Below are 57,671 nucleotides of genomic sequence, written 5' to 3' on the forward strand. Positions count from 1 at the left end.
GGCTGGTTGTTGCTATGGTAAACCCGCGCCGTGCGCCATCGATAAACATATCCATGACGTTTTTACGTACCTGCGTTGTCATCTCAGGCCTCCTGCTGCGTACGGCGATTTTCCAACTGCGCAATCCATAAGCGCAGCAGGTTAGCCCCCACAAATTTGAACACGAGGATCACCGCCAGCGGCGTAATCACCGGAACGGTAACCATCGTAAACAGCGCGGCCCCTGAGGAAAAATAGTTGGTAATACAGGCGCTGCCGCTGGTTTGCCAGCAGGCAAAAACGGCACGTTCCTGTTCAGTGATAATGCCCTCTTCAGCCATTTCTTTCGTCATCCCGGCTGCGGCATCGGTATTTTGCAAATTCGCGATCAGCGCCAGCGAACAAACACCTGGAATTCCGAGCAACGGGCGCAGGACTGGCGTCATTAACTGTTGTGCGGCGCGCAATCCACCTAACCCTTCGGTGACGGAGATAATCCCCAGAGAAAGAATGACGGAAGGCGCCAGCTCCAGTGCGAATAAAAAGCCATCTTTAGCGCCCATGCCACCCGTGCCGCGAAAAGAGATGGCCGTATCGCCTGCCGCATTAACCTTCCCAAACGCACCGTTAAGAACGGTGAAGTCAAATACCCGCCACCATTCGGTACTTTTCGCAAACATGCCGGAAAAAAGAATAATTGTAATAAAAAAAGCGAGATAACCGCCCCATCCCACCTTTTGCTGCGTGTGTGTGTTGTGACCCATGTTGTTCTCCTGTTGGTCTTATTCCTTGCGTGACGAAAAGACATCACGCGGGTCAAGTTAAAGACAAACGCGGAGAAAAACGACACCAGAGGAGATTATTCAGAAAGTGTGGATAGAGGTCAGACAAGTTCAGCTCCGGCGACATTGCATCGCCGGAGTTTGCAGATTAAGGTTCGTCAACGGCCTGACCATCAGGCCAGGCATGCATGACGGCTTTGATAAGCGTCGCCAGAGGAATCGCAAAGAATACGCCCCAGAATCCCCACAGCCCGCCAAAAATAACGACCGACAGAATAATCACCAGCGGGTGCAGGTTAACGGCCTCGGAGAACAGTACCGGGACCAGCAGATTACCGTCCAGCGCCTGGATTATCAGGTACACGGCAAAGCAACTCCAGAACTCGGTGCCAAGCCCGAACTGGAACAACGCCACTCCGACGACCGGAATCGTCACCACAAAAGCGCCGATATACGGGATCAAAACCGAGAACCCCACCAGCACCGCCAATAGCAGGGAATAGTTGAGGCCAAACAGCAGGAAGCCGAGCCAGGTCGCCACGCCAACCACCACCATTTCCAGCACCTTTCCGCGGATATAGTTGGTGATTTGCTGATTCATCTCTTTCCATACCTGTCCCGCCAGTCCGCGATTACGCGGCAGTACCCGACGCACGGCGTTCAGCATCTGACCTTTATCTTTGATCAGGAAGAATACCATCAACGGGACAAGCACCAGATAGACCGCCAGCGTCAGCAATCCGACCAGAGAGGCTAACGAATATTTCACCACCGAATCGCCCATGGTGAGCATCCGCGAGCGCATATTCTCCGCCATCGCATCAATGATGCCCGCATCCATCAGCGCCGGATAACGTCGTGGCAAAGTGGCGGCAAAATCAGATAATTTATTGAGCATACCGGGCATATCGCGGATCAGGTAAATCCCCTGCTGCCACGCGACGGGCATCACGACAAACGCCATCAGCAGCAAAATACCGACAAACACCACCAGCACGATTGATGTCGCCCAGCGCCGTGAACAGCCGATATGTTCCAGCCGTACAGTCGGCCACTCAAGCAGGTACGCCAGCACAATGGCGACCAACAGCGGCGCCAAAAGACCGCTAAAGAAGAACAGGATGCCAAAACCGGCAACCAGAATAATTAGCAGGGCGATGGCCTCGGGGTCGCTAAAGCGGCGGCGATACCATTGCATCAACATTTCGAGCATAAAACCCTTCCATGAACCCAATAGCGGGATTGCGATCCCGAATTGTATCGAAATGTCACAAAAAAGACTTCGCTTTTTATGGCTGATTACGCAAAGTGAAAAGACATTTTTCCTGGGTGTTCATCGTCAGGTTTCACAGTTACACTCCCTAAGCTTGCGGAGTGTGAACGATACTTCACGGCATTGGTCAAATGGCTATCTCAAAAAAGAATACAGGACAGAGGTTATGTTCAGGCAGTTGAAAAAAAACCTGGTTGCTACCCTCATTGCCGCACTGACCATCGGTCAGGTTGCGCCCGCATTTGCTGACCCCGCGGACACCCTGCCTGATATGGGAACCTCGGCAGGGAGTACCCTTTCCATAGGACAGGAAATGCAGATGGGCGATTTTTATGTACGCCAGCTGCGGGGCAGCGCGCCGTTAATTAACGATCCGTTGCTGACCCAATATATTAATAGTCTGGGGATGCGTTTAGTTGCACACGCCGACTCGGTAAAAACGCCCTTCACCTTCTTTTTAATCAACAACGATGAAATTAACGCCTTTGCCTTCTTTGGCGGCAACGTTGTTTTGCACTCCGCACTGTTCCGCTATTCCGATAACGAAAGCCAACTGGCATCGGTTATGGCGCACGAAATTTCCCACGTCACGCAGCGTCACCTGGCGCGAGCGATGGAAGATCAGAAACGCAGCGCCCCGCTAACGTGGGTCGGTGCGTTAGGATCCATTTTATTGGCGATGGCCAGCCCCCAGGCGGGTATGGCGGCGCTGACCGGTACGTTGGCGGGTACGCGCCAGGGAATGATCAGCTTTACGCAGCAAAACGAACAGGAAGCGGACCGCATCGGTATTCAGGTACTGCAACGTTCGGGATTCGATCCCCAAGCCATGCCGACGTTCCTGGAAAAACTGCTCGATCAGGCCCGTTACTCTTCGCGTCCACCGGAAATTTTGCTGACCCACCCCCTGCCAGAAAGCCGTCTGGCAGATGCGCGTAACCGCGCCAACCAGATGCGCCCGGTCGTCGTCCAGTCTTCAGAAGATTTTTATCTGGCCAAGGCGCGAACCTTAGGCATGTATAACTCTGGTCGCAACCAGTTGACCGATGACTTGCTGAGTAACTGGTCGAAAGGCAACGTACGCGAGCAACGTGCGGCGCAATATGGCCGGGCGTTGCAGGCAATGGAGGCCAGTAAATACGACGAGGCGCATAAAGCGCTGCAACCATTGCTGACGGCCGAACCAAACAATGCCTGGTATCTTGACCTGGCAACGGATATCGATCTCGGCCAGAAGAAAACCGGCGACGCGATTAATCGCCTTAAAAATGCTCGAGACCTGCGAGTCAACCCGGTACTGCAGCTCAATCTGGCAAATGCGTATTTACAGGGCGGACAAGCCAAAGAAGCAGCCAATATCCTGAATCGTTATACGTTTAACCATAAGGATGACCCTAACGGCTGGGATTTGTTAGCGCAAACGGAGGCTGCTCTCGGTAACCGCGATCAGGAACTGGCTGCCCGTGCGGAAGGGTATGCCCTTGCAGGGCGTCTTGACCAGGCGATTTCGATGCTCAGCAGCGCAAGTTCGCAGGTCAAACTGGGAAGCCAGCAGCAGGCCAGATACGATGCCCGTATCGACCAGTTGCGCCAGTTGCAAGAACGTTTTAAACCGTATACGAAGATGTAATTATCGAACTCTTGCCGGATGGCGATGCTGTAGCGTCGCCATCCGGCAGTATTGTTATGCAAGGAGAAGTAATGTCAGACGCGATTAAAATCTACCATAACCCACGTTGTTCCAAGAGCCGCGAAACGCTGGAATTGCTGAAGTCCAACGGCGTGGACCCGGAAGTAGTACTGTATCTGGAAACGCCAGCAGACGCCGCAACCCTGCGTGAACTGCTGCAGATGCTGGGGATGTCCAGCGCGCGCGAACTGATGCGCCAGAAAGAAGATCTCTACAAGTCGCTTAACCTGGCGGACAAGAATTTGAGTGAAGATGCGCTGATTCAGGCGATGGTTGAAAATCCGAAGCTGATGGAGCGCCCCATTGTGGTTGCCAAAGGCCAGGCGCGGATCGGACGTCCGCCGGAGCAGGTACTGGAAATCGTCGGTTAAGCTGAAATCGCCGCACTCTTTTCGGCTGCGGCGTTTACAGTTTCAAAATCTCTTTTACGAACGGAATGGTCAGCTTACGCTGGGCGGTGATCGATGCGTGATCAAGCTGATCCAACGTCATAAACAGCGTACGCATTTCCCGATCCAGACGTTTAAGCAGGAAACGTCCCACATCTTCCGGCAGTTCAAACCCACGAAGCCTGGCGCGTAATTGCAGCGCCTGCAGCTTATCTTCATCGGAAAGCGGCTGCAGCTTGTAGATCTGTCCCCAGTCCAGGCGCGAAGCGAGATCCGGTAACCCCAGATTGAGCTGCCTTGGCGGGCGATCGCCGGTGATCAGCAGACGCGTTTTCCCCGACTCCAGAATACGGTTGTAGAGATCAAAGATCGCCATTTCCCACAGCGAATCACCGGCCACACATTCGATGTTATCGATGCATACCAGTGATAAATGCTCCATACCGTCGAGCACCTCGGGAACAAACCAGGTGCGCTTATCGAGCGGCACGTAACCTACCGCATCGCCGCGCGCAGACAGTTCCGCACAGGCTGCATGCAGCAAATGACTACGGCCAGCGCCTTCACGCGACCAGAGATAAATATACCCGCTATGTTCCTGACGCAGCACGTTTTGCAGTGCAGCCAGTAAAGAGGAGTTATCCCCCGGCCAGAAACTTGCAAACGTTTCGTCGTCAGGAAGATAAAGTGGCAAAGAGAGCTGTGCCGGTGTGTTCAGAGATACCTCAACCCAGGATTTCATAAAATCGCGTTGAGTTTAACACAGAAATGCGTCGCGATAGAACCGGGCAGCGATGCCGCCCGGTCAGAGACTTACTGTTGCGGGCTGTCTGCATCTTTTGCGTCGAGCACCACTTCTTCCGGACGCAGCAGGCTGATGACTTTAAAAATCAAGCTCAGGCAGACACCAACGATGGTCGCCAGCGCCATGCCTTTCAGCTCTGCGGCGCCAATGTGAACTTTCGCGCCACTCACGCCAATGATCAAAATGACCGAGGTCAGGATCAGGTTCTGAGCTTTGTTGTAGTCAACTTTTGACTCGATCAGTACGCGAATACCGGAAGCGCCAATCACGCCGTACAGTAACAGCGATACGCCGCCCATAACCGGCAGCGGGATGATCTGGATCGCCGCCGCCAGCTTGCCTACACAGGAGAGCAGGATGGCAAAAATCGCGGCGCCGCCAATAACCCAGGTACTGTAAACGCGGGTAATCGCCATTACGCCGATGTTTTCGCCATACGTGGTGTTCGGCGTAGAGCCGAAGAAACCGGAGATGACCGTAGACAGGCCGTTGGCGAACATAGAACGATGCAAACCAGGATCGCGAATCAAATCTTTTTTCACGATATTTGCCGTCACTACCAGGTGTCCGACGTGTTCAGCGATAACCACCAGCGCAGCAGGCAAGATGGTCAGAATGGCAACCCATTCAAAACGCGGCGTGTAGAGAGTCGGCAGCGCAAACCAGTGCGCCTGGGCAATCGGCGTGGTGTCCACAACGCCCATCACGAAAGAGAGCGCATAACCGGCCAGCACCCCAATCAGAATCGGGATAATCGCCATAAAACCGCGGAACAGTACGGAGCCAAATACCGTCACCGCCAGCGTCACCATCGAGATGATGATGGTTTTCGAATCCGGTAATTGCCCTTCAGCAGGCAGTAATCCCGCCATGCCCGCAGCAACGCCTGCCAGCTCCAGGCCGATGACGGCAACGATTGCGCCCATCGCCGCCGGAGGGAACATCACATCCAGCCAGCCGGTGCCTGCTTTCTTAACGATGAAAGAAACCAGGCAGAACAGGACGCCGCACATAATGAAACCGCCCAGCGCCACTTCATAACCTAACGGCAGCAGCAGCAGCACCGGAGAAATAAACGCAAAGCTGGAACCGAGATACGCGGGAATTTTACCCTTACAGATAAAGAGATACAGCAACGTACCAATGCCGTTAAACAGCAAAACGGTAGCCGGGTTGATGTGGAACAGAACTGGCACCAGTACCGTAGCGCCAAACATGGCGAACAGGTGCTGCAAACTAAGCGGGATTGTCTGTAAAAGCGGCGGTCTTTCACTTACCCCGATAGCACGGCGCGTCATAGTGTTTTCCTCTGAGTGTTGTTTGTTATTAGCGATTAGGTTGTTGTATTCAAAAAAAAGCCGACTCTTAAAGTCGGCTTTTTTTCACTTATTCGTTTACTTGGTACCAAAAATCTTATCGCCGGCATCGCCAAGCCCCGGAATAATGTATCCGTGCTCGTTCAGTCCCTGATCGATGGAGGCCGTGTACAGCTCAACATCCGGGTGCGCTTTTTCCAGCGCCGCGATACCTTCCGGCGCAGCAACCAGCACCAGCACTTTAATGCTGGTGCAGCCAGCATTTTTCAGCAGGTCGATGGTGGCGATAACGGAACCGCCGGTCGCCAGCATCGGGTCTACGATCAGCGCCATACGCTCATCGATGTTAGAAACCAGCTTCTGGAAATACGGAACCGGCTCCAGCGTTTCTTCGTTACGGTACATACCGACAACGCTGATACGCGCGCTCGGAACGTTTTCCAGTACGCCTTCCATCATGCCCAGACCGGCACGCAGGATTGGCACAACGGTGATTTTTTTACCTTTGATTTGGTCTACTTCAACCGGACCGTTCCAGCCCTCAATGGTCACCTTTTCGGTTTCCAGATCAGCGGTTGCTTCATAAGTCAGCAGGCTGCCAACTTCCGAGGCGAGTTCACGAAAGCGTTTAGTGCTGATATCGTTTTCACGCATCAGTCCCAGCTTGTGTTTGACGAGTGGGTGTTTGACTTCCACGATCTTCATACTCTTCTCCTTTCCTCAGACGAGTGGCAACCACAAAAAAAATCGCCGGATTATACCGCTTTTCGTCTCTGGCGCAACACTGCATCCGCTTGATATGGATCAACCAAAGTCGTTTGCGTCTGGATGATGAGTATAAAACAAGCCCCGTACTCATGGCGGAGCTTGTTATCAATGCTATGAATTTTAAAGATATTCAGCATTAGTCTGGATGACGTTTTGATACCATGAAAAAGATTTCTTAGGCGAGCGTGCTAATGTCCCACTACCGTCATTATTTTTATCGACGTAGATAAACCCGTAGCGTTTTTTCATCTCCCCCGTCCCGGCCGAGACTAAATCAATACACCCCCACGGGGTATATCCCATCAGTTCCACGCCATCTTCCACCACCGCTTTTTTCATCTCACGTATGTGGGCGGCAAGGTAGTCGATACGGTACTGGTCGTTGACTGTACCATCGCTCTCGCGCACGTCGATGGCGCCAAATCCATTTTCGACAATAAATAGCGGCAGTTGATAATGATCCCAGAACCAGTTCAGCGCATAGCGCAGACCGACCGGATCAATCTGCCAGCCCCAGTCCGATTTTTGCACGTACGGGTTAGGTACCAGGCTTTTCGACTCATCGTAATCCAACTGGGGGTTATCCGCCGTAGCCTGCGTCGCGAAAGACATATAGTAGCTAAAACCGATGTAATCAACGCAGCCCAGGGCCAGCGCCTGACGGTCTTCCTTGGTGATATCGAGTTCAAAGCCACGGCGAGCAAAGTAGTTGAGAAGATGTTGCGGGTATCTACCACGCACATGCACGTCGGTAAACCAGTAACGACGGTGCATGGCGTTCATCGCCATCATCATATCGTCTGGCGCGCAGGTCAGCGGGTAGATTGGACACATGGCAATCATGCACCCTACCTGCAACGCGGGGTTAATTTCACGCGCGGTCTTCACCGCCAGCGCGCTTGCCACCAGTTCATAGTGCGCCGCCTGGTACATGACCGGCTCGCGATCTTCACCAGGCTGGTACTTCAGACCAGAATTAGTAAAAGGGGCGAAGTCTTCGTGATAATTCGCCTGGTTGTTAATCTCATTAAACGTCATCCAGTACTTCACTTTGTGCTGATAACGCGTGAAAACCACCCCGGCAAAACGGACAAAGAAATCGATAAGTTTACGATTGCGCCAGCCGCCGTATTCCGTCACCAGATGGTAAGGCATCTCAAAATGCGACAGCGTAATTACCGGCTCAATGCCATGTTTCAGACATTCGTCGAACAGATCATCATAAAACTGCAGGCCGGCTTCATTGGGTTGCGCTTCATCGCCTAATGGGAAAATACGCGTCCACGCAATGGAAGTACGAAAACATTTAAAGCCCATTTCAGCAAACAGCTTTATGTCCTCTTTATAGCGGTGATAAAAATCAATCGCCTCATGGTTAGGGTAATTTTTACCGGCGATCACACCGTCAGTAATTTCACGCGCCACACCATGCGCCCCCGCCGTCATCACATCAGCAACGCTAATTCCCTTTCCACCTTCCCGCCAGCCACCTTCCAGTTGGTGAGCGGCTACAGCGCCCCCCCACATGAAATCTGCTTTAAATCCAGACATACCTTCCCCCTATCATGATTACCCTGTTCAAAACACTCTCGGTGAGGTCCGTAACAGAAAACAGAAACCGGTTTCAGTACGATACTGCGCATTTGGCTGGCTGGTTTCAAGCACAAGAATGTACCCGGTTTCATTTTCGTGGCGCGATTCAAACAAATAGATAAATGACTGTAAAATGCTGAAAAAATCAGCAGATAAAACTTGATGCAGAGCAGGCTCGCAAACGTTTGCTTTCCCTGTTAGAATTGCGCCGAATTTAACTTTTACTGCAAGTAAACATGTGGGGAAGCAGGCAGTGACCGATAAAACCTCTCTTAGCTACAAAGATGCCGGTGTTGATATTGATGCAGGTAATGCTCTGGTTGATCGAATCAAAGGCGTAGTAAAGAAAACGCGTCGCCCGGAAGTAATGGGTGGTCTGGGTGGCTTCGGTGCGCTGTGCGCATTGCCGCAAAAATATCGTGAACCGGTACTGGTTTCCGGCACAGATGGCGTAGGCACAAAACTGCGTCTGGCGATGGACCTGAAACGCCACGACACCATTGGCATCGACCTGGTCGCGATGTGCGTCAACGACCTCGTGGTTCAGGGTGCTGAGCCGCTGTTTTTCCTCGACTACTATGCGACTGGCAAACTGGATGTGGATACCGCAGCCAGCGTCATTAATGGTATTGCCGAAGGCTGTCTGCAGTCAGGCTGTGCGCTGGTGGGCGGTGAAACGGCTGAAATGCCGGGCATGTACCACGGTGAAGATTACGACGTGGCTGGCTTCTGCGTTGGCGTCGTCGAAAAATCCGAGATTATCGACGGTTCAAAAGTGGCTGACGGCGACGTGCTGATTGCGCTCGGCTCCAGCGGCCCGCACTCCAACGGCTACTCCCTGGTACGTAAAATCGTTGAAGTCAGCGGTTGTGACCCTGAAACCACCGAGCTTGAAGGCAAGTCGCTGGCCGATCACTTACTGGCCCCGACCCGTATTTACGTAAAATCCATTCTGGATCTGATCGAGAAGGTTGATGTGCATGCCATCGCCCACCTGACCGGCGGCGGCTTCTGGGAAAATATTCCGCGCGTCCTGCCAGACAACACGCAGGCAGTGATCGACGAATCCTCATGGCAGTGGCCAGCCGTCTTCACCTGGCTGCAAACGGCGGGTAACGTCAGCCAGCACGAGATGTACCGTACCTTCAACTGCGGCGTAGGCATGGTCATCGCCCTGCCAGCTTCGGAAGTGGACAACGCCCTCGCTTTGCTCAATGAGAAAGGTGAAAACGCATGGAAAATCGGTATCATCAAAGCCTCTGATTCCGAACAGCGTGTGGTCATTGAATGAAAAACATTGTGGTGCTCATTTCCGGTAACGGAAGCAATTTGCAGGCGATCATCGACGCCTGCGAACAGAAAAAAATCAATGGCACCATACGGGCAGTATTCAGTAACAAGGCCGATGCGTTCGGCCTTGAACGTGCACGAGAAGCGAATATTCCGGCACATTCGCTGGAGGCCGCTCAGTTTGCCAGCCGCGACGCATTTGACCGCCAACTGATACAAGAGATTGACGCCTACGGCCCCGATGTCGTGGTGCTGGCCGGTTATATGCGCATCCTCAGCCCGGCGTTTGTCGCTCACTATTCGGAACGGTTGCTGAATATCCACCCGTCTTTATTGCCGAAGTATCCCGGTTTGCACACGCACCGTCAGGTACTGGATAACGGCGATGAAGAGCATGGAACCTCCGTCCATTTTGTTACTGATGAACTGGACGGTGGACCGGTTATTCTCCAGGCCAAGGTTCCGGTATTTGAAGGCGACAGCGAAGATGATGTCACTGCCCGGGTTCAGGCCCAGGAACATGCGATTTACCCGCTGGTGGTAAGCTGGTTTATCGATGGTCGCCTGAAGATGCGCGATAACGCAGCATGGCTGGACGGCGTTCGCCTGCCGCCGCAAGGCTACGCCGCCGACGAATAATCACATCTTCCGGTAGGCCTGATGGCGCTTCGCTTATCCGGCCTACTATTCTTCCCCCCTTTCTCTTTGCTATCAGACAGTTTATTGTCATATTTTTCTGGCACAGTTGGACATCTGAGAGCAATGCTCGCCATAATAAATCGGTAGTGTCCCGTGAATGAAACGGAGTAAAAGTGGTAATGGGTCAGGAAAAGCTATATATCGAGAAAGAACTCAGCTGGTTAGCGTTTAACGAACGTGTACTCCAGGAAGCTGCTGATAAATCAAACCCGTTGATCGAACGGATGCGTTTTTTAGGCATCTATTCCAATAACCTCGACGAGTTTTACAAGGTTCGTTTTGCCGAACTGAAGCGCCGAATCATCATTAGCGAAGAACAGGGTTCAAACTCTCATTCCCGCCATCTGCTCGGCAAAATCCAGGCCCGCGTATTAAAAGCCGATCAGGAATTTGACGGCCTGTATAACGAATTACTGCTGGAGATGGCGCGTAACCAGATTTTCTTAATCAACGAACGCCAATTGTCGGTGAATCAGCAGAGCTGGTTACGCCATTACTTCAAGCAATATCTTCGCCAGCACATTACGCCGATTCTGATTAACCGTGAGACGGATTTAGTCCAGTTTCTGAAAGATGACTATACCTATCTGGCGGTGGAGATTATCCGTGGTGATACGATCCGCTACGCGCTGCTGGAAATCCCTTCTGACAAGGTTCCCCGTTTTGTGAATTTGCCGCCGGAGACCCCGCGTCGTCGTAAACCGATGATCCTGTTGGACAACATTTTACGTTATTGCCTTGACGATATTTTCAAAGGGTTCTTTGATTACGATGCGCTGAACGCCTATTCGATGAAAATGACCCGCGACGCGGAATACGATTTAGTGCACGAGATGGAATCCAGCCTGATGGAGCTGATGTCATCCAGCCTGAAACAGCGTCTGACCGCCGAGCCTGTGCGCTTTGTTTATCAGCGAGATATGCCTAATGCGCTGGTCGAGGTGCTGCGTGAAAAACTGACCATTTCTCGCTACGACTCCATCGTTCCCGGCGGGCGTTACCATAACTTCAAAGACTTTATTAACTTCCCCAATGTTGGCAAAGCTAACCTGGTGAATAAACCACTGCCCCGTCTGCGTCACATCTGGTTCGATAACGAGAAATTCCGTAACGGATTTGACGCAATCCGCGAGCGTGATGTACTGCTTTATTATCCGTATCACACCTTTGAACATGTCCTGGAACTACTGCGTCAGGCCTCCTTCGACCCAAGCGTACTGGCGATAAAAATCAACATCTACCGTGTGGCAAAAGACTCGCGCATCATCGACGCGATGATCCATGCCGCGCATAACGGTAAGAAAGTCACTGTCGTCGTGGAACTGCAGGCACGCTTCGATGAAGAAGCCAACATTCACTGGGCCAAACGTCTTACCGAAGCGGGCGTTCACGTCATCTTCTCCGCCCCAGGCCTGAAAATTCACGCCAAGCTGTTTCTTATCTCACGTAAAGAAGGCGATGACGTCGTGCGCTATGCGCATATCGGGACCGGTAACTTCAACGAAAAAACGGCGCGCCTCTATACCGATTACTCATTGCTTACCGCCGATTCACGCATTACTAACGAAGTTCGCCGGGTGTTCAACTTCATTGAAAACCCATACCGTCCGGTAACATTTGATTATCTGTTGGTTTCTCCGCAGAACTCACGTCGCCTGCTGTACGCCATGATCGACAAAGAGATCGCTAACGCACAGCAAGGGTTACCTTCAGGTATTACGTTAAAACTGAATAACCTGGTCGATAAGGGTCTGGTGGATCGTCTCTATGCGGCCTCAGGCTCGGGCGTGCCGGTCAATTTATTGATTCGCGGTATGTGTTCTCTGATCCCGAACCTTGAAGGCATCAGCGACAATATTCGCGTTATCAGCATTGTTGACCGCTACCTCGAACATGACCGGGTTTATATCTTTGAGAACGGCGGCGATAAGCAGGTGTATCTCTCCTCGGCTGACTGGATGACAAGAAATATCGACTATCGTATCGAAGTCGCTACCCCGCTACTTGATCCACGCCTCAAGCAACGCGTGCTGGATATCATTGATATTCTGTTTAGCGATACGGTGAAGGCCCGCTTCATCGATAAAGAACTGAGTAATCGCTACGTGCCACGTGGAAACCGCCGTAAGGTTCAGTCACAATTGGCGATTTACGACTACATCAAATCACTCGAGCAACCTGACTAACGATATGCCAATACACGACAAGTCACCACGACCGCAGGAATTTGCTGCGGTCGACCTGGGTTCAAACAGTTTTCATATGGTCATTGCCCGCGTGGTTGATGGTGCAATGCAAATCATCGGACGACTGAAACAACGCGTACATCTGGCGGATGGACTCGGCGCAGACAACAAGCTGAGCGAAGAAGCAATGGAGCGCGGGTTAAGCTGTTTGTCGCTTTTCGCCGAACGACTGCAAGGTTTTCCCCCGTCGAGCGTATGTATCGTGGGAACCCATACTCTACGTCAGGCGCTGAACGCGACCGATTTTCTCAAGCGCGCAGAAAAAGTTATCCCCTACCCGATTGAGATTATTTCTGGCAATGAAGAAGCACGTCTGATTTTTATGGGCGTTGAACACACCCAGCCGGAAAAAGGCCGCAAGCTGGTTATCGATATCGGCGGCGGTTCAACGGAACTGGTGATCGGCGAAGATTTCGAACCCAAACTGGTCGAAAGCCGCCGTATGGGCTGCGTTAGTTTTGCTCAGATGTATTTCCCGGGCGGCGCTATCAGTCGGGAAAACTTCCAGCGCGCCCGCATGGCGGCAGCGCAAAAACTTGAAACGCTAACCTGGCAGTTTCGTATTCAGGGCTGGAACGTTGCGCTGGGCGCGTCGGGTACCATTAAAGCGGCACACGAAGTGCTGCTGGAGATGGGGGAGAAAGATGGTTTTATCACCCCCGAACGTCTGGAAAAACTGACCGCTGAAGTGCTGAAGCACGCGTCATTCGATGCGCTCAGTTTGCCGGGACTTTCAGAAGAACGAAAAGCGGTGTTTGTACCTGGGCTTGCTATTTTGTGCGGCGTTTTTGATGCGCTGGCGATTCGCGAGCTTCGGCTGTCCGATGGCGCGCTACGTGAAGGCGTGCTGTATGAGATGGAAGGCCGTTTTCGCCATCAGGATGTACGTAGCCGCACTGCCAGCAGCCTGGCGAATCAGTACAACATTGACAGTGAGCAAGCCCGGCGTGTGCTGGAAACCACCATGCAGATGTATGACCAGTGGCATATTCAGCAGCCAAAACTGGCCAATCCCCAGTTGGAAGCGTTACTGCGCTGGGCTGCGATGCTGCATGAGGTTGGGCTGAATATTAACCATAGCGGCCTGCATCGCCATTCTGCTTACATTTTACAAAATAGCGATTTACCGGGATTCAATCAGGAACAGCAACTGATGATGGCAACATTAGTTCGTTACCATCGTAAAGCGGTGAAACTTGATGATTTACCCCGCTTTACGCTGTTTAAGAAAAAACAGTTTCTGCCGTTAATCCAGCTATTGCGTCTGGGGGTATTACTGAATAATCAGCGTCAGGCGACAACCACGCCGCCGACCCTGACCCTGCTAACCGAAGACAACCACTGGACCTTACGCTTCCCACATGACTGGTTCAGCCAAAATGCGCTGGTACTGCTCGATCTGGAAAAAGAGCAGCAATACTGGGAAGCGGTAACCGGCTGGCGTCTCAAAATTGAAGAAGAAAGCTCACCCGATATCGCAGCATAAGCTCCCAACAGGTGCCGGCTCGTCTGGCACCTGCTCTTCCAGCGTTTCGCGCAGCGGCAACGGTTTGCCAATCAAATACCCCTGCAGGTAATCAATTCCCAGCGAAATCACCGCGCTGCGTATTTCTTCGCTTTCGACATACTCCGCAACCACCAGCATTCTTTTCATCCGCGCCAGATGACAAATGGAGGCTACGATTTGGTAATCGAGGCTGTTCGAAACGATATTACGAATAAAACTGCCGTCAATTTTCAGGATATCGGCATTCACATTTTTCAGTCGTGCATAGCTGGCATATCCGGTGCCAAAATCATCAATCGCAATCTGACAGCCCAAAGATTGCAGCTGTAGTAACGTCGCCTGTGCCTGTTCCGCATTGGTTAAGGCATTGCTTTCCGTCACCTCAAAGATGAGTTGCCAGGCTTCAACTTTGTATTTCGTCAGTAACTGATTGATGTCATGCGGAAGCCGGGCACGGCATACCGATGTAGGCGATAAGTTAATTGCAAACCGACGGGCAGGCATTTGTTCCCGATTCCGCGCCATAAATTTCAGCGTGTTTTCAATCACCCACATGTCGATGCTGGATGACAAACCAAACTCGTGCGCTACCGGCAAGAAATTATCCGGAGCGATAGTTTCACCATCATCCCCATGAAGTCGCAGCAGAATTTCATGATAGACATCGCCACGCACGCCAGCGATCGGCTGCGCCATCAGGAAAAAGCGATTGTGCTCCAGCGCCTGCTGCAGACGGTTCATCATCGCAACCTTATCTTTCAGGTCACGTTGCAAGTGCATCACACCGCGTCGCTGCATATTTTCTGGAGAATTGGTCGCCAGAGATATTTCGGCAATGGTGCTTAACTCACCGAGCAATAAATAAATGTGGTTAACCGGAGCGCGAACATAGCAAAAGCTGATGCCAACCTGCGGCTGTAAAGGCATGCCATCCCAGATAAAGCGGAATTGCTTAATATGCCTGTCCAGGGCTTCAATGCGCTCCTGATGAGCCTCTGTGTTAAAACGCAAAACGAGATCATTACCCGATAATTGATAGACATGCTCATCCGGTTCTAACAGAGGTGTTATCCACTGAGCGAGCTTTTGCTTGTACTGGATACGCAGCATAATGCCGTAATTTTTCACCAGCAGTTCCATGCCGGGCACGCGCAAAAAGCAGAGCACTGACCAGGGCGCTTTTTTCAAATCCCGATTCAACGCACGCAAGTTTGGAATATGTACCATTGGATCGAAGAATGCCAGACGATGGTTCCGTCGGGTAACAAACCGCTGGCGCGTTGCCAGTACGGCAATGAAATTCACTATAAAGGAGAAAACCAGATAGCTCGATGAGGTAATGGCAAGCTGGGTATCATAGCCCGAATACCAGGGCATATAGCGCTGATAATAATGAATTGCAGTAATAAGTACGACTGACCATATCAACGAAATAAATCTATAACCGTAACGCATTGCGCCCCATAGCATAACGGGCAGTAACAGTGACAAGGTATAATTCGTGCTAAATATTGAGCTTTGTTCATTTAGCGGCATACACAACATTGACATAAATGCGGCCAATATAATCGACCAGACTGCAAGCTCTGTTTTGGTAACTTTGCTGTCAAACTGCTGCTTTAACTGAGAAAAATAGCCTCTCAGGTGCAATGGATTGCGAATCGTTCGAATAATAAGATAGCACAGTGGTACCCCAACCAGATTCCCCGCCAGCATAGCCTGATAATTGATTAACGTGCCGGTGTTAAAGGGCATTACGCCCACCATGCCTGATTTGCTCTCATAGACGCCCACAAAGGCGGCAAACTGGAAGAGAATCAGAAACAGCGTTGCCGGGCAGAACACCTGCCAGAACATTCGCTGAAACATCAGGTGAGAATCGCCGTGGGAAACATTGTTGCGTCGGGGAACGAATACCTTATACCCGCCCCAACTAAGCACTAGCGTAACTATAAAGTGAGAAATTATTGAGAGTGTTTCAAATAGTCCAACCTGCGGATATTTATACCAGATTATGGAAATGATAATTCCTGGCAATGCCGCCCAGCCAAAAAAGAGCATCAGACTAATCATCAGCGCCAATGGCAGATAGAAAAGTATTACGGTCCCCGTACTAATATGGGCATAGGTGTTGGCAGTGCTCAATATAGGCAACAGCAAAGAAGGCAAGATGAGAGGTAACGCCCACCATCTATCTCTAATACCAATATATTTTTTATTGAGTTTCATAGATGCTCAGTAGAATCCCACACATCCTGTAGGGGGTATTCAGACAGGCATCCCACCTGACTTTAAATCGTTAAAGTAATACATCATATTGATTCATCAATTCTAGTTGTCAGCAAAGGCCGACGTTTGATACATATCAAAAAAAATGCCCCTCATTAATCAATTATTACTCTTTTCATTATTTTTTATCGTTAATTCATTATTCGCGCAAATAATCATATTAATTTCCATAACATAAGGGGATAAAACAACTGAAGCAATTTTACATAACGAAGAATTGACCATTCCCTCGCAGTATGCCTTAATGTGAGTATCGCCCATGTCGGGTACACTACAAGGAACCTTTTGTGAGCCAGGTTACCAGCCTACGCAAACGACACCGATTTAACAGTCGCATGATCCGGATCGTACTGCTTATCAGCTTTCTCTTCTTCTTCGGACGCTTCGTCTACTCCGCCATTGGTGCGTGGCATCACCACCAGGACAAAAAAGAATCTCAGCAGCTAACCCTGCCGCAACAGACCTCCCCAGCACAAACAGCCCCACGTTAATCGCTCGCAGACCGCGTTGATGTCCTGATCCTCAAGATTCCTTACCGGATGGCTAATCGTCTGACAGTTAACCATCCGGTAAGGGATTTGTGTTCCCTCCTGTCACTACTTTTATAATGCCACATACTCCCCCAGAAAATCATTTTTTGATTTCCGTACAATTGCACAATATTTTCGCTCCTCGTCACCACACTATTCGCACTGAGTTACTATATTTCTGTGTATTGGAGATAATAAACGTAAACACAGTTCAAATAGTCACTCACCGATAGCATTAGTTAATATAAATAACGCACACATTAATATTTAAAATGTAATTACATATATATAAGATTTTGGCTTTTTATATTCAACAAGGTATTACGATGCAGAGTTTTACATTATTTCCGAAAATACGAAGCGGTATTGAATGACTCACTGGGCACAGCGATGCTATCCAACATCGCCGCTGGTGTATTGTTGGTTTCCCTGCGACCTTTCCGCGCCGAAGAAATCGTGCAGATTGGCACTGTCACCGGGACAGTTGAAAAAGTGCATCTTTTCTCAACCACCCTACTCACCGCTGATAGTAAAGAGGTGGTGATCCCTAACGGCAAAATCATCGCTGACAATATTGTTAACTACTCTCGCCCCCCGTTTCGCCGCACCGACCAGGTCGATTGTCGATGAAAATACGCTGACAGGGGGTATTCCCTCTGCAGGGCAGCATTAACGTTGATTAATAGCTTAAAAACCCACCCTTAAATAAAATTTAAAAATTAAATGCTAACAAAGAGGCCGTAAATATCATCATCGCTACATGTTTCCATATCTCACATTACAGGCTACAAAAAACAACCTCCCCCCCTCCCCAACATATCTGTACAATACTCTCTATCGTTTTCTATGCGTTATTCATGATGAAGGAATCCATAAAAATGGAACAACCGGTCAAATGTGACCCACATATCCTGTCGTTACTGAAAAAAACCTCCCTCAATCACATAGACTATCTGGTCGACGTTCTGACAGACAACGGCAAGGGCCGGGTAGCATTATCATCGTCCGTTAAGGACTTACTACTCGAAGAGAAGGCAGAACGGGACTACAGCGAGCATGGACTGCGGCATCTGCTACATGAATTGCAGGAATATGGCGGACACTCGCTCGTTAATATTTTCCGCAGTGAGCCGTTGCCTTATTCTGAGTTATTAACCGATGTTCATAAAAAGCTCAATGGCAAAGACAGCAAGAAAAAAAATAACGCCACAAAAGAGCGGGAAATCGTCCTAAGTTTGTTTGGTGATGACTGGCAGTCATTAGCCGATCATGAACGTTGGGAGCGCTGCACAGAAACGAAAGTTGTCTCCGGTTTTTTCAAGATGCAGGATAATCTGCGCATCAACGATAAAGGGGTTGTTATCGGCCTGTCTACTGCGGCAAGCGTAGCGGCATTTGCCGCACTCCGCTTACATCCCGTCACTGCTATCGTCAGTACGATTGGCCTTGCTAACCAAACGCTTGGGGAGGCATACCGGGTGACAATTCCGTTCATTGCCCATATCGCGATGCTCAACATGCTTTACTCGCCCAAAGTAGCGCAGTAAAAATACCGTAACTAACCCAGCAGAATTCACCCTATGTCAACTTTAGCGAACAACAATCAGATAGCTGAGCAAGAAGCGGCCTTCGAGGTGGACATCGTCGACGCGCAAAATAATGCCCTGGTGAAAATACACAGCCAGCCTGGATACTGGCAAGATATTACGCAACAGGACTCGCAGACGGAACTTGATCCCAGCAGCATTTCACTCTTGAACCACTGGCTCAGTAGCGTACCCACCGTCGCCACTGCCGTTGCAGGTAACGCGACACAATTAATGACCTGTTCTTTCGAATACAGCCAACTGGTACAGGCGAAAGATGGCAGCGGAGCAATCGGCGCGGTACTTAATCCAGACACCAACAAAATTGGCGCACAAGCCCGATTTCACGAAGCTGAAAATCTGAAGTCGCTGGTCAATGCCAGCCTGGTTTTTAATATCGCGTCACAACTTCTGGCCCAAAAACATCTTGCCGATATTAATGAGAGACTGCGGATCATCGAACAAAAGATCGATTCGATTAAAGGCCATCTTGAACAATCGCGCCTCGCGAAGATCCAGGCTTTCCATGAACATCTCAATATTATTGGTTTATTACTGAGCCGTAATGACATTATCACCAAAGAGTCACTACTCAACCTGGCCAAAAGCGCGCAGGAAGTACGCTCGCAGGTTAAGCATCTTGAAAAGGATATCACTCAGGCATATCGAGAAATTGAACAATTTGAACCAACCAGTTGGTTTGGATCTGACGATCTCCGGGAAGCGCTCAAACTGAAAATAAGCAATGTGGAGCGGTTGCAGCGTGAGTATCTGACGGGTATGCAATGTTTGTTGGTGGCTAATCTCATCCTGTTCATCAAGCATGACGGCAACCAAGAATTTGTCCTGACAAGCGAAGTCTATTTAAAAGAACTGAATGCCAGCAACGGCATATTTCAGCAATGGGAAAAAATAAAACGTAAAGTCGCCCATCATCTCAGCAAGATGAAGCCGTTATTTGAACGAGCAAGCAGCACCCAGGCAAATGCCTTACAGGTAGAACGCAAGCTAAATCAAACGGATAATCTGCTTAACACTGATAACGTTTTACTTACACAACTCGGCGAACGCATCCAGGCAGCCCAATCACCGCAGGTATTGTTAGAGATTGTGGATAATAAGGTGCTGAGAGGTCGCTTTTTGCGTTAGCACACCGACGCTAACTAACCGTCCAGAATTGGCTATACAATACGAGATGTCGCGGCTGGAAGCAGCGGCATCTCATCAACCAAGCGGGTGAAGGCGTGCTGGCTGTGATTTCCACAAATTATTGATATTTGGCAATCTCATTCTAATGACGATCAACTTGAAATATACGCTGTAAATTCCGCAAAGAATATATCCAGTTTTAGTAATAAGCAGGACATGGAGTCCCCGAAGTAATCAATATGGATATTCATTATTATTAAATGACTTTCTTTATGACTCGACCTGGTTCGACGATTACGTCAAATTTACCGTCAGGAACTGTGCGCCACATAGAAAATTCATGAATGCACATAAATAAAAACCCTCTGTAAAAACAGAGGGTTGATTGCAGTTTTACCCGTTCATGAAAACTCAGGAAGGGTTATCGGCTTATTCCCACCCCATTATAAATTAAATTAAAATTTATCGAAATAACAGTCACTTAGGAAGTTGATCTTTCTCGATACCACAATCAATACCATGCGGAGATTTTTTTTATTTTTTCTGCTCATCGATGTTTATTAAGCTCAGGCTCATGCTGAGAAGACTCTCGAACAACATGAGCAAAATCTAAAATTAAATATAAAAATCAGTAGGTTAAACAAATTTATGCACAGCCTCCATTTGAACTCCTAAGCAGATTCTACCGTCCATGACATCTCTTGTATTTCATGCCACTGCCACATGGACAAGGGACATTACGGCCAATCTTTTTGCTCTTGCGACCAAAGTGGACTTGTTTTTCCCGTTCGAGATTGACCGTACGTATAGGATTGGCCATTCTCGCCGCGTCTTCATAAATGTGTGCGTTTTCTGCTGTTTGCTCCGTCGGTATGTAAATTTTGAAAGACCGCGCCTGGACATAAGTACCATCGGCACTAACTTCAGCCACAACGCCAATGACGTTAGTAGCCTTGGCGCTCAACGCAACTGCGCTAGCCTTATTGTTCACCTTAGTCCAGTCAATTGGATGACCATGCCGTTGAAGCCAAACGAAGAGCGGTACACCGTCCCCGCCCAGAACAAAGTAACGAACGGGATGCTGAATCAGTGTTTTTCGAAGGTCGGACAGCATCTTGGCCAGATTAATCCGGCCTTCCTCTCCTAGGTCACGGATATGACTCTCTGCTGAAAGCCAGCCGCTAGCTCGGGTGCTATCGAGTGCTCCAAGCAGCTTCAGAACCTCCTCCGGGAACTTCTGACTTGGGAACGGTTTGCTTTCCAACTCCTCACCTTCGAAGGTCCTGTCGACGATGTCACTCATGCCATCCCAGATAACCATGTTCTCTTTCTCTTCCTTCAACTGCTCGATAATATCCTGATCAAAACGGTTCTTCTTCAGGTAAGCACCCAAGTGATCGAACTCGTCGAAGAGATGAGCCCCGCGTATTCCGGCCACGGCTTGCCGCACCTCCAAGTAATGGACGAACTCCCCGGGTGTGGGCAAGAGTCGCTTGAGCACAAACAAATCGTCGATGGACAGTGAAATGAAAGCATGCTTTCCAAGTAAAGGCTCAACCTGCGGTAATTCTTTACAGTACGTGGAAAAGGGCGAGAACGACTCGACTGTCAACCCAATCGGCACCATCACCCGGTAGTCAGAGCGACGCACACGACAACACTCTTCGTATTTACCATTCACGAGGTGATAGAGGGACACTTCATCCGCCGAATTCATATAATTGAAGAAGCGCGCACATTGTTTATATGCCTTGAGTACTAAGTCCTGCACTGATTGAGCATGGCGGCCAAAATCAAGCGCCGGTGATGCAATGGTGGCAGCTGCACCAGCCTTAGCCTCAACTAGTAACAGCACATCATCGACCAGGATTAGAGTATCGTTTTCGGACCACTGCTTGCTATGAGGATCCTTGTAGTAAACCTCCTGGAGAACTGTGGCTCCCGGAAGCTGGGCATAGAGAATGTCGGCAAAGGCTGCTTCGCTCATCATTTTCTGCCTATCTTTAAAGGCCTTATTGTAATCCGGCTTTCGCTGAAGGAGATTAAATAGGAGCGCACGATACCCCGCATCGCGAGCAAAACAGGGATCGACCGCGTAGTAGTCCGACCCAAGCTGAATTAGAGGTTTCTTACGTGCTGGCAGTGTCCGAAAGGGTGTCCCCTTAAAATCGCCCGCTGCGAAGAACTCAGTATCTTCTCCTCGCTGGTATGACAAGTCTGCTAGCAATGTCGGTGGCAACTTCGTGTGACGGCTTACATTGGCAATACCGCCGCGAAGCATATCCTCCATAGCCCCCCGGGCCGCTTTGGACTGCTCCTCATTTTCAGCAATCCATGACTCCATAGCGTCTTCCATAGACTTACTTTGCTCTATAGAAAAAGCTTTTACCGCCTCAAACTGCTTCATCATCTCAATGATTGCGTTGGCCTGCCCAGAACGAGTAGCGTTGGCCATGGCCTGAAAGCCTTCCGCAATATCGGTGGCACCAATGCCGTACACCTCCTCCAAAACATCATTGTGAGGCGCCAGAACGTAGCGATAGAACTCGCCCTCCAAAACTTGATAACGATTCCCGCGTATCATGACCCAAGTGGATTTCGCACGGAATTCAATGTCGGCCGTATTAGGACCAAAGATGCCATCTTTGGTATCAGCAGAGGTGGCCATAGCATAGAACATGGCCTGCTCTCTCAGTTTTCGGCTACGTTCAAACAACTCAGCGCACAGTGCTTCGTCGAATTCCATATCCGCAGGAGCGGCCTCAGATGCCAGAACCGCGTGAACATACTCCAGTAAGAACTGGGTTTCATTAAGTACGTCAGCTGGGCTACCCTCTTGGCCTTGCTTTTCGCCCCCAATTTGGTTTCCCATTTTTTTCATCATGTGCTGAGCGTAGATGTACCCGAGCAAATCATGCGGAGGCATTTTGACAATCAACTCACGCATTCGGTCAGCAATGGATTCCATATCCTTCAATAAAGAAGCTACAGCCTCCTTTCGATCTTCTTCCATATTCATTCTTATCACCCCATTTTGAACTACTGATCTTTCGAGCACCATAATGCTCACTCGTCAATCATATCAGCTCAGTCCTGCATCTTGGCTTTACGCTGTTCACGATAATCAGCTTTCTTATATATCGCCCTTACTCTGGTTACGTCGAGGTTTCGAGCACTTACTGTAGTGGATAATTTTTGCCGGGATTATCCGTGGCGATTCAAAGCCCCACAAAAACACGCAAATTCAGATGTATTTCACCGCTTTAATGACCCGCCAGATAAGATTGCCACCGTATATTATCAACCAGGACACTACTACCCCTGCTTGCCTGTTGTATATCACCAACTCCCATCGTGGCAGCGCCTTTGTTTGAATGGTGTAGAAATATAATCGAACATCCAGTATCAGCAGCAATACCTTCTAGCTTTCCAATGACTTTGGACATTGCTCCGCTATTATTCTCATCTTCCTGGTGGAAACGGCGAAGAGTATCCAGAATTATTAACCGTCTACCTTTTGAAATTTCATTGATCAAGTTGCTCCAACCTGACAAGAAAATATTTGGACACTTACCTACCAAAGGTTCAACTAGTAACTTATCAGCTACAAGCTGCTGCTGACGTGCTGTTAGATATTTTCCCAAAGCATATAAACGATGGTGAATGATAGTTGCCGAGTCCTCCACTGGCAGATAGGCCACTAACCCGGTTGGATATTCACCAAAGTTTAAAAGGTCTACACTACAAGTAATCTGCACAGCCAGTTGTAATGCCAGCATTGACTTTCCAACACCTCCCGGAGAAATAATCGCTCCGACAGTACCAGCAGCAAGATTAGGCAAAACATAATCAATTGGTTGTGGCTTAGCTTCAAACGCTTCCATTATATTCAATGACATTACAGTTACCTACCTAAAACAATACCGGGTCTGGCCGCTTTAAACATTGCTGATTTACGATCCGCAATCCACTGTTCGACTTCAGACAGTTGCCATGCAACATTTCGGCTAGTAAGCGCTATACGGCGAGGAAACTCTCCTCGTTGCTCAAGGTTATAAATAGTCCGGGCCGACAATGGGATCATTTTCAGAAGTGTTTTTCTATTGATAAGCGTGCTATTTGCCTTTGTTTGCATCTACCTTCCTCCAGTTTCCTATCAGGCCTATACAATGCCAAGCATTACCACTTGCTAAAACCTATTCATTGGCTAAAATGGTTGACATGAAAATTACTACCTGGGAAGGCTGTGACCCTACTGTTACAGCAGCAATAAAAATATTTGTAGAACGCAGTTCTCCGTATTCCATAGCTTCGCGGAGGTATCCAATACTGCGTCTGATACAGGAAGTTATTGACCCTGTAGTAGCGGCTTATATAAATTCTCTGCCACTAAGCCATAAGGACTTCATTTCTGGCGTAGGTATGGGATTTAGTGAACTACTCAAGAAAGTGGGTTTTAAAGCCGTAGCGTGCGCGCAAAGACTTTTATTGCGTAATTTCATCCTGACTTTAGATCGTCAAAACTCACTCGATAAATGCTTTATTGCTACGATTGAATCTCTTATTGAGTTAGTTAGTGAGTGTGTATCCAAGCGACCGAAGAAATCATCACCGGTAAAAGGGGTAACTATAAATGCTCAGCGTAAACTAGGTTTTTGCGAGTTCTGCGGTAACCAGACTGAATACTCTCAATTTATTAGTGAGATATCAGAATATGCTGCTCATGATATTGAGTTTCCCGAACATGAAAAATTGGTCCTTAGCCATCGATATTGCTCGAACCATAGGCCCAGACTGACCGATGGCGAATGGAATCCCAAGTACAGACAAGGAAAGCGTTCTTCCGAACAGTTTAATAAAGAACTAATAAGACTGAGACGACAATGCGCTAAACCAAATAAAACCAATGCAAACTCAGGGGATAGATTAGTTGATGACTATTTTTATAAGTGGATGCAGAATAAAACTATAACCTCAGCAGATCTAGGCGAGCTTAGAAATATTGCTCGGAGAATGGTTGATTCTAAACTTTCTGATACTAAGAAGATGATAGTCGTATTAAAACGCTATGGGTTTAATCAGTATACAATCGCAAAAAAATTAGAAGAAAACTATCGGACAACCATGACAAAGCAGGCCGTATCCAAAGCCTTAGCATCTGTGCACAAAGAATTCAACATTCTAATCTAGAAATAATTAGCGTTAGGATTTCGCCCTTCATAAAATGCCGCAAAGATTAATCTTTTCAAATAAGTTAGTTAATAAATTAAATGATTATAATTTATTAACTTTTAAATACCTTCAAAAAATCACCACTACAAAAACCCCAGTTTAACAACGTATAAAATGTAATGACTTTAAATTTAAACAATGCCTTAAGAATTAATTATAAAAAATTATACACTATAGAATAATATATACATTTTTTAGTTGGAAAGTGAATTAAAATCCCCCACGTTCTTTCTAATAAAGAAAAAAAGCCCGCATTACACGGGCACAATAAACATCAGAATATTACTTATGTTAGGTTGAGGGATTTTAAAAGGCCATTGTGTACTAAGCATCCTTTTTTTGGATTCATTACTGCCTTTTCTCTTCTATGTCTCCATGCATATCTTGGAGAACCAAATTTATCCCAAACATTCCCAATCCATGATGTGTTGAATAAAACATCAAGAATACTGTCTGCTATTTCCATGGTTACATCGTACTCTTTTAATGCTTCATAAAATTCTTTCGCAGTAAATCTTGGGCCAATATCAGATAAAATTTCCGGAATGGATTTTCTAATTTCCTCATTGACTAAACCTACTAATGCGTCGCTAAGTTCCGATACAAACCACTCCGAGTATGAACTAGTAGCGGAATATATATCTTGCACACTAAAAGGAGGTGATTTTTCAAGACTTTGTAGACTTCTGAAAAAACTTATAAGGTCTCGAGGTAGATATCTGGAGTTATCTAAAATGAATAGTATGCTATCTTTTTTCCCTATTTTATCCGGAAACCACATTTTCCAGAGTTCCTTTATCCCCTCAGTATACCCAGCAAGTTTCGCCCTATTTTCAATTACTTTCAACAAATAACTATCAAACTGTTTCCCTTCCTTATCATACCAATTTAATGCTATGCCATTATCGGTTGTGCGCTTCGTTAGATTAGGATCAGGTAAAATATCTAAAATCTCATCCCTAAATAATATTACGACCTTACTATCGTTCCTCATACTTGAGAAAAAATTATTAACTTGTCGAACAGCGGCAACCAAGTCAACTAAGTATTGCGAATAATCCTTTCCATTTCTTAATAGATAATCTAAACCATCAATAATAAGATAATGTTTATTCTTTACTTCTCCTAACTCAACCAATGCTTTTTCAATTGCATTTACTAATCCTGCCGGATCTTTTACCTTTTGTTCACTTGCCCTATCGATATTACCTTGTAATCCTAATGCACCAAAAAGATTCGAGAACTTTGCGTAAAGACCTTTTCTTGATGTTTCTTGAACAACTTCCACGAGGCTCTGAGTTGAAAGAAAACCGTATTTTTTTAAATCAGTGATCAGACCATTTAAATTACTACTGGAATCTGATATTAACTCATCCTCGCCATAAAGAGATAAAACCCTTATATAAAGAAGTAGCTTCCAGACAATTACAACCCCACCTATTTTTTCCCCGCCAACTCCAGAGGTCCTTTTTAATAAAGAAAATTCGAACTCCTCAAGATCATCAATTTCGCAAAAGAAATCCCACTGTTCTTGAGCAGTAAACATCAATTTCGATGCTAAAGCTGACTTACCAGCACCTTTAGGTCCATAGACAATATATTTATTTGGTTTAAATATTGAATCAGTGATTTTATTTATATCAACAAACGCTTCATTAATTAAATTAGGGGCGTGTAAACGTTCTTCCTGAGCGTCCGTATACTCGAAATTAATATCCTTAAATTTATGCATATAACCATCCCATTTTCCTGTTCGCTTTGTTATTGTAAGTCAATGAAGTTTTTCCGTCAACATCAATGTATTATGCAGCATAAGCACCGCTCATTTAAATATACATCATTCCACACACTCATTATTACAATCCCCATTACTCCGATAGGCATACATAAAAAATACGATACATTACATAACTGGAACTATTGAATTAATACCCAACTTAATAAAATTACAACCTGATAATTATTTTTCTTTTAAAAACTGTAGTATTTTTCAAAGCCCTTTACTGACTTTCTGTTAAAGGAACGATATAACACCATCCAATTTTTAGATAATAAACTCATTAACATTGCCGTCATAGCCTATTATTACAAAGCAACTATGGGCGGTTATTAAAAATGGACACTAATGATATTACCTCATCAGTGAACTACAGAAGCCGGTTAACAATGACATAGGGTGGATAAACTTTATGTTTATGTAATGGATAATCACCTTACTTATCTCCGACCGTAAAAGGCATTCGTTTTCCTGTAAGTAAGTCTAAACCATGGGCGTTTAAAGTTGCCCTTCCTCTGCACAATAGATACTGACTTACTTGCCAGTATCATGTCGATGGCATTTAGACCCACATATATCTCTAAATTTTAGCGGCTAAAATTTGGAGGCATATGATAACAAGCAGGGATAGTGAAAATTATTGATTCTTAATCACTTACTAACCCATTCATCAATCATATTCGCCCAATCTTGTAGCATCTCAGCCCTCTGCTCACGATATTCAGCCTTGTTATAAACAGCTCGTACCCCTTTTTGTTCAGGGGCAAGGCTCTTCTCAATCCAGTCAGTATTGTAGCCGGCCTCATGTAGCAAGGTGCTGGCTGTACGCCGTAAGTCATGGGGACCAAACTTAGGCAACAACTCCCCTTCTTTCTGAGCCAGGCGATACGTCAGTGTCAAAACCCGGTTTAAAGTAGCGCTACTCATTGGCGCATCGGAATCGTACCGCGAAGGAAGGATAAAATCAGAGCTACCGGCAAAGGTTTTGAGAGCAATCATAATATCCATTGCCTGTCTGGAAAGAAAAACCAAATGTGGATTACGTCGTTTCATCCTCTCCTTTGGTATCGTCCATAATGCCTCACTAAAATTGATCTCGTTCCAGGTTGCGTTAGTAAGCTCACTTTTACGTACCATCGTTAACAGCAAAAGTTTAACCGCTGCTCTGATTGATGGCGTCGTTCCTACCCGTTCCATGTACCGATACATCAGACCAATTTCAATTGGCGTCAATGCCCTGTCTCGAGGCTCAAATTTCGCTATGCTTGCAGGCCGTACCAGATCAGCTGGATTCTCCACCTTCTGACCGCGCTCAATAGCCCAGCGATAGACTTGCAATACAATCTCTCTGGCGTGTACAGCTGTCGCCGGTGCCCCTCTCTCAACAATGTTATCGGTTAATGCGCGTAAGTCTTCATGTGTAATCTCACTAAGTTTCTGCTGGGCAAATTTTGACTTCAACTCCCTTTGATATACCAAACGCCGCATATCACGCGTCGATTCAGCCATTTGATAACCGCGTAACCATTTCTCAGCCCACGCACCAAAAGTCTCCGCATCTTTGATACGCGCTTTATCTCTGGCTTTTTCCCTCGCAGGCGATCTTCGACTGGCAACCATTTTTTTGGCTTCATTGAGCCGTTCACGCGCTTCTGCAAGCGTGATCCCTCCAACACCATAGCGGCCAAAAGTAACGGTCTCCTGTCTTCCGTTTATTGAATAGTTATAACGAAATGAAATAGTTCCAGCCGGAGTGACCGCAACATACAGACCATCACGGTCATTAACTTTATAGAGTTTCTCCTTCGGCTTAAGGTGACGCAGCCTGGTGTCAGTCAACATGGTTTATTGTTTTCCTTTATCAAAAAATACCATGTTGTAAAAAATTCAGAAAAGTTTTTTAACTCTCTGTTTTTAATTGAGTTATAAAAAACAAATACCATAACTCAACCGAAATTTATCACATGGTACTTTTTCAAACCTGAATTCGAAACTAGAGAGTACCATCAAAAATTCCATTGAAAAAACCGTGCTTCCCGTTGCTAACAGCTGCCAGAAAGTGCCAGACACAAAAACAAAAAAGCCCGCTGTTACGCGGGCTTAGAGGTACTTTACTGCTTTTACGTGCAGGCTGTTGCCAGACGCGAAATCATTCCCACTCAATCGTGGCTGGCGGTTTACCGCTGATGTCATACACCACGCGAGAAATGCCGTTCACTTCGTTGATGATGCGGTTAGAGACGCGGCCTAAGAAGTCATACGGCAGGTGCGCCCAGTGTGCGGTCATAAAGTCGATAGTTTCGACCGCGCGCAGAGAGACAACCCAGTCATATTTACGGCCATCACCCATCACGCCAACGGAACGTACCGGCAGGAACACGGTAAACGCCTGGCTGACTTTGTTGTACAGGTCAGCTTTGTGCAGCTCTTCAATGAAGATAGCGTCCGCACGACGCAGCAGGTCGCAGTACTCTTTCTTCACTTCACCCAGCACACGAACGCCGAGACCCGGGCCCGGGAACGGGTGACGGTAGAGCATGTCGTACGGCAGGCCCAATTCCAGACCGATTTTGCGCACTTCGTCTTTGAACAGCTCACGCAGCGGCTCAACCAGCCCCATCTTCATCTCTTTCGGCAGACCGCCCACGTTGTGGTGAGATTTGATGACATGTGCTTTACCGGTCGCGGAAGCGGCAGATTCGATTACGTCAGGATAGATAGTCCCCTGCGCCAGCCACTTCACATCTTCCAGCTTCAGCGCTTCTTCGTCGAACACTTCAACGAACACACGGCCGATGATCTTACGTTTGGCTTCCGGATCGTTCTCGCCTTTCAGCGCTTCCAGGAAGCGCGATTCGCCTTCCACGTGAACAATGTTCAGACCAAAGTGGTCGCCGAACATGTCCATCACCTGCTGGGCTTCGTTCAGACGCAGCAGACCGTTGTCCACGAACACGCAGGTCAGGTTTTTACCGATTGCGCGGTGCAGCAGCATCGCGGTGACGGAAGAATCCACGCCGCCGGAAAGACCGAGGATCACTTTGTCGTCGCCAACCTGCTCGCGAATACGGACAACGGCATCGTCGATGATTTTCGCCGGAGTCCACAGCGCTTCACACTGGCAGATATCGCGTACGAAACGCTCCAGCATGCGCATACCCTGACGGGTGTGGGTTACTTCCGGGTGGAACTGCACGCCGTAGAAGCGTTTTTCTTCGTGCGCCATAATGGCGAACGGGCAGGTCTCGGTGCTGGCAACGGTGACGAAACCTTCCGGGATCGCGGTTACTTTGTCGCCGTGACTCATCCATACGTCGAGCAGCGGTTTGCTGTCGGCGGTCAGAGAATCTTCGATACCGCGAATCAGCGCGCTGTCGGTCTGTACCTCAACCTGGGCGTAGCCGAATTCACGCTCGTTAGAACCTTCAACGTGGCCGCCCAGCTGCATTGCCATGGTCTGCATACCGTAGCAGACGCCGAAGACCGGCACACCGGCGTTGAAGACGTACTCAGGCGCACGCGGGCTGTTTGCTTCGGTGGTGCTTTCCGGACCACCGGAGAGGATGATGCCGCTCGGGTTGAACTCACGGATTTGTGCTTCAGTAACATCCCATGCCCACAGTTCACAGTAGACGCCCAGTTCACGTACGCGACGTGCAACCAGTTGGGTGTACTGCGATCCGAAATCGAGGATGAGAATGCGATGTTTATGAATATTGTCTGTCATTTGACGATAATTCCGAGGCAAGTGAAACAATAACAAAACGCCCGGTTTAAAACCGGGCGCGGAAACTTATCAGGAGCCCAAGCGGTAGTTCGGGGACTCTTTGGTAATGGTCACGTCGTGAACGTGGCTTTCCTGGATACCCGCACCGCTGATACGCACGAATTCAGCCTTCGTACGCAGCAGGTCGATGGTACCACAACCGGTCAGACCCATACAGGAACGCAAGCCACCCATCTGCTGGTGAATGATCTCTTTCAGGCGGCCTTTATACGCTACGCGGCCTTCGATACCTTCCGGCACCAGTTTGTCAGCGGCGTTGTCGCTCTGGAAGTAACGGTCGGAGGAACCTTTGGACATCGCGCCCAGGGAGCCCATACCGCGGTAGGATTTGTAAGAACGGCCCTGATACAGTTCGATTTCGCCTGGAGACTCTTCGGTACCCGCCAGCATAGAGCCAACCATGACGGCAGCGGCGCCAGCGGCAATCGCTTTAGCGATGTCGCCGGAGAAACGGATACCGCCGTCGGCGATAACTGGAATACCGGTACCTTCCAGCGCTTCAACCGCGTCAGAAACGGCAGTGATCTGCGGAACGCCCACGCCAGTGACGATACGGGTAGTACAGATGGAGCCAGGGCCGATACCGACTTTCACCGCGCTGCAACCAGCTTCGGCGAGTGCGCGAGCGCCAGCGCCAGTGGCGACGTTACCGCCGATGATTTGCAGGTCAGGATATTTAGCACGGGTTTCACGGATACGTTGCAGCACGCCTTCAGAGTGACCGTGAGAGGAATCGATCAACAGTACGTCAACGCCGGCAGCAACCAGCGCGTCAACACGTTCTTCGTTACCTGCACCTGCGCCTACAGCCGCGCCGACACGCAGACGACCATGCTCGTCTTTACATGAGTTCGGTTTACGTTCTGCTTTCTGGAAATCTTTAACGGTGATCATGCCGAGCAGGTGGAAGCTGTCATCAACAACCAGCGCTTTCTCAACGCGCTTCTCGTGCATTTTGGCCAGCACGACATCACGCGCTTCACCTTCACGAACGGTCACCAGGCGCTCTTTCGGCGTCATGTATACGCTAACAGGCTGGTTCAGGTCAGTCACAAAGCGCACGTCACGACCGGTGATGATGCCAACCAGTTCGTTGTCTTCAGTCACTACCGGGTAACCTGCAAAACCGTTACGTTCAGTCAGTTCTTTCACTTCACGCAGGGTGGTGGTTGGCAGCACTGTCTGCGGGTCGGTTACCACGCCAGATTCGTGTTTTTTCACGCGGCGGACTTCTTCCGCCTGGCGCTCGATAGACATGTTCTTGTGGATAAAACCGATGCCGCCTTCCTGTGCCAGGGCAATCGCCAGGCGCGCTTCCGTCACGGTATCCATTGCTGCGGAGAGCATAGGAATGTTCAGGCGAATCGTTTTGGTCAGCTGAGTGCTAAGGTCAGCCGTGTTCGGCAGAACGGTAGAATGAGCGGGAACGAGGAGGACGTCGTCAAACGTCAGGGCTTCTTTTGCGATACGTAGCATGGGCAATATCTCACCTGGGAGGTTATTAAATATTGCCGCGGCATTATACAGAGCGTAACCGATTGCATCCACACTTTTTTGCAAAAAAACCTTGCGCTCCTCTGTGAGCATGTTACTTTCGACTGAATAACCTGCTGATTTAGAATTTGATCCCGCTCACATGTTATCCTCTCAGACCTCCTCAATTTTTACCGTAAGCCGCCTGAATCAGACGGTTCGTCTGCTGCTTGAGCAGGAGATGGGACAAGTGTGGATCAGCGGCGAAATATCGAATTTCACCCAACCCTCTTCCGGCCACTGGTACTTCACCTTAAAAGACGATAACGCCCAGGTGCGCTGCGCGATGTTCCGCAACAGCAACCGCCGGGTGACGTTCCGTCCGCAGCACGGTCAGCAGGTACTGGTACGCGCCAACATCACGCTGTATGAACCGCGCGGCGATTACCAGATAATTGTTGAGAGCATGCAGCCCGCGGGCGAAGGGCTATTACAGCAGAAGTATGAACAGCTGAAAGCCAAACTGCAGGCTGAAGGGTTGTTCGATCAGCAATATAAGCAGCCGCTGCCCTCCCCGGCCCACTGTGTCGGGGTGATTACCTCGAAAACCGGCGCGGCGCTGCACGATATTCTCCACGTTCTTAAACGCCGCGATCCGTCGCTGCCGGTAGTTATCTACCCTACCGCTGTACAGGGCGACGACGCGCCGGGGCAAATCGTTCGCGCCATTGAACTGGCAAACGCGCGCGGCGAGTGCGACGTGTTAATCGTCGGGCGCGGCGGCGGCTCGCTGGAAGATTTATGGAGTTTTAACGACGAACGCGTGGCGCGCGCAATATTTGCCAGCCGCATTCCAGTGGTTAGCGCCGTCGGCCACGAAACCGACGTCACTATCGCCGATTTTGTCGGCGACCTGCGCGCGCCGACGCCGTCGGCGGCGGCGGAAATCGTCAGCCGTAACCAGCAAGAGCTGCTGCGTCAGGTGCAGTCTGCCCAGCAGCGTCTGGGCATGGCGATGGATTACTACCTCGCCAACCGCACCCGTCGTTTCACGCAGCTTTTCCACCGCCTCCAGCAGCAGCACCCGCAGTTGCGTCTGGCGCGCCAGCAAACTTCTCTGGAACGGCTGCGTCAGCGCATGAGCAGCGCGCTGGAAAACCAAATAAAGCAGGCGAATCAGCGCCAGCAACGTATGCTGCAGCGACTGAATCAACAAAATCCACAGCCCCGCATTTATCGCGCACAAGCCCGTATTCAGCAGTTGGAATATCGTCTGATGGAGAATGTACGCACACGTATAAGCGAACAGCGCGAGCGTTTCGGCAACGCGGTTACCCATCTCGAAGCGGTCAGTCCGCTGGCGACGCTGGCGCGCGGCTACAGCGTTTCTACCACCACAGGCGGCGGCGTACTGAAACAGATCAAACAGGTCAGCGCAGGCGATGTCATCACCACCCGACTAGCAGATGGCTGGGTGGAAAGCGAAGTGAGGGGCGTAACGGCGGCGAAAAAAACGCGGAAGAAAAAGCCGGTTTAAACCGGCACATACTCCACGCGTTTTTTCGAAATCAGCCCATGGCCATGCTGACAGAAATAATCCACCGCGCCACAAGCCTTGAGTACTTCGAGTGGTTGATGGCACTCTGGGCAACGTGCTTCCAGTTGAAAATCTTTTTGGCAACTCTCACAGCGCGCCGCACCGTTTTGTGACTCCAGTTCAGCGTGGCAATCCGGACAAATGATAGACATTGCAACTCCAGTACAGGGATCGATTCTTGCGTTGAGTTTAACACGCTGCGCTGAATGTCGCCCAGGTCCAACAAAACGTCATACCTCATCAATTGAATGACCGGGGCATAGTTTCTGCCCCGGCATAATCGAGGTGTTATCAGGCGCTGGTTGCCGGTTTAGTTTGCGTATTTTCCAGCATGCGACGAATGGGAACAATAAGGACAATCAGGACCGCGGCACAGATCAGCAGCGCAATCGAGCAGCGAGCGAAGAGATCCGGCAGCATATCCAGTTGGTCTGCCTTCACATGACCGCCAATCAGACCTGCGGCCAGGTTACCCAGCGCACTGGCACAGAACCACAGGCCCATCATTTGCCCACGCATTCTTTCCGGCGCCAGCAGCGTCATGGTCGCCAGACCGATCGGGCTCAGACACAGCTCGCCAAGCGTCAGCATCAGGATACTGCCTACCAGCCAGAATGGAGAAACGCCCGCCCCGCCGTTGCTGAGAACGTTTTGCGCCGCCAGCATCATCAGGCCAAAGCCTGCCGCCGCACACAAAATACCGATAACGAACTTAGTGATGCTGCTCGGGCGAATGTTCATACTCGCCAGCTTCGGCCACGCCCAACTAAATACCGGCGCCAGCAGGATGATAAACAGGGCGTTTATCGACTGGAACCAGACCGCCGGAATTTCAAAATCACCGATCATACGGTTAGTGTAGTCGTTGGCGAACAGGTTGAACGAGGTGGGTTTTTGCTCAAACGCCGACCAGAAGAATGCGGCGGAAACCAGCAGGATAAAGCAAACCAGCAGTCTGGCGCGCTCTTTGCGATTCAGGCCGGCAAAGATGAACAGGTAGATAAAGTAGAGCGCAACAGAGGCGGCAATCACGTACACCAGTATGCTGGCAACCGCGACCGGATTAATCACAATCACGCCCTGCGCAATCAGCGTAACGATAATCGCCACACCGACAGCCAGCGCGAGTAGCCATGCGCCCACACCGTTACGCTTCACTACCGGGCTGTTCCAGGTCGAGTCCAGTCCCACTTCGCTGTCGTAGCGTTTCATCGACGGAACGGCAAACACACGGAAGATGATTAACGCCACCAGCATCCCGATACCACCGATACCAAAGCCCCAATGCCAGCCATGGGTTTTAATCAACCAACCGGAGATCAAGGGGGCGATGAATGACCCCATATTGATGCCCATGTAAAACAGCGAGAAACCGCCATCACGACGCGCATCGCCTTTTTTATACAATGTGCCAACCATGACCGAAATACAGGTCTTAAACAGACCGGAACCGAGCACGATAAACATCAGGCCGATAAAGAACAGGTTATTACCCATAATGGCCGAAAGCGCAATCGACAGATGACCAAGCGCAATCAGGATGGAACCGTACCATACGGCTTTCTGTTGGCCGAGCCAGTTATCCGCCAGCCAACCACCAGGCAGCGCGGCGAGATACATCGTACCGGCAAAAATACCCACAATCGCCGAGGCGTTTTCACGCGCCAGCCCCATGCCGCCGTCATAGACGGTAGCCGCCATAAACAGGATCAGTAATGGGCGAATGCCATAAAACGAGAAACGCTCCCACATCTCTGTGAAGAACAGCGAGCCGAGCGGATAAGGATGGCCGAAGAAAGTTCGGCTTTCTTTTTGATTAACAGAGGATTGCATAATTCTCCCGAAAGTTATGTCGTCGTGCGTGTATACACCGCATGTACGCCAGCCAGTTACGTATCTGACCGATTTTTTACATGCGGCGAAAAGTTATTTAACCATTTGATAACCTAAGACTAGTTTTGTCTAGTACCAACCCCCGGACTTTAAGATGAAAACTCGACAAATGTCTACTTTCTTAGATTTAAACTTGGTAAAAAACGAATAGTGATTGACATCGCCCGGTCAGAAGCTGGCGATGGAATACCGAAAAAAAACCCGCGACAAGCGCGGGTTTTTATCAACATCAGCAACGATTATTTGCTTTTTTTAATGTGCTTAATCAAACGTTTACGTTTACGCATCTGGGTCGGCGTCAGTGTATTACGTTTATTCGCAAACGGGTTTTCCCCTTCTTTGAACTGAATGCGGATCGGAGTCCCCATCACGTCCAGAGTTTTGCGGAAGTAGTTCATCAGATAGCGCTTATATGAATCCGGCAGATCTTTCACCTGATTGCCATGAATCACCACGATCGGCGGGTTATAACCACCGGCATGGGCATATTTCAGCTTCACGCGACGACCACGTACCAGCGGCGGCTGATGATCTTCTACCGCCATGGTCATGATACGCGTCAGCATCGCGGTACTAACGCGACGGGTGGAGCTGTCGTACGCTTCGCGGACCGATTCAAACAGATTACCGACACCGCTACCGTGCAGCGCAGAGATAAAGTGTACGCGCGCAAAATCAATAAAGCCCAGACGGAAGTCCAGCGTTTCCTTGACCTGCTCTTTCACTTCCTGCGTCAGGCCGTCCCATTTGTTGACGACAATAACAAGTGAGCGCCCACTATTGAGGATAAAGCCCAGCAGCGACAGGTCCTGATCGGAAATACCTTCCCGCGCATCAATCACCAGCATGACCACGTTGGCATCTTCAATCGCCTGCAGCGTTTTGATGACTGAGAATTTTTCTACCGCTTCGGTAATTTTCCCGCGCTTACGCACGCCAGCGGTGTCGATCAGCACATATTCACGTTCGTCGCGTTGCATCGGAATATAAATGCTGTCACGCGTGGTCCCTGGCATGTCGTAAACCACCACGCGGTCTTCGCCGAGAATACGGTTAGTCAGTGTGGACTTACCTACGTTCGGACGCCCGACAATCGCCAGCTTGATCGGCAGATCCTGCGGGTTGAAGTCGTCTTCAGGCTCTTCTTCACCGTTTTCTTTGGCTTCCAGTTGCGCCCAATATTCCGCATCTTCATCGACTTCTTCCTGCGGCGCAACGTCATCCATCCACGGCAGCAGAACATGCTCCAGCAGGCTGAGAACGCCGCGACCATGGGAGGCAGCAATCGGATAAATTTCACCCAGACCCAGCGAGTAGAAATCAACAACCGCCTGATCGGGATCCAGTCCGTCCGTTTTGTTGGCCACCAGGAACGTCGGTTTCTGGCGTGAACGCAGATGTTTAGCAATGGCTTCATCCGCTGGCATCAGGCCAGCACGCGCATCCACCATAAACAGTACAACGTCCGCTTCTTCGATAGCCAACAGAGACTGTTCAGCCATGCGGGTTTCAACACCGTCTTCCGTACCATCAATACCGCCGGTATCAATACAGATAAACTCGCGGCCTTCAATTTCCGCACGACCGTACTTACGGTCACGAGTCAGACCCGGGAAATCCGCAACCAGCGCATCTCGGGTGCGAGTTAGACGGTTAAATAACGTGGATTTGCCAACGTTAGGGCGCCCGACAAGCGCGACCACAGGTACCATGTTTAAAGCCTCATTTAAAAAATCATCAGACAACGCGCACATTTTTGTGCCGTTGTTAAAAACAGTAAAACGGCCCCTGCACCAGGAGCCGTTTTTCAAAGCGAGCGGCCAGGACGATTAACGCGTAATGGAGTACAGCGTACCGTCTTTCGCCTGGATCAGCAGTTTACCATCCGCAGAGACTGGCTCGGTCAGGAAACCGGAGCTGTCGACTTTCTGCTGGGCAACAAAGCGACCATCTTCAACGTTAATCCAGTGCAGGTAGCCTTCGCTATCGCCCACAACCAAATTGCCGTTATACAATGCCGGAGACGTCAGCAGACGGTGCAACAGATCGCTTTGCGTCCACAGCGTCACGCCGCCGTCGGTGGTCAGCGCCAGTATGCGGTCGTTCTGATCGACCAGGTAGATACGGTTTCCATCGACGATGAAATCATTTACCGAGCCCAGTTCACGTTTCCACATAATCTGGCCACTGCGCAGATCCAGCGCGGTCAGGTTACCATTATAAGCCAGCGCGTAAACAACGCCATTGACGATAACCGGCGTGGTATCAACGTCACTCAGACGATCGATTTCCGTTGGGCCTGTCGCCTGAGAAATACGTTGCTGCCAAATCATCTGGCCCTGTTGCATCAGCACGGCGCTTACGCGACCGTTATCACCACCAACAATTGCTGCGCCAAAGGCCGTCGCAGGGGCAGATTCGCCACGCAGAGACAGGGATGGCATGTCGAGGTTAACGGTCCACTTGATGGCGCCGTCAGCTTCGTTCAACGCCTGCAATTGACCGTTGCTGGTGTGGATTAATACCATGCCATCGCTCACAACCGGACGAGACAGCGCTTCACCGGCAACTTTCGTTTGCCATGCGGTGGTACCGTCGCTGGTATTCAACGCATAAACCTGCGCTTTTTCACTGCCAATGTAAACATGACCACCGGACACGGTTACGCCGCCAGAAAGCTGTGCAGATGCACGGGAGAACCAACCGTCTTTCTCACCCAGATTAACAGACCACACTTCTTTGCCGTCGTCTGCGTTCAACGCTTTCACGACACCTGCGCGATCGGCTGCATAGACAACGTTATCCGCCAGCGCAGGATGAAGATTGGAATAGAAATCACCAATACCGTTGCCCACGGAAGTGCTCCAGTCCGTAGACGGAGTAAACTGGTTTTCAACCACCGGTAATGGGGACATCTTAACGACATCTTCTTCGCCACTAAACAGTGAACAGCCGCTCAATAGGGTAACGGAAAGCAGCCCTGGCAGAAGTAATTTACGCAATTGCATCGGGTCCCTCTCAGATGGACAAATTATTGATTTTCATCTGCATCATTTCGCTCAGAGCAGGAGAGGCATCGCTTTTCACACCCGCTTCCCATGCGCTACGCGCACCTTGTTTGTCGCCCTTGCTCAGCAACGCTTCACCGCGCAGATCGGCAACAATGGCCGTCCACCCTTCACCTTTAATGGTGTCGAGTGTTTTCAGCGCGGTATCAGCCTGTTTAAGCTGAACCTGAACACGAGCCAGACGCAGGTTAATCACCGCTTTGAGATTCTCATCGCTGGTTGCAGCCAGGCCTTGTTGCAGCTGGCTTGCAGCTTTCTCAAGTTCATTTTGGTCAACAAACTGCTGCGCAAGTTCCAGTGAAGCTAACGCGCCGTAGGTATTTTTATTCTCTGCTGCAAATTTCTCTGCCGCAGGAATGCTATCCGCTTTACCCGCGCTAACCGCGGTCACCGTATTTTGGTATGCCAGAGAAGCAGAGCGTGCGGACTCCGTCTGATGGCTGGTCCAGTAACGCCAGCCAACCAGTGCGCCAACCCCTAAAATTATCCCAACCGCCAGCGCTTTGCCGTTTTCGGCAAAGAAGCGTTTTACCGCATCAACCTGGTCGTGTTCGTTCTCGTAAATTTCCACGCTGTCCTTCTCCTTAGCCCAGTAGAGTGCGCAAATGCGCGGCAACGCCATCCTGCGCTACTGCCGTTTGCTCACCAGAGCGCAAATCCTTCACTACAACAGTACCGTCAGCCACTTCGGACTCACCCAGTACCAGTGCAACGCGGGCGCCCCACTTATCGGCACGGGCAAACTGTTTCTTAAAGTTGCCGCCGCCGTGGTTGGTCATCAGTTTCACACCAGGAACTTCATCACGCAGACGTTCCGCAAGCCGCATTGCCGCCGACTGCGTGTCTGTGCCTGAAGCAACCAGGTATATATCGACAACAGGGGAGGCAATAAATTCCGGATTCACTGCCTGAACTAATAAAACAAGGCGTTCCAGGCCCATGGCGAAGCCCACAGCTGGCGTTGCACGACCGCCCAGTTGCTCTACCAGACCGTCGTAACGACCACCGGCACACACGGTGCCCTGCGAGCCCAGACTGCTGGTAACCCACTCAAATACGGTGCGGTTGTAGTAATCAAGACCACGAACCAGACGCTGATTAACGGTGTAGGCAATCCCTGCGGATTCCAGTAGTTTGCACAGACCCGCGAAATGCTCGCGAGAGTCATCATCGAGATAATCACCCAGCGCAGGTGCGTCGTTGAGCAGCGCCTGCACTTCTGGGTTTTTGGAGTCAAGCACGCGCAGCGGGTTGGTGTACATGCGACGCTTGCAGTCTTCGTCCAGTTTCTCTTTATGCTGTTCCAGATAGGCGACCAGCGCATCACGGTAGTTAGCGCGGGCTTCAAGCGAACCAATTGAGTTCAGCTCCAGGCTAACATGTTGAGAAATACCCAGCGCGCGCCACCAGCGAGCGGTCAGCATAATCAGTTCAGCATCAATGTCCGGCCCCTGCAGGCCAAACACTTCGACACCCAACTGATGGAACTGACGATAGCGTCCTTTCTGCGGACGTTCGTGGCGGAACATCGGCCCGATATACCACAGACGCTGTTCCTGATTGTACAGGAGACCATGTTCAATGCCGGCGCGTACGCAGCCCGCAGTCCCTTCAGGACGCAGAGTCAGGCTGTCGCCATTTCTGTCCTCAAAGGTATACATCTCTTTTTCAACCACGTCGGTAACTTCACCGATCGCGCGTTTGAATAACGGGGTCTGCTCTACAATCGGCAAGCGGATTTCACTGTAACCGTAGCTACCGAGCACGTTTTTGAGTGTGCCTTCAATGCGCTGCCAGATGGCGGTTTCGCCAGGCAGATAATCGTTCATGCCGCGAATGGCTTGAATGTTTTTTGCCACGTTTATTCTCTTTATGAATATAAAAATGAACCCTCAGCGCTAACCCGAACAATGCGGGCGCCATGCGGGTTCAATCATACACGGGAAGCACGCCGCTTCCCATCACGTTGTTATTTTTCAAGCTGCTGCACGTCGATACGGCGCGCTTCGTCCAGGATACTCGCTTTAGCGCGAATACGGGCTTCAAGCTGTGTGATCATATCGTCGTTGTCGAGTCGGTCCTTACGCACACCGTCTTCGTACAGGCCGCTTTTCTTGTTACCGCCCGTCACGCCCAGCGTAGAAACCAGCGCTTCGCCAGGACCATTTACCACACAGCCGATGATCGAAACATCCATTGGCGTAATGATATCTTCCAGGCGTTGCTCCAACGCGTTAACCGTACCGATAACGTCGAATTCCTGACGTGAGCAGGTTGGACAAGCGATGAAATTGATCCCGCGCGCGCGAATGCGCAGCGATTTCAAAATATCGAAGCCCACTTTGATCTCTTCCACCGGATCGGCAGCCAGAGAAACACGCAGCGTATCGCCGATCCCTTCTGATAGCAGCAATCCTAAACCGATCGCGGATTTCACCGCCCCGCTACGTGCGCCACCGGCTTCGGTGATCCCCAGATGCAGCGGTTGATCGATCTGTTTCGCCAGCAGGCGATAGGATTCTACGGCGAGGAAAACGTCAGAGGCTTTAACGCTGACTTTGAATTGATCGAAGTTCAAACGATCGAGGTGATCCACATGACGCATAGCGGATTCCAGCAGCGCCTGCGGCGTCGGTTCACCGTATTTTTCCTGCAGATCTTTTTCCAGCGATCCGGCGTTTACGCCGATGCGGATAGGAATATTTTTATCACGAGCGCAGTCTACTACCATACGGATGCGCTCTTCATTACCGATATTGCCTGGGTTGATACGCAGACAGTCAACGCCGTATTCCGCCACTTTCAACGCGATACGGTAGTCGAAGTGAATATCGGCAACCAGCGGGACATTAACCTGCTGTTTGATAAGCTTGAACGCTTCTGCAGCATCCATTGTCGGTACAGAGACACGAACAATATCTGCGCCTACGCGTTCCAGCGCTTTGATCTGATTAACCGTCGCTTCCACATCAGTGGTGCGCGTATTGGTCATGGACTGTACGGCGATGGGCGCGCCATCGCCGATCGGCACGTTCCCAACGTAAATGCGTGTCGATTTTCTACGTTGAATTGGAGCCTGGTTATGCATTAAAAAATCTCCCGCATTGCCGTCTGTTACTGAGCCGGTGATTGTTCGGCATTAACGGTCAGACGTGCAACCTGGTTAGTTCTGATAAAACGACTCAGATCGACAGGTTTACCCTGGAACTGAATCTGCACTGCCGCCGGAGCGCCAATTTTCAGTTTGTACGGCGCCTGACCGGTCAAATTCAGATTACCGTCTTTACGCTGCATACCGCTGAACAATTTTTTACCGGTCGCATCGGTTACTTCCAACCAGCAATCGGCGGTAAAGTTCATTACCAGTGCGTTAGGATCGGCTGCTGGGGTACTTACACCCGCCTGGTCAGTCGGCAGCGGGGCCGCATTTGTTGGCGCTGCGGTTGTGGTATCAACATTGGCCTGAGACGGCGCCACAACAGCATTCTGTTGCGCATCCGCGGCTGGTGCCGGGGTTGCCGGAGCATCCGTCGATGGCGCGGCGTCCGCCACTGCGCCATCATCTGCAGTCGGCGTCGTCTCCTGGCCTGCCGCGGCGCTGGTATCTAACGGTACATTCTGCGCGCTGTCTTTACCGGCACTCAGCTCAGCGGAAGATTGATCGGCCATGGTGCTGATCTCTTCCTGCTGCGCTTTGTGGTTCTGCCACCACCAGGCGCCTGTCAGTCCGACAACGACAAACAGCACCAGCCAGGTGAAGGTCATTAACCAGCCATCGCGCTTTTTACGACGCTTACCGAGCGAGAAGCTCTGCATCGGCGCGACTTTAGCAGGACGAACTGGAGCCTGTTTTTCCAGCCCTGGCAACAGTTCTTCTTCAGGAATATGCACCAGACGCGCATAAGAACGGATGTACCCACGCAGGAATGTTGAAGCGAGATCGGCTGGTGCCTTATCTTCTTCAATATCGCGTACCGTGGAGACCTTCAGGCACAGTCGTTCCGCGACTGCCTGTTGGCTGAATCCGAGTTGTTCACGGGCATTGCGCAGACGAACGCCGGTGGAGAGTGCTTCATTTTTGTCGTGCGTGGCTTCAGTATTCATTCGCTACAGCTGCGTAAATTTGGGTTCTGGCGCCGGCGAGTCACAATGCTCACCCACACCGCGAAACATCTGGTCAGTTAACCTTCGTCAGACAGTATAAAACGGTCAGACTACCAATGACAAAAAAGCGTAAACCTGAGGGCTAAACTCTTGTTGCGCCGTTACATACTGCCTTAAAGTCGACAAAAACGCACCGTTATTATTGACCTGACGACAACAACCAAAGAACCTCACCTGGCTTACATTGCACTACGGTACAAGAATTATACCGTAGTGCGCTCGACATCAAACGGTTTTGATGTCGATAGCATCACCCTGCATACGCTTGCGCAGAGTACGCTTGGTACGGTCGATAACGTCGCCTGCCAATTGGCCGCAGGCTGCATCGATGTCATCGCCACGTGTTTTACGCACGATGGTGGTGAAACCATAGCTCATCAACACTTTGGAGAAACGATCGATACGGCTGTTAGAGCTACGACCATACGGTGCGCCAGGGAACGGGTTCCACGGGATCAGGTTGATCTTACACGGCGTATCTTTCAGCAGTTCAGCCAGTTGATGCGCGTGTTCGGTACCGTCATTGATGTGATCCAACATGACATACTCAATGGTCACACGACCCTGGTTGGCGTTGGATTTCTCCAGATAACGACGCACTGCCCCGAGGAACGTTTCGATATTGTACTTTTTGTTGATAGGCACAATTTCGTCACGAATTTCATCGTTCGGCGCATGCAGAGAGATCGCCAGCGCAACGTCAATCATATCGCCCAGCTTATCCAACGCAGGTACAACCCCTGAGGTGGAAAGCGTAACGCGACGCTTGGACAGCCCGAAACCGAAGTCATCCAGCATGATTTCCATCGCCGGCACCACGTTAGTCAGGTTGAGCAACGGCTCGCCCATCCCCATCATCACCACGTTGGTGATAGGACGAACACCCGTTGCTTTTACCGCGCCGACGATTTTCGCCGCACGCCAAACCTGACCAATGATTTCCGACACTCGCAGGTTACGGTTAAATCCCTGTTGCGCCGTAGAGCAGAATTTACACTCTAATGCACAACCAACCTGTGAAGAAACACACAGGGTCGCACGATCGTCTTCCGGGATATAAACGGTTTCAACGCGCTGATCGCCAACCGCGATAGCCCATTTGATCGTGCCGTCAGAGGAACGCTGCTCTTCCACCACTTCCGGGGCGCGAATTTCAGCGACTTCTTTCAGCTTGTTACGCAGCACCTTATTGATGTCAGTCATGTCATCAAAGTTGTCGCTGCAATAGTGGTACATCCACTTCATGACCTGATCGGCACGAAACGGCTTTTCGCCCATTTCTTTGAAGAATTCGCGCATTTGCTGACGGTTCAGATCCAGCAGGTTAATTTTTCCATTTTTATTTGGAACCGCAGGAATGACGACTTCAGAGGTGTTAACTAATTCAGACATAATTTTTTCCGGCCTCGTTGTTACACGTTGTGGCCCGTGGAGGGTTAAAAAGAAACGCCCCGGCAAGCGGTCTGCTCTTCCGGGGCGTTGCATTGTACAAAGTCTGGCGCAGGGATGCCACGTTTGCACGAAGCATTAGCGAAAATAATATGTAAAGAAAGAACGTAGGCCTGATAAGACGCCTCGCGTCGCCATCAGGCAAAGCAGAGCCGGATGCGCAAACGCTTATCCGGCCTACAGGACGAGCTTATTAGCGCGTACGCGGGCAAACCTCGCCCTCACCGAAGAAATAGGCGATTTCGCGAGCGGCAGATTCAACGGAATCAGAACCGTGAGTCCCGTTTTCGGTGAAGCTGTCAGCGTAGTCGGCACGCAGGGTACCGGCCAGCGCGTTCGCCGGGTTGGTAGCGCCCAGCAGATCACGATGACGCTGTACGGCGTTTTCGCTTTCCAGAACGGAAACAACGATCGGACCGGAGGTCATGAATTCAACCAGACCGTCAAAGAACGGTTTGCCGTCGTGCTCAGCATAAAAGCCACGCGCCTGCTCAACGGTCAGGTGCAGCATTTTAGTCCCTACAATCTTGAACCCTGCAGCTTCAAAGCGCGCAAAGATGCTCCCAATAACGTTTTTTGCCACCGCGTTTGGTTTAATGATGGAAAAAGTACGTTCAATAGCCATTGATAACCTCTGTAATATGTTCTGTTGTTGTCTATATAGATGTACGACCTGGCGCGGATTATAAAGAGCATCCCGGCAATTGACTATTGATGAAGGTAACATTTCTTTAAAATAAGATGAGTTTTAGCAACAAATACTCACCAACTGGTCTACTGCACCGAAAATCTCACCGTCGCCACCTGTCCGGCGTCATCCATCACCAGCAGTTGGTAATCCCCTTTGACCGTCAGACGTAGCGTCAGGTGACGCCCGCGCTCGTCCAGACGTTGTCCGTTAAGAAACCACCAGCGATCGCCTGTTCCACCGCTGGTTTGCACCGGCAATGAAGCCTCTGGAGAACCAGGTAAACGCTTCACAATCGCGCCATCGCGCAGACCTGTCAACTGCAACGGTAACCCGGGATCCTGCCCCAACGGCGGACATGTGGCAGAAACAGGCGGTAATCTCGCCCCACGGCGCTCTGATTCCGGCAGCCATGGTTCAAGCGGCAAGGGCCAGACGATAAGCGTCTGTTCGCGCGCCTGCGGGCAATCCGCCGCCACGCGTTTGCCCTCTCCGTCCAGCCAGACAGGGAAACGAATGCCGTTAACGCCTTCCTGCTCGGGTAATAACAGTGTTGGCGGCTGACTGCCATCCAGTAGCCAGGTTGCCAGACGGCGGCGACAGTTACTGTCTCCAGCCGCAAGAGATTGCCCACCCGGCCAACATACCACGCCGCGGCTAACGGATTCAGGACGGGGGTCTTCCGGCTGATACGTCCCGCGAGAGAGCAGCAGATTGTTGACCTGATTGAGCAGCGGTACGGCGCTGGCAAAGCCAAACTGCCCCACCACCGGCGTACCGTCGGGCCTGCCGGTCCAGATGCCAATCACATAACGGGCGTTAATCCCAATCGCCCACGCATCGCGATAGCCATAGCTGGTACCCGTTTTCCACGCCAGAGGAACCACTCTGCTCAGTGCGTTATCCGGTAGCGGTTGTGCTTCGTCAGCCATAATCCGGCGAATAATCCACGCCGCGCCTGCCGACATCAGCGGGCGCTCCAGTAGCGGGTCTGCCGGCTGCAGGCGCAATTTACCCGCCTTCCCGTGGCGGGCAAAGGCGCTATACGCCGCCGCCATATCATCAAGCCTTGCCCCCGCCCCGCCCAAAATCAGCGACAGATTCGGCGCAGCCCCTGCGGGCAGATATAACGGTAAACCGACGTTACGTAACGATGCGGCAAAACGCTTCGGGCCATAGGCTTCCAGAACCTGGACCGCAGGTAAATTCAACGAACGTACCAGCGCCTCGCTCATACTTACCGGTCCGTGAAAACCACTGTCAAAATTCCCCGGTCGATAATCACCGGTTCGCCGTGGTACATCCTGCAACAACGAAGCGGGATGAATTAATCCGTCATCCAGCGCCAGACCATAGATAAACGGCTTCAGCACCGATCCCGGCGAGCGGATCGCATTCACCATATCCACATGACCAAAGCGGGAGTCATCATTCATATCCACTGACCCCACCCAGCCACGCACGCTCATATCGGTGTGATCGACCACAATCATCGCCAGCGAACTGCGCGCCGGCAATCGCCCTTTCCAGTTTTGCGCCAGCTCTTCGAGTTGCCGCTGCAACCCGGCGTCAAGGGTAGTCACGATTTTATCGCTGCGGCTTTTTCCCAGCATCATGCGCGAAAATAACGGCGCTAACTGCGGCATCTGCCTGGGGGCCAGCCAGACCGGCTCTTCGCGTGACTCCTGCACCTGTTTTGCGGACCAAATGCCCTGAATTGCCATACGTTCGAGCACTTTATTACGCGCCGCTTCAGCGCGCTCCGGCCAACGGTCCGGACGCAGACGGCTCGGCGCCTGTGGCAGCACAGCCAGCAATGCTGCATCGGAGTAGCTCAGTTGTGCAGGCGATTTGCCAAGATAGGCCCAGCTCGCTGCGCCCACGCCTTGCAGCGTGCCGCCAAACGGCGCACGGTTAAGATACAGCGTCAGAATGTCGCGCTTGGACAGATGCCATTCCAGTTGCAACGCGCGCCAGAGCTGGCGAAACTTGCCGCCAAAGGTGCGCGGGTGGGGATCGAGTAAACGCGCCACCTGCATGGTGAGCGTACTGCCGCCCGAGACGACACGCCCTGAGGAGAGGTCCTGCCATGCGGCGCGCAGCACTGAAAATGGATTGACCCCGGGGTGTTTCCAGAACCAACGGTCTTCGTAGTTAATTAAGGCCTGAAGGTAGCGGGGGGATACCTCATCAATCGTCACCGGATAACGCCAGATACCGTCCGTGTCGGCGAAGCGCCAGAGAGGCGTACCATCGTGCGCCACCACGACACGCGCGGGATCCACCTCATGAAGCGGCAGCGGCCAGATTTTGTCTGCCGCCCAAATCGCCATCACAAACACTAGCGCAACGGCTGCCAGCCAGAGCCAGCAGCCGCGTTTACCCAACCCGCGCATCATTTATGGTCTGACAATCAAAAGCCCCTCTGCCGCACCGGTTGCCCGCCACTGCGGAACATACATTGATTCCACCTGCGGGACGGGAACCTGATACGTTCCCGGTGTTACTGCTCTCGCCAGATAGACCAGCGTAACCGGCTGTCCTTCATTGACCGCCACCGCAGCGACAAAGCGATCGTCACGGAACTCAATATGCTGGATATCCGCCTGCTGCATCTGATTGAGCAGGTTCGCCACTTCGTTACCGCTATCCTGCAGACTGGCGCTGCCGTTAGCCAGATTTTGGTTTTCCAGCTCCAGTCCGGCAGGCAGTAAGTCGACGACCAGCGCATCCGGCACGTTCTGGCTGGCTTTAACGTCCAGCCAGACCAGCACCAGTTCGCCGCTGCGCAGAGAATCCAGTGATTTGCTGCTCCCGTCGAGTCCCAGGATCTGACGTTCAATATGCAGGACGTTGCTGGCAGGCGTCGGTGCGGTTTGCGGATAACCGCTGACATCCAGACGCAGCCACAGCGGCAGATTACCGGTATTCGTGACGCTCAGCGTGGACAGCTCGTCGGCATCCAGATTCCGGGTTTGCGATTTATCACCTGCTAACGGTTGTTCAGAGAGTGATGTTTGCGCCTGCCACGTGCCAGGTAAATCCTGTAACGTACGCGCGGCAAGGAACAACGCATTATTTTCCTGAGTAGAGAGCCAGCGCTGACCAAAGGCCTGTTCTGACAATGTGTTCAGCAACGTATTCTGCTCTTCAGGTTTGAGCTTGTTCTCTTCCAGCAATGCCAGCATCAGCGCGTTGTCGCGTAGCTGACTGCCGTAATCCGCCATCCACTGTTGTGCATCGCGACGCGGTGTATTCAGCGCCAACGTAAGCGCCTGTTCACTGCGATTAGCATCGCCCATGTTTTTCAGCGCGATCCCCAGTTGCAACAGCGGTAAACCAGAAGCCGCCTGAGCGCGGCGCTCCCAGATTTCACGCAGTGCGCCAAGCGGGGCTTTTTGCTGACGAGCCAACACCAGCGCGGCATAGGCCTGTACAGCAAACCGGCTTGCAGACGAGTCATCGGTATAACGAATCGACATCATCCCTGGATCCTGCAAATAACGCAGCAGCCGCTCGTTCCCCCGGTTAATCACCTCAACCGGGACGCTGTAGCCTTGTTCGTTCGCGCGGACGAGGAAATCCATTACGTACGCGGTCAGCCAGTACTCTTCCGGCCCGTTCTTATCCCACAGCGCAAAACCGCCGTTATCGCGCTGCATTTGCAGTAAACGGGAAATGCCAATCTCTACTGCCGCACGGCGTTTTTCATCACTGTCGCCCGCGATACCTAATGCCTTCAGTTGCGCGGCATTGGTGTATAAAGAGGGGAACAACCCGCTCGCCGTTTGCTCAAGACAACCGTAAGGGTAAGCTTTCAGTTCACGGATGTAGCGCGCCAGATTCAGCGGCGGTTTACCGCTAAACAGCAATTGTCCCTGCATTGTCACAGGAGAGAAATTAGCCAACTCTTCGCCTGGCAGCTGCCAGGTTGCCCCCGGCTGGAGCGCAACGCCATTATTGACAGTTTGCGCGGGAAACGCCGGGCGCACGCCAATCTTCCACTGTTTGTGCTGCACAGGCAGCGTCTCCCCTGGCAGAGACAGACCGCTAATCTGCGCCTGAATTTCCCCCTCGCCAAAGCCTTCCCGCGCGCGCACCGGAATAAACAGCGTAGTCCGTACGCCTGGCGCCAGATTCACAGGCGCAAGATCTTGCCCTATCAGTTCCAGTAAACCGCTGGCCGCGAGGTTAATATTCAGCGTCTGTGGTTTATCGGTCAGGTTGGTCACGTCCAGCGTCAGGCGCGAAGTATCTCCCCCCGCCAGAAAGCGCGGCATGTTCAGTTCAGCAATCACCGGCGCGGCGACAATCACTTTGCTTTCGCTGCTGCCAAAGTCATCCGCCGTCCAGGCCTGCGCCATGACCCGCAGCTCGCCGTTGAAATCACCAATCGGTAACGTCACCGTACCTTCGCCCTGCTCGTTAAGCGTGACCGGTAACGCCTGTTGCGCCACGATATTGACGTGATTAACCGGAGGCTTACCGCCACGCTTTAACTCATCGCCATCGCCACCAAAGCGCAGCGCCGCCAGACGTCCTTGTCCTTCGATGACCTGACCGTAGATATCATAAATATCCGCACCATAGCGTTTTTGTCCGAAAAACGCCTGCCATGGGTCGGGCGTAACGTAATCAGTGATGTTCAACACCCCGCTATCAACGGCAGAGACCAGTACGTTAACCTGTTTTGGCACGTCGCCATTTTTAACGCTGGCTTTAATCTTGACGGTTAATGGCTGATTTGGGCGTATTTTCGTCGGACTTTCCAGCACCAGTCCCAGACGACGATTTTCATCGCCCAGCGGTAAATGCAGCAACCCAACCGCCCGTTTTGGCGTCGCCGAACGGGATTTGTCGCCAGGACGAACCACCAGCGCACTGAGATACAAATCGTGGCGATTCCAGGTTTTATCGACTGGAATAGTGAGGTCCAGGCCATTCGCAGGCACGTCTATTTCTTGCCACCACAACGGTCCTTCGCTGGATTCTACCATCGCATAACCTTTGCCAGCCGCGGGGGCGGCAATATGCAGCTTCATGGTATCGCCAGGACGATAGCCGGGTTTATCCAGTTTCAGGGTCACACGATCGGGGCGAACAGAGCCGCTGCCGTCGCTATTATCCTGCCAGCTATAACCCGCCCAGAAGCGCACGCTGCTCACCGCATCATTCGGCGCTTTTACTTCCAGACGATAAGCGCCCCACTCAACCGGGAAGCTCACTTTACCGGTTTCATCGGCCTTAAGATCCAGAGTCTGCTCACCTTCGATCAGATCTTTTTGATCAAACTGCGATTGCCAGCCCTCGCCTTCAGTCCAGTTCCAGTAATAATCACGACGTTCGCGGATCAAACGCACCTGCAAGCCGGACACCGCTTTTTTATCGCCTTGCGCATCGGCATAAACGATATCGAAAGCAGCATTGCTGTCTTCATCGACGATAGGCTGATTCACCGTGGTGTCAGTGCGATAATCATAAACAGCTTTCGCCGCAAACTGCGGTCGAATCCCCGGCAGCGTATCCGCAGGCCAGATGGCTTGTTCAACCCGACGCGTCACCGGGCGGCCACCCGACTCCAGCAGGCTGGCTTGCAACACCACCTGTAACGGGGAATGCGTCTCCTGCCACTGGCTGTTGGCGGTCACTTCGCCGCGACCGTGATCGTCCAGCGTGAGCTGAACTTCATCAAGACTGCGGGAAAGGTTTTCTTCGGCAATATTACCAAACTGAAACCCCGGCAGTGTCTGCACCGCTTCGCGTAACGGGCGCAGGAAAAGCTGGCCTTGCAGAGCGTTGCCGTTGGCGGGCGCGCCGTACAGGTAGTAACCCACCACCGAGAATTTCACTTCATCAGTTGGCGCTACCGGCATTTTGCTGGCGGTGAGATTGAGCGCCATCCGCTCTGGCATAAAATCTTCAACGTGGAAATCCCACATCCGCGACTGGTTGTCGCCAGTATTGGCGCGAATATGCCACATACCGGTCGGCGCGCTGCTATCCAGCGGCCAGCTAAAGCGGTACAGACCGTTCTCCGGCTGGCTGACAACCGAGCGTAAAACCTGTCCGTCGGGCTTGACCACTTCCAGCTTCACCGGCTGGTCGGGCAACGTTTTACCGTCGCTGTCACGTAGTAATCCATTGAGGATCACCGTTTCACCGGGGCGATAGAGATCGCGCGGACCAAACATAAAGAACTGTTTGCTGTATCCCGGTGCGCCGGCAATATCAAACTCAGCCAGATCCAATGCCGGAAGTTTCAGGTCAAGCAGCGTAGTCTGCCCGTCTTTGCGGGCCAGCAATAAGGCAGCTTCTTTATCAGTCTTAAGCTGTACATGCCCCTGCGCGTCACTGGTGGCTTGCGCCAGCGTCTGCCCTTTTTCGTTGAGTAATGTGACGTCAATGCCCTGCTGCGCTGCGCCGTTTTCCAGACTCTGCGTAAAGATATCCAGTTGATTATGGTAACGATGCGCTGACACACCAATATCGCTGAGCGTAAACAGCGTCGCGGCATTACTGTAGTTGTATTTTCCGGCCTGATTCATCACCGCGATGTAAACACCAGCCTGCTGCAACGGTTTGATTTCGCTCAGCGGCAGCAACAGCTTTTCGCGAGTGTTGCGCGCAGGGTTGAGGTCAAAGCGTCCGGTATAGACCAGTTCCGCCATTTTCAGCAGATTATCGGATTCCCAGTTCGACAACGAATTGCGGTATTCCCACTGGCTGACAAACGCGCCGAGCGACTCTGGCTTCACGCGATAAAAATTCACATCCACACTGTTAACGTTGAGCGCCATCACCGGCAGCCCTTCAATCACTTTTCCCGGCAGTAGCGAACCGCGACTGGCGAACCCTACGCTCGGCTGGACGTCACGTGTGGTGATATTTTTTTCATAATCGATACCAAACGTCGCTTTATTCAGCGCCAGTAAATCACGCTCAATGGTAACCACCAGTTCCCGGTTAGGTTCGAGGTGCCGTAAGCGTAGCTCTTTCAGGTTTGGCGCCAGCTCCCAGGCACCATCGACTTTGCCGCTTTTTTTATCGACAACGTGCACTACGCGGGAAAAATCCTGTTCCGGATCGAGGGGAATGGAGAAGGTCAACACGAGCGTTGCCGCGCCGTCGAGCTGGACCTCTGAGGCATCTAACAGCGTCAGCGACTTGCCCTGACTTTGTTGCATCAGCTTCTCTAACTGGGTCTTGTCTTTTGCGGGCGCAGTCTGCGGAGCAGGTGCATCCGGCTTCGCAGCCGTCGTCGATTTTTCGTTATTATTATCACACCCGACAAGTGCCAGCATCAGCATGCAGGCCGCTACGCGTAAATGTTTCATTTTTCATCCCTGGCCGTAGTGGCCCGTTAGCTACGTAGAACAACTATTATGCGTTAGTTTTCAGGCTGTGGAAGCCAGTAAATGAACAACGTTGTCCTAATTTTCGTGATTAATGTGGATTCGCCTGACAAATCAGCCTCTTTTACTTGTCGCTTTGCACTAAACGTCCGACAATTTGCCAAAACCTGGTAAAAATGGAGATGCCTATGACCACCGCCTTCTTTGTCGCTGCCGACTGGCTTGCCGAACACATTGACGACCCGGAAATACAAATCCTTGATGCCCGGATGGCACCTCCAGGTCAGGAAGATCGCGATGTTGGCGAGGAGTATCGCGCAGGTCATATTCCTGGCGCCGTTTTTTTTGATATTGAAGCGCTTTCCGACCATACCTCGCCCTTGCCGCACATGATGCCGCGCCCGGAAGCCTTCGCTGTCGCGATGCGCGAATTGGGTGTTCATCAGGATAAACATCTGGTTGTCTACGATGACGGCAATCTGTTTTCGGCGCCGCGCGCATGGTGGATGCTGCGGACTTTTGGCGTCGAGAATGTCTCCATTCTGGCGGGCGGTCTTGCTGGCTGGCAGCGCGATGAGCTCATGCTGCAGGAAGGAAACGAGGAGTTACCCGAAGGCGAATTTAACGTCGCATTTACGCCTGAAGCCGTGGTGCGCGTCACCGATGTGCTGCTGGCCAGTCATGAAAAAACGGCGCAGATCGTCGATGCCCGCCCGGCTGCGCGTTTTAATGCCGAAGTTGACGAGCCGCGTCCAGGCCTGAAGCGTGGTCATGTACCCGGTGCGCTTAACGTTCCGTGGACAGAGCTGGTTCGTGACGGCGAACTCAAAACTACCGATGAGCTGGATGCTATTTTCTTCAGCCACGGCGTGAGCTTTGACCGCCCCATTATCGCCAGCTGCGGCTCCGGCGTAACGGCTGCCGTGGTGGTACTGGCGCTTGCCACGCTGGATGTTTCGAACGTCGCACTGTATGACGGGGCGTGGAGCGAATGGGGAGCGCGCAACGATTTACCGGTAGAACCATCTGAGGCTAAATAAAATCTGATTTACTCATCTTTTTCGCCCACAAAAAAACCGCCCAAATGAGCGGTTTTTTTGTGCCAGTCCGGTTCGCGGCCTTTCCAGCAGGCTATGTCACCATAGCAATGCAAGCGCGTCTCAGCAAACAAATACTCCCTTTTAAGGGAGCGAAAGTCAAGTTGATTAGCAGGGAAACTATTCAATATTTAGCGTATTATCTTCCCCGGCCCTTTCCGCCGTCTCGCAAACGGGCGCTGGCTTCAGGAAAGGATGTCCCATGGCCGTTTATGCAAGCGCGTCTCAGCGCTTGCTATCGCGGCATTATCGCCAGTGGTGCTGTCGTGATGCGGTCTTCGCATGGACCGCGCAATGAAGATACGATACTTCTGTATCGTGCTTGTTGTTTCTGGCGCGTTGTGTCTTCACGGGGATCGGGATTACCCAGGTAATTCCATACACGTGACGCTCAGCACCCAGGGCAAGTAAGCCTGGTAGCCGCCCTTCGGGGCGGCTTTCCTTCACTCAGATAATCCGGTTTTGTTTAAAGTCGCGCAGGAAGCCGCCCCAGCGGCGTTCGTAGAATGGTGCGATATGCTCGGTGATAAAGTGGCTGACACCCTTCTCGCCTTTCTTCACCTGGCAAATATCAATCGGTTCATCGCCCGGCAATGTGTCGGTCGCGACGCTGCCCGCAGCGTGGATGATCTCTTCAATATCACCGTCAGCTTCAATCCCGATCAACAGGTTTGGCTGAGCTTCCGCACTTTCTTTGATTGAGCAGAGAAACGCGCGTTTTACCGGCTTGATGGTTTTAAACAGCGTGGTCAGCGAGTCAATCATCTGCGCTGGAGGTTCAGCGACTTCAGAGAGGATCAGCGATTCGCCGCCTTCCAGTACCTCCTGGGTGCTTAGCGGACTCCCCTCATCACCGATCAGCAGACTGATTTCACGCGGCATAAACTCTTTGCCGGTCGGCAGTTTCGCGTTGAGAAACAGCGTTTCGCCGAGCGTCATTTCAAATAACGTACGCACCGGCATAACGACAAATGCTTGCTCATCTTCAACCGCCTGCTGCAGGGCCTCAAGGGAAGTAAAGAACGGGATCACGGTTGTGCCGTCTTCTTTTTCCCAGTGCTGAAGGTCGAGGGCACTGTCTTCAACCACCGCCTCGCCTTCTGCAGCAGTACCCGGCACCCAGACGGTGGATTCAAGTAAAGTACGGAAAAATGCCGGTCGATGCGCAGGCTCTGTCGCCGCTTGTTCCAGCAACGTTTCTAATTCATTTTTTGTTTCGGACATAAGGATCACAAATTGGATGAATACATGTAGGCCGGATAAGCGTAGCGCCATCCGGCAATACAGTCATGAATTATGCGGTCAGCAGATTCGCGATGGTGCGCACACCCAGACCGGTTGCGCCCGCAGACCACTGCTCAACTGGCGCTTTGCGATAAGTTGCAGAGCAGTCGATGTGCAGCCAGCCTTGCTGGTAGTTTTCCACAAAATGAGACAGGAAGCCTGCTGCAGTGCTCGCACCCGCCGGATAGGCCGCACTGCCGGTGTTATTCAGCTCGGCAAAGTTAGACGGCAGTTGACTACGGTGGAACTCAGCCAACGGCAGACGCCAGAACGGCTCGTTTTCTTGTGCCGCGCTTGCCAGCAGACGGGCAGCCAGCTTGTCGTCAAAACTGAACAACGCGTGATAATCGTTACCCAGGGCGGTTTTCGCGGCGCCGGTCAGCGTAGCTGCATCAATAATCAGCTCCGGTTTTTGCGCGCTGGCGTCGATCAGACCATCCGCCAGCACCAGGCGTCCTTCCGCATCGGTATTCATCACTTCCACTTTTTTGCCGTTGCGATAGTGAATAATATCGCCCAGCTTAAAGGCGTTGCCGCTGATCAGGTTATCCGCGCAGCACAGGTACAGCTTCACACGCTTGTTCAGACCACGGGTGATGGCAAACGCCAGCGCGCCGGTAACCGTTGCCGCACCGCCCATATCGGACTTCATTGAGTCCATAAATGCGCTTTGCTTGATGCTGTAACCGCCGGAGTCAAAAGTAATGCCTTTGCCAACCAAACAGGCGTAAACCGGGGCTTCTTTGTCGCCAGTCGGGTTGTAGTCCAGCGCCAGCAGCACCGGAGGACGCTCAGAACCGCGCCCCACGGTATGCAGCCCCATGTAGTTCTGCTCACGCAGATCTTCGCCTTTGGTGATGCGGTAAGAGACGTTATCGCAGGCAACAGAGCACAGCAGGTCGACCGCGCGCTGCGCCAGTTGTTCCGGGCCCAGTTCTTCCGCCGGGGCATTAATGGTATCGCGCACCCAGTCAATAATCTTCAGACGGTTATCCAGCTCTTTGCGCTGTGCTTCGTCAAGGGTAGCCCACTCAACTTTGCGACTGCCTTTCGGTCCTTTATAACCCTGCCAGAAAGCCCAGCTGCGTTCGGTATCCCAGCCTTCACCGTCCAGTTGCACATGTTTAATACCCAGGCCATCGATTTTACGCGCGGCGCGCTGGATAAGGCCGAGGTCATCTTTTCCGTTCAGGTGCAGGGTAATGCCTTCATTATTAATGCTGTATGTTGCCTTTTCACCCCAGCGGGCATCGGCAGGTTGCGTGGAAAGCGTAATTTTCATGGCTTCTGTCATTTTATTTATCCTTATTTTCGCGCATACAGGAAAACGGGCCACCCGTGGGCAGCCCGTTGACTTATTCGGCTTCGTCCAGCCAGACCAGTAAAATGGCCTCAAGGATTTTTTCGTTCGATGCCTGTGGATCATCATCGAACTCTTCCAGGTCACAGATCCATTGGTGCAGATCGGTGAAACGAACGGTCTTGGGATCGAGATCGGGGAAGGCGTCGTACAGCGCTTCACCGATTTCACGGCTATCGGTCCACTTCAGTCCCATACTACCCTCTGTTAATGCTCACGTGCATGATTGATTGTGTAACGTGGGATTTCGACCACTAAATCGTCCGCGGTTACCCGCGCCTGACAGCTTAAACGGCTCTCCGGCTCCAGGCCCCAGGCTTTATCCAGCATGTCGTCTTCTTCTTCCGTGCTTTCCGGCAAAGAATCAAAACCTTCACGTACGATGCAGTGACAGGTCGTACAGGCACAGGATTTTTCACAGGCATGTTCAATCTCGATGCCGTTACGCAGGGCAACGTCGAGAATGGTTTCGCCAGTCTCAGCTTCCAGAACTGCGCCATCGGGACAGAGATCCTGATGAGGCAAAATAACAATCTTTGGCATATTAAACCTCGTCCACGGAATGGCCTTTCAGCGCGCTACGGACGGATTTGTCCATGCGGCGAGCGGCGAATTCCTGGGTTTGTTTGTCTACGTTTTTAATGGCTTGTTCTATCGCGTCAACATCGTCACCCTGCGCAACCTCGCTCAAGTGCGCGGCGGCGGTGTCGATAGCCTGACGCTCTGCGGCGCTTAACAGCGCGGCATCAGCGTTCAGCGCACCGGATAAGCTTTCCAGTACACGTGCCGCTTCGACTTTCTGTTCTGCCAGCATACGGGCTTTGACGTCCTGCTCGGCAAAACTCATCGAATCCTGAATCATGGAGGCGATTTCACCGTCGGTCAGACCATAGGACGGTTTGACCTGAATGGAGGACTCAACGCCGGTGGATTTCTCCATAGCGGTGACGCTCAGCAGCCCATCGGCATCCACCTGAAAGGTCACACGGATATGCGCGCCGCCTGCTGGCAGCGCAGGAATACCGCGCAGCGCAAAGCGCGCCAGTGAACGACAGTCCTGCACCAGCTCACGCTCGCCTTGCATCACGTGGATGGACATCGCGGTCTGGCCGTCTTTAAAGGTGGTAAAGTCCTGCGCACGCGCCACCGGGATAGTGGTGTTACGCGGGATCACTTTCTCCACCAGACCGCCCATGGTTTCAAGGCCCAGGGACAGCGGAATGACGTCCAGCAGCAGCATTTCGCTGTCTGGTTTATTCCCGACCAGAATATCCGCCTGGATTGCCGCGCCGATAGCGACCACTTTATCCGGGTCGATAGAGGTCAGCGGCGTACGGCCAAAAAACTCACCAACGCGTTCACGTACCAGCGGCACGCGGGTTGAACCACCGACCATCACCACTTCCAACACATCCTGCGGCTCAACGCCCGCATCTTTCAGCGCGCGACGGCAGGCCAGCAGCGTACGCTTAACCAGTGCGGAAATCAGTTCATTGAAGGTTTCACGGGTGATTTCACCCTGCCATCCCGCCACGTTAACCGTTACAGAATCGGCGTCG

General features: G+C 51.2%; 44 protein-coding genes and 2 pseudogenes (2 of these 46 running past the window's edge). 14 read left to right on the forward strand and 32 right to left on the reverse strand.

What is annotated here, in order from left to right; translation table 11 throughout:
- The 3 genes from FDW97_RS09125 to FDW97_RS09135 all read right to left on the reverse strand — a co-directional run.
- Positions 1 to 82, reverse strand: the start of a protein-coding gene (locus FDW97_RS09125) for a YjiG family protein (protein ID WP_003037948.1). 380 nt of this gene lie to the left of the window's left edge; the window shows 82 of its 462 coding nt (coding positions 1–82); it begins with the start codon at positions 80 to 82; its stop codon lies beyond the left edge, outside the window.
- A gap of 1 nt (position 83) precedes the next feature.
- Positions 84 to 743, reverse strand: coding sequence for a nucleoside recognition domain-containing protein (locus FDW97_RS09130; protein WP_085049255.1), 660 nt, complete (start codon positions 741 to 743; stop codon positions 84 to 86).
- A gap of 166 nt (positions 744 to 909) precedes the next feature.
- Complete coding sequence (locus tag FDW97_RS09135) at positions 910 to 1,974, reverse strand: AI-2E family transporter (protein WP_006683504.1); 1,065 nt, start codon at positions 1,972 to 1,974, stop codon at positions 910 to 912.
- A 226-nt stretch (positions 1,975 to 2,200) separates the two neighbouring features.
- On the opposite strand from FDW97_RS09135, the gene bepA reads away from it, so the two are divergent.
- Positions 2,201 to 3,664 (forward strand): beta-barrel assembly-enhancing protease, encoded by a 1,464-nt coding sequence (bepA, locus tag FDW97_RS09140; RefSeq protein ID WP_137350936.1) that lies wholly within the window; start codon positions 2,201 to 2,203, stop codon positions 3,662 to 3,664.
- 71 nt (positions 3,665 to 3,735) lie between these two features.
- Positions 3,736 to 4,095, forward strand: coding sequence for an arsenate reductase (glutaredoxin) (gene arsC, locus FDW97_RS09145; RefSeq protein WP_003037937.1), 360 nt, complete (start codon positions 3,736 to 3,738; stop codon positions 4,093 to 4,095).
- 34 nt (positions 4,096 to 4,129) lie between these two features.
- On the opposite strand, the gene FDW97_RS09150 is transcribed toward arsC, so the two are convergent.
- From FDW97_RS09150 to FDW97_RS09165, 4 genes are all read right to left on the reverse strand, one after another.
- Positions 4,130 to 4,831, reverse strand: coding sequence for a DnaA inactivator Hda (locus tag FDW97_RS09150; RefSeq protein WP_211924219.1), 702 nt, complete (start codon positions 4,829 to 4,831; stop codon positions 4,130 to 4,132).
- Positions 4,832 to 4,926: 95 nt separating this feature from the next.
- Positions 4,927 to 6,216: a uracil permease gene (gene uraA / locus FDW97_RS09155; RefSeq protein WP_038642578.1), complete on the reverse strand. Its 1,290-nt coding sequence runs from the start codon at positions 6,214 to 6,216 to the stop codon at positions 4,927 to 4,929.
- Between the two features lie 96 nt (positions 6,217 to 6,312).
- Complete coding sequence (upp, locus tag FDW97_RS09160; RefSeq protein ID WP_038642580.1) at positions 6,313 to 6,939, reverse strand: uracil phosphoribosyltransferase; 627 nt, start codon at positions 6,937 to 6,939, stop codon at positions 6,313 to 6,315.
- 183 nt (positions 6,940 to 7,122) lie between these two features.
- A complete protein-coding gene (locus FDW97_RS09165) occupies positions 7,123 to 8,553 on the reverse strand; it encodes a 6-phospho-beta-glucosidase (protein WP_137350937.1) in 1,431 nt (476 codons plus the stop codon).
- Positions 8,554 to 8,848: 295 nt separating this feature from the next.
- Here FDW97_RS09165 and purM point away from each other — a divergent pair, with 295 nt between their 5' ends.
- From purM to ppx, 4 genes are all read left to right on the forward strand, one after another.
- Positions 8,849 to 9,886 carry a phosphoribosylformylglycinamidine cyclo-ligase gene (gene purM / locus FDW97_RS09170; protein WP_137350938.1) on the forward strand — a complete coding sequence of 346 codons (1,038 nt, stop codon included), beginning with the start codon at positions 8,849 to 8,851 and terminating at the stop codon, positions 9,884 to 9,886.
- On the forward strand, positions 9,883 to 10,524 hold the full coding sequence (gene purN / locus FDW97_RS09175; RefSeq protein ID WP_085049257.1) for a phosphoribosylglycinamide formyltransferase: 642 nt from the start codon (positions 9,883 to 9,885) through the stop codon (positions 10,522 to 10,524). The genes purM and purN overlap by 4 nt, the downstream gene beginning before the upstream one ends.
- Positions 10,525 to 10,703: 179 nt before the next feature.
- Positions 10,704 to 12,770 carry a polyphosphate kinase 1 gene (gene ppk1 / locus FDW97_RS09180; RefSeq protein ID WP_069324466.1) on the forward strand — a complete coding sequence of 689 codons (2,067 nt, stop codon included), beginning with the start codon at positions 10,704 to 10,706 and terminating at the stop codon, positions 12,768 to 12,770.
- Between the two features lie 4 nt (positions 12,771 to 12,774).
- On the forward strand, positions 12,775 to 14,316 hold the full coding sequence (ppx, locus tag FDW97_RS09185) for an exopolyphosphatase (RefSeq protein WP_038642590.1): 1,542 nt from the start codon (positions 12,775 to 12,777) through the stop codon (positions 14,314 to 14,316).
- Here the strand turns inward: ppx and FDW97_RS09190 are convergent.
- A complete protein-coding gene (locus FDW97_RS09190) occupies positions 14,296 to 16,566 on the reverse strand; it encodes a sensor domain-containing phosphodiesterase (RefSeq protein WP_137350939.1) in 2,271 nt (756 codons plus the stop codon). The genes ppx and FDW97_RS09190 overlap by 21 nt on opposite strands.
- A 347-nt stretch (positions 16,567 to 16,913) precedes the next feature.
- On the opposite strand from FDW97_RS09190, the gene FDW97_RS09195 reads away from it, so the two are divergent.
- The 4 genes and pseudogenes from FDW97_RS09195 to FDW97_RS09210 all read left to right on the forward strand — a co-directional run bounded on the left by FDW97_RS09195 (position 16,914) and on the right by FDW97_RS09210 (position 19,891).
- Positions 16,914 to 17,117 carry a YfgG family protein gene (locus FDW97_RS09195; protein ID WP_071888163.1) on the forward strand — a complete coding sequence of 68 codons (204 nt, stop codon included), beginning with the start codon at positions 16,914 to 16,916 and terminating at the stop codon, positions 17,115 to 17,117.
- A gap of 432 nt (positions 17,118 to 17,549) precedes the next feature.
- Positions 17,550 to 17,774 (forward strand): annotated as a pseudogene (locus tag FDW97_RS09200) (mechanosensitive ion channel domain-containing protein); the annotation flags it as partial.
- 260 nt (positions 17,775 to 18,034) lie between these two features.
- Positions 18,035 to 18,703, forward strand: coding sequence for a hypothetical protein (locus tag FDW97_RS09205; protein WP_085049260.1), 669 nt, complete (start codon positions 18,035 to 18,037; stop codon positions 18,701 to 18,703).
- 33 nt (positions 18,704 to 18,736) lie between these two features.
- Positions 18,737 to 19,891, forward strand: a complete 1,155-nt coding sequence (locus FDW97_RS09210) for a hypothetical protein (RefSeq protein WP_137350940.1) — start codon at positions 18,737 to 18,739, stop codon at positions 19,889 to 19,891.
- 682 nt (positions 19,892 to 20,573) lie between these two features.
- Here FDW97_RS09210 and FDW97_RS09215 read toward each other — a convergent pair.
- The 3 genes and pseudogenes from FDW97_RS09215 to FDW97_RS09225 all read right to left on the reverse strand — a co-directional run bounded on the left by FDW97_RS09215 (position 20,574) and on the right by FDW97_RS09225 (position 24,026).
- Positions 20,574 to 22,910 carry a YecA family protein gene (locus tag FDW97_RS09215; protein ID WP_249359791.1) on the reverse strand — a complete coding sequence of 779 codons (2,337 nt, stop codon included), beginning with the start codon at positions 22,908 to 22,910 and terminating at the stop codon, positions 20,574 to 20,576.
- A 250-nt stretch (positions 22,911 to 23,160) separates the two neighbouring features.
- Positions 23,161 to 23,790 (reverse strand): annotated as a pseudogene (locus FDW97_RS09220) (helicase RepA family protein); the annotation flags it as partial.
- A gap of 5 nt (positions 23,791 to 23,795) precedes the next feature.
- Positions 23,796 to 24,026 (reverse strand): AlpA family transcriptional regulator, encoded by a 231-nt coding sequence (locus FDW97_RS09225; protein ID WP_050927029.1) that lies wholly within the window; start codon positions 24,024 to 24,026, stop codon positions 23,796 to 23,798.
- Positions 24,027 to 24,112: 86 nt separating this feature from the next.
- On the opposite strand from FDW97_RS09225, the gene FDW97_RS09230 reads away from it, so the two are divergent.
- Positions 24,113 to 25,081, forward strand: a complete 969-nt coding sequence (locus FDW97_RS09230) for a LuxR family transcriptional regulator (RefSeq protein WP_223202797.1) — start codon at positions 24,113 to 24,115, stop codon at positions 25,079 to 25,081.
- A 328-nt stretch (positions 25,082 to 25,409) separates the two neighbouring features.
- On the opposite strand, the gene FDW97_RS09235 is transcribed toward FDW97_RS09230, so the two are convergent.
- From FDW97_RS09235 to guaB, 4 genes are all read right to left on the reverse strand, one after another.
- On the reverse strand, positions 25,410 to 26,855 hold the full coding sequence (locus tag FDW97_RS09235; protein WP_076166434.1) for a P-loop ATPase, Sll1717 family: 1,446 nt from the start codon (positions 26,853 to 26,855) through the stop codon (positions 25,410 to 25,412).
- Positions 26,856 to 27,551: 696 nt separating this feature from the next.
- Entirely contained in the window at positions 27,552 to 28,742 is a 1,191-nt protein-coding gene (locus FDW97_RS09240; protein WP_137350942.1) for a site-specific integrase, read from the reverse strand.
- 307 nt (positions 28,743 to 29,049) lie between these two features.
- Positions 29,050 to 30,627, reverse strand: a complete 1,578-nt coding sequence (gene guaA, locus FDW97_RS09245) for a glutamine-hydrolyzing GMP synthase (RefSeq protein ID WP_137350943.1) — start codon at positions 30,625 to 30,627, stop codon at positions 29,050 to 29,052.
- A 69-nt stretch (positions 30,628 to 30,696) separates the two neighbouring features.
- Positions 30,697 to 32,163 carry an IMP dehydrogenase gene (gene guaB / locus FDW97_RS09250; protein ID WP_038642597.1) on the reverse strand — a complete coding sequence of 489 codons (1,467 nt, stop codon included), beginning with the start codon at positions 32,161 to 32,163 and terminating at the stop codon, positions 30,697 to 30,699.
- Positions 32,164 to 32,323: 160 nt separating this feature from the next.
- Between guaB and xseA the strand changes: the two genes are divergently transcribed.
- Positions 32,324 to 33,697 (forward strand): exodeoxyribonuclease VII large subunit, encoded by a 1,374-nt coding sequence (gene xseA, locus FDW97_RS09255; protein WP_121529396.1) that lies wholly within the window; start codon positions 32,324 to 32,326, stop codon positions 33,695 to 33,697.
- On the opposite strand, the gene FDW97_RS09260 is transcribed toward xseA, so the two are convergent.
- From FDW97_RS09260 to FDW97_RS09315, 12 genes are all read right to left on the reverse strand, one after another.
- Positions 33,694 to 33,909, reverse strand: a complete 216-nt coding sequence (locus FDW97_RS09260; protein WP_137350944.1) for a zinc ribbon domain-containing protein — start codon at positions 33,907 to 33,909, stop codon at positions 33,694 to 33,696. The two genes, xseA and FDW97_RS09260, sit on opposite strands and share 4 nt — an antisense overlap.
- Positions 33,910 to 34,048: 139 nt before the next feature.
- The gene (locus tag FDW97_RS09265; protein ID WP_069324461.1) at positions 34,049 to 35,590 is read right to left on the reverse strand and encodes a peptide MFS transporter; all 1,542 of its coding nucleotides are present in this window, start codon (positions 35,588 to 35,590) and stop codon (positions 34,049 to 34,051) included.
- A gap of 299 nt (positions 35,591 to 35,889) precedes the next feature.
- Complete coding sequence (der, locus tag FDW97_RS09270; protein ID WP_038642605.1) at positions 35,890 to 37,362, reverse strand: ribosome biogenesis GTPase Der; 1,473 nt, start codon at positions 37,360 to 37,362, stop codon at positions 35,890 to 35,892.
- A 117-nt stretch (positions 37,363 to 37,479) separates the two neighbouring features.
- On the reverse strand, positions 37,480 to 38,658 hold the full coding sequence (bamB, locus tag FDW97_RS09275) for an outer membrane protein assembly factor BamB (RefSeq protein ID WP_069324460.1): 1,179 nt from the start codon (positions 38,656 to 38,658) through the stop codon (positions 37,480 to 37,482).
- A gap of 10 nt (positions 38,659 to 38,668) precedes the next feature.
- Positions 38,669 to 39,289, reverse strand: coding sequence for a YfgM family protein (locus FDW97_RS09280; protein ID WP_038642608.1), 621 nt, complete (start codon positions 39,287 to 39,289; stop codon positions 38,669 to 38,671).
- A gap of 13 nt (positions 39,290 to 39,302) precedes the next feature.
- Complete coding sequence (hisS, locus tag FDW97_RS09285; RefSeq protein WP_069324459.1) at positions 39,303 to 40,577, reverse strand: histidine--tRNA ligase; 1,275 nt, start codon at positions 40,575 to 40,577, stop codon at positions 39,303 to 39,305.
- A 110-nt stretch (positions 40,578 to 40,687) separates the two neighbouring features.
- Positions 40,688 to 41,806 carry a flavodoxin-dependent (E)-4-hydroxy-3-methylbut-2-enyl-diphosphate synthase gene (ispG, locus tag FDW97_RS09290; RefSeq protein WP_016154000.1) on the reverse strand — a complete coding sequence of 373 codons (1,119 nt, stop codon included), beginning with the start codon at positions 41,804 to 41,806 and terminating at the stop codon, positions 40,688 to 40,690.
- Positions 41,807 to 41,832: 26 nt separating this feature from the next.
- The gene (gene rodZ, locus FDW97_RS09295) at positions 41,833 to 42,822 is read right to left on the reverse strand and encodes a cytoskeleton protein RodZ (RefSeq protein ID WP_137350945.1); all 990 of its coding nucleotides are present in this window, start codon (positions 42,820 to 42,822) and stop codon (positions 41,833 to 41,835) included.
- Between the two features lie 285 nt (positions 42,823 to 43,107).
- Complete coding sequence (locus tag FDW97_RS09300; protein ID WP_003037713.1) at positions 43,108 to 44,274, reverse strand: bifunctional tRNA (adenosine(37)-C2)-methyltransferase TrmG/ribosomal RNA large subunit methyltransferase RlmN; 1,167 nt, start codon at positions 44,272 to 44,274, stop codon at positions 43,108 to 43,110.
- Between the two features lie 250 nt (positions 44,275 to 44,524).
- Complete coding sequence (gene ndk, locus FDW97_RS09305; protein WP_003037710.1) at positions 44,525 to 44,956, reverse strand: nucleoside-diphosphate kinase; 432 nt, start codon at positions 44,954 to 44,956, stop codon at positions 44,525 to 44,527.
- Between the two features lie 149 nt (positions 44,957 to 45,105).
- A complete protein-coding gene (gene pbpC, locus FDW97_RS09310; RefSeq protein ID WP_137350946.1) occupies positions 45,106 to 47,418 on the reverse strand; it encodes a peptidoglycan glycosyltransferase PbpC in 2,313 nt (770 codons plus the stop codon).
- Positions 47,419 to 52,353, reverse strand: coding sequence for an alpha-2-macroglobulin (locus FDW97_RS09315; RefSeq protein ID WP_137350947.1), 4,935 nt, complete (start codon positions 52,351 to 52,353; stop codon positions 47,419 to 47,421).
- 206 nt (positions 52,354 to 52,559) lie between these two features.
- Between FDW97_RS09315 and sseA the strand changes: the two genes are divergently transcribed.
- Together sseA and timP are read left to right on the forward strand one after the other, a co-directional pair.
- Positions 52,560 to 53,411 (forward strand): 3-mercaptopyruvate sulfurtransferase, encoded by an 852-nt coding sequence (gene sseA, locus FDW97_RS09320; protein ID WP_085049321.1) that lies wholly within the window; start codon positions 52,560 to 52,562, stop codon positions 53,409 to 53,411.
- A 351-nt stretch (positions 53,412 to 53,762) separates the two neighbouring features.
- Positions 53,763 to 53,879, forward strand: coding sequence for a small toxic inner membrane protein TimP (timP, locus tag FDW97_RS23640; RefSeq protein ID WP_249359792.1), 117 nt, complete (start codon positions 53,763 to 53,765; stop codon positions 53,877 to 53,879).
- A gap of 36 nt (positions 53,880 to 53,915) precedes the next feature.
- Here timP and sseB read toward each other — a convergent pair whose 3' ends face one another.
- The 5 genes from sseB to hscA all read right to left on the reverse strand — a co-directional run.
- Positions 53,916 to 54,692 carry an enhanced serine sensitivity protein SseB gene (gene sseB, locus FDW97_RS09325; protein ID WP_006683467.1) on the reverse strand — a complete coding sequence of 259 codons (777 nt, stop codon included), beginning with the start codon at positions 54,690 to 54,692 and terminating at the stop codon, positions 53,916 to 53,918.
- A 70-nt stretch (positions 54,693 to 54,762) separates the two neighbouring features.
- Positions 54,763 to 56,046 carry an aminopeptidase PepB gene (pepB, locus tag FDW97_RS09330; protein WP_085049320.1) on the reverse strand — a complete coding sequence of 428 codons (1,284 nt, stop codon included), beginning with the start codon at positions 56,044 to 56,046 and terminating at the stop codon, positions 54,763 to 54,765.
- A 61-nt stretch (positions 56,047 to 56,107) separates the two neighbouring features.
- Entirely contained in the window at positions 56,108 to 56,308 is a 201-nt protein-coding gene (iscX, locus tag FDW97_RS09335) for a Fe-S cluster assembly protein IscX (protein WP_003037694.1), read from the reverse strand.
- 11 nt (positions 56,309 to 56,319) lie between these two features.
- Entirely contained in the window at positions 56,320 to 56,655 is a 336-nt protein-coding gene (gene fdx, locus FDW97_RS09340; RefSeq protein WP_137350948.1) for an ISC system 2Fe-2S type ferredoxin, read from the reverse strand.
- Position 56,656: 1 nt separating this feature from the next.
- Positions 56,657 to 57,671: the 3' portion of a Fe-S protein assembly chaperone HscA gene (gene hscA / locus FDW97_RS09345; RefSeq protein ID WP_137347047.1), read on the reverse strand. The gene runs 836 nt beyond the window's last position; 1,015 of the gene's 1,851 nt are visible here — the last part of the coding sequence; the start codon falls outside the window, past its right edge; the stop codon is at positions 56,657 to 56,659.

It is taken from the genome of Citrobacter sp. wls708 (assembly GCF_005281255.1).
GTDB classification, from domain to species: Bacteria; Pseudomonadota; Gammaproteobacteria; order Enterobacterales; family Enterobacteriaceae; genus Citrobacter; species Citrobacter werkmanii.

Excerpts from the sequence above, each read along its gene's own strand:
- sseB (WP_006683467.1), bottom strand. The coding sequence starts at position 54,692 with ATGTCCGAAACAAAAAATGAATTAGAAACGTTGCTGGAACAAGCGGCG.
- sseA (WP_085049321.1), top strand. The coding sequence starts at position 52,560 with ATGACCACCGCCTTCTTTGTCGCTGCCGACTGGCTTGCCGAACACATT.
- ndk (WP_003037710.1), bottom strand. The coding sequence starts at position 44,956 with ATGGCTATTGAACGTACTTTTTCCATCATTAAACCAAACGCGGTGGCA.
- pbpC (WP_137350946.1), bottom strand. The coding sequence starts at position 47,418 with ATGATGCGCGGGTTGGGTAAACGCGGCTGCTGGCTCTGGCTGGCAGCC.
- FDW97_RS09225 (WP_050927029.1), bottom strand. The coding sequence starts at position 24,026 with ATGCAAACAAAGGCAAATAGCACGCTTATCAATAGAAAAACACTTCTG.
- purN (WP_085049257.1), top strand. The coding sequence starts at position 9,883 with ATGAAAAACATTGTGGTGCTCATTTCCGGTAACGGAAGCAATTTGCAG.
- upp (WP_038642580.1), bottom strand. The coding sequence starts at position 6,939 with ATGAAGATCGTGGAAGTCAAACACCCACTCGTCAAACACAAGCTGGGA.
- FDW97_RS09215 (WP_249359791.1), bottom strand. The coding sequence starts at position 22,910 with ATGAATATGGAAGAAGATCGAAAGGAGGCTGTAGCTTCTTTATTGAAG.
- FDW97_RS09300 (WP_003037713.1), bottom strand. The coding sequence starts at position 44,274 with ATGTCTGAATTAGTTAACACCTCTGAAGTCGTCATTCCTGCGGTTCCA.
- bepA (WP_137350936.1), top strand. The coding sequence starts at position 2,201 with ATGTTCAGGCAGTTGAAAAAAAACCTGGTTGCTACCCTCATTGCCGCA.
- xseA (WP_121529396.1), top strand. The coding sequence starts at position 32,324 with ATGTTATCCTCTCAGACCTCCTCAATTTTTACCGTAAGCCGCCTGAAT.
- FDW97_RS09240 (WP_137350942.1), bottom strand. The coding sequence starts at position 28,742 with ATGTTGACTGACACCAGGCTGCGTCACCTTAAGCCGAAGGAGAAACTC.
- FDW97_RS09230 (WP_223202797.1), top strand. The coding sequence starts at position 24,113 with ATGAAAATTACTACCTGGGAAGGCTGTGACCCTACTGTTACAGCAGCA.
- fdx (WP_137350948.1), bottom strand. The coding sequence starts at position 56,655 with ATGCCAAAGATTGTTATTTTGCCTCATCAGGATCTCTGTCCCGATGGC.
- uraA (WP_038642578.1), bottom strand. The coding sequence starts at position 6,216 with ATGACGCGCCGTGCTATCGGGGTAAGTGAAAGACCGCCGCTTTTACAG.
- FDW97_RS09205 (WP_085049260.1), top strand. The coding sequence starts at position 18,035 with ATGGAACAACCGGTCAAATGTGACCCACATATCCTGTCGTTACTGAAA.
- FDW97_RS09315 (WP_137350947.1), bottom strand. The coding sequence starts at position 52,353 with ATGAAACATTTACGCGTAGCGGCCTGCATGCTGATGCTGGCACTTGTC.
- ppx (WP_038642590.1), top strand. The coding sequence starts at position 12,775 with ATGCCAATACACGACAAGTCACCACGACCGCAGGAATTTGCTGCGGTC.
- FDW97_RS09135 (WP_006683504.1), bottom strand. The coding sequence starts at position 1,974 with ATGCTCGAAATGTTGATGCAATGGTATCGCCGCCGCTTTAGCGACCCC.
- rodZ (WP_137350945.1), bottom strand. The coding sequence starts at position 42,822 with ATGAATACTGAAGCCACGCACGACAAAAATGAAGCACTCTCCACCGGC.
- FDW97_RS09265 (WP_069324461.1), bottom strand. The coding sequence starts at position 35,590 with ATGCAATCCTCTGTTAATCAAAAAGAAAGCCGAACTTTCTTCGGCCAT.
- guaA (WP_137350943.1), bottom strand. The coding sequence starts at position 30,627 with ATGACAGACAATATTCATAAACATCGCATTCTCATCCTCGATTTCGGA.
- FDW97_RS09165 (WP_137350937.1), bottom strand. The coding sequence starts at position 8,553 with ATGTCTGGATTTAAAGCAGATTTCATGTGGGGGGGCGCTGTAGCCGCT.
- timP (WP_249359792.1), top strand. The coding sequence starts at position 53,763 with ATGAAGATACGATACTTCTGTATCGTGCTTGTTGTTTCTGGCGCGTTG.
- FDW97_RS09190 (WP_137350939.1), bottom strand. The coding sequence starts at position 16,566 with ATGAAACTCAATAAAAAATATATTGGTATTAGAGATAGATGGTGGGCG.
- pepB (WP_085049320.1), bottom strand. The coding sequence starts at position 56,046 with ATGACAGAAGCCATGAAAATTACGCTTTCCACGCAACCTGCCGATGCC.
- arsC (WP_003037937.1), top strand. The coding sequence starts at position 3,736 with ATGTCAGACGCGATTAAAATCTACCATAACCCACGTTGTTCCAAGAGC.
- der (WP_038642605.1), bottom strand. The coding sequence starts at position 37,362 with ATGGTACCTGTGGTCGCGCTTGTCGGGCGCCCTAACGTTGGCAAATCC.
- guaB (WP_038642597.1), bottom strand. The coding sequence starts at position 32,163 with ATGCTACGTATCGCAAAAGAAGCCCTGACGTTTGACGACGTCCTCCTC.
- FDW97_RS09210 (WP_137350940.1), top strand. The coding sequence starts at position 18,737 with ATGTCAACTTTAGCGAACAACAATCAGATAGCTGAGCAAGAAGCGGCC.
- FDW97_RS09130 (WP_085049255.1), bottom strand. The coding sequence starts at position 743 with ATGGGTCACAACACACACACGCAGCAAAAGGTGGGATGGGGCGGTTAT.
- FDW97_RS09260 (WP_137350944.1), bottom strand. The coding sequence starts at position 33,909 with ATGTCTATCATTTGTCCGGATTGCCACGCTGAACTGGAGTCACAAAAC.
- ispG (WP_016154000.1), bottom strand. The coding sequence starts at position 41,806 with ATGCATAACCAGGCTCCAATTCAACGTAGAAAATCGACACGCATTTAC.
- iscX (WP_003037694.1), bottom strand. The coding sequence starts at position 56,308 with ATGGGACTGAAGTGGACCGATAGCCGTGAAATCGGTGAAGCGCTGTAC.
- FDW97_RS09235 (WP_076166434.1), bottom strand. The coding sequence starts at position 26,855 with ATGCATAAATTTAAGGATATTAATTTCGAGTATACGGACGCTCAGGAA.
- ppk1 (WP_069324466.1), top strand. The coding sequence starts at position 10,704 with ATGGGTCAGGAAAAGCTATATATCGAGAAAGAACTCAGCTGGTTAGCG.
- bamB (WP_069324460.1), bottom strand. The coding sequence starts at position 38,658 with ATGCAATTGCGTAAATTACTTCTGCCAGGGCTGCTTTCCGTTACCCTA.